Consider the following 57671-nt stretch of genomic DNA (forward strand, 5'->3'; position numbering starts at 1 on the left):
ACTCATCGAAATTATCGAAGAATCTGACATCGCCGAACTGGAAATTAAAGAGGGTGAAGAGTCCATACGCATTAGCCGTTATTCTGCAGCTCCCACACAGATAACTTATGCACCGACTCCTGCTATGCAAGCTGCGACAACAGTTACCGCTGCAGCGGCCGCCGAAGAAAAAATAACCGGCCATGTCGTTAAGTCACCTATGGTAGGTACGTTTTATCGTTCAGCCTCCCCCGGCACTAAAGTTTTCGTAGAGATAGGTCAAGCCGTTTTGGCTGGCGATACGTTGTGTATTATTGAAGCAATGAAAATCCTTAATCAGATTGAAGCCGATAAAAGCGGTATTGTTACTCAAATTCTGGTTGAAAATGCTGAACCGGTCGAATATGGCCAACCTTTATTCATCATTGAATAACACGGGAAACGGGCGACAATCATGTTTGACAAAATAGTCATCGCTAATCGTGGCGAAATCGCATTACGTATTTTACGCGCCTGTAGGGAATTAGGCGTTAAAGTGGTCGCTGTCCATTCTGAAGCAGACCGCGACCTTAAACATGTCCGACTGGCTGACGAATCGGTATGTATTGGTCCTGCAGCATCGGCTGACAGTTACTTAAATATTCCCGCCATTATCAGCGCAGCAGAAGTCACGGATGCAGAAGCTATTCATCCTGGCTATGGCTTCCTGTCTGAAAATGCTGATTTTTCTGAAAAAGTAAAACAAAGCGGCTTTGTTTTTATTGGCCCGAATGCGGAAACCATCCGTATGATGGGAGACAAGATTTCTGCCAAAAAAGCGATGTTAGCTGCCGGAATTCCTTGCGTCCCGGGCAATAACGACCCCTTATCGGACGATGACAAGAAAAATCTCAGAATAGCCCGTGAAATTGGTTATCCGGTTATTATTAAAGCGGCTGGCGGAGGCGGTGGTAGAGGCATGCGCACCGTTCATACAGAATCAGCACTGATCAACGCCATCACGCTAACCAAAGCCGAGGCAGGGAGCGCTTTCGGTAATCCGACGGTTTACATGGAAAAATTCCTGGAAGATCCTCGTCACATTGAGTTTCAAGTAATGGCCGATGCCTACGGCCACGCCATCCATTTGGGTGAGCGCGACTGCTCCATGCAACGTCGCCATCAAAAAGTGGTTGAAGAAGCGCCCGCACCGGGCATTACAGAATTGCAGCGCAAAACCATCGGTGAACGTTGTGCAAAAGCCTGTATTGATATTGGCTACCTGGGTGCCGGTACTTTTGAATTTTTATTTGAAAAAGGTGAATTCTTTTTCATTGAAATGAACACTCGCGTCCAGGTCGAACATCCCGTAACAGAAATGGTAACAGGCTTTGATATCGTTAAAGAGCAACTGCGCATCGCAGCAGGAGAACCACTCTCTATCACCCAAGATCAAGTCAAAATAACCGGCCATGCCATTGAGTGCCGTTTAAATGCCGAAGACCCCAGAACTTTTATGCCCTGCCCCGGCACCATTGATCAGTTTCACATGCCTGGCGGCCCCGGTATTCGTTGCGAGACACATATTTATAATGGTTATAAAGTACCACCTTATTATGATTCAATGATAGGCAAATTGATTGCTCACGGTGATGACCGAAAAAGTGCCATTGCCCGCATGAATACGGCATTAAGTGAAATAATCATAGACGGCATTAAAACCAATATCCCGCTACAGCAAGATATTATCAATGATAGTGCTTTTGCTATTGGCGAACAAAACATCCATTATCTGGAAAAGAAACTGGGTATTCATTAAGGCGAAACAACTTAAAAGCAATATCACCACGAAGGCACGAAGGACACGAAGAAAAAGCCAAAGGTAGGTAAGGTACGTATCGCGTACCTTCATTGGAATTGATATTTAAAATGGTACGCAATGCGTGCCTTACTCGACTTAAAGCATAGATATAGTTAGTGTCAGCCTTATCGAAATATTAGCTTTGTCGAGTTAAATCGTACACATGCCTAAACGCAAGCTTGGCAAACGTTTAAATTATGAAAACAATCAAATCATCCTGTTCTATTACGTTTTTTTTATTGGCTTTAGCTTTTTCTGCATTTGGACAAACCAATGCAGAAATTGAACAAGAGCTTGTCGGGCATATCAAAAATATTAAAAAATGGTCGAGTTACGGAAGTGATTTCAATGAAGATTTGCTTGTAAAAGAAAACGAACTTTTCAAGAAAAAACTATTGGGATATACAAAAATTGATTCAACGCTAAATTATCCATTCAGCGAATTAAATAGTTATTTGCATCTCACAACCTCTGAAGACGGGAAATTGCGCATATATTCCTGGGATACCGAAATAGGAGGAAGCGTGCACTTTTTTGATAAAATTTATCAGTTTCAAGATAAGGACGGCAAAGTTTATTCAAAAAGCAACACTTTGCAAGAAGGCGACTCTGGCGCATTCATTTCCGATATTTTTGATCTTGACACCAAGAACGGAAAAATTTATCTGGCTCGTTTTACTTCAGTTTTGTCTGGTGCACTTTGTTATGAGTCAATAAATTTATTGGGAATCGAAGGCAATTCGCTGAACGACCAGATAAAATTAATCAAAACAAAATCCGGCCTGACAAACTCACTTGGTTTTGAATATGATTTTGGCTCGGTTATGGATAGAAAAGAAAGGCCGATAAAACTTATTCTTTACGATAAAGAAACGAAAACAGTCAAAATACCTGTCGTCCTCAAGGATCAGAATTTTAATAACGGAGGAAAAGTTACCGATAAATTTATCAACTATAAATTTGACGGTACCTATTTTTTGAAGCAAAAATAAATACACAAGATTCATTCTGCTTGTAGCGTGACAGCTATCGTCTTGGTTGTAAATTAGTCGCCTAACCCAACCTATAAATCATCCTTTTAAATAAATCGTCTACATTATGGCTTGGCATCAAATTTCTGTTATTACCACTGAAAACATTGCTCCACAACTTGCTGATTTTTTCAGTAATCTGGGTGCCGTATCCGTCACTTATATGGATGCTGAAGACGAACCGGTTTACGAACCGGCTATCGGCGAAACCAAGATATGGAGTAACACGCAAGTTATCGCGCTTTATGAATTGGATACTGATCCTGAGCTAATAAAAACTGCCGTTTTTCAGCAGTTTAAACAGGGTAACTTACAAGACTGGCTGTACGAAGCCGTTGCCGATCAGGAATGGGAACGTGCCTGGATGGAATATTATAAACCCATGAAGTTTGCAGATAAACTCTGGGTCTGCCCAACCGATCAGGAACAAATTGAACCCGGCACGGTTTGTCTGACACTGGATCCAGGCCTTGCCTTTGGTACCGGCACGCATCCCACTACGGCATTGTGCCTGGCATGGCTGGCCAGTCATGACTTGGCAGGTAAGACAGTCATCGATTACGGCTGTGGTTCGGGCATACTGGCAGTTGCTGCGATATTAATGGATGCCAAAGTTGCCCATGCGGTAGATATTGATCCACAAGCCATTACTGCGACACAAAGTAATGCCTTAAAAAATAATGTTCAGGATAAGATCAACTGTTATTTACCTGAACAATTTACCCCTTTACAAGCGGATATTGTATTGGCTAATATTCTGGCAAAACCGTTAATCGATATGTCAGAGCAGATTTGTGCTTTGCTTGTTTCCGGTGGCCAACTGGTATTATCGGGTATTTTGTACGAACAGGCCGAAGCCGTTATCAGTGCTTACCAACCCTACATAATCTTTAAGCCATTGGTACAGCAAGAAGACTGGATCAGACTGGACGGCATCAAACGTTAATATATTACTCACATCAACCTTTACCCTAAAAACATCACATCACTATGTCACTACCTGAAATTTATTTAAAAAAGAACGAAGACAAACGCCTGCGCAAAGGCCATATGTGGGTTTTTAGTAATGAAGTTGACACAAAAAAAACAGTACTTGAGCAATTTACTGCTGGTGATCTGGTACAGGTTAAAAGTGATGATGGTAAAATCTTGGGTACCGCTTACATCAATCCAAAAACCTTGATTTGTGCTCGCCTGCTATCAAGAAAACCTAATCTAAAATGTGGCGTTAATTTTTTTAAAGAGCGCCTGACTACTGCCCTGTTATTGCGGGAAAAACTTTTTGACAAACCTTTCTATCGCCTCGTTTTTGGTGAAAGTGACGGCTTACCCGGCCTGGTCATTGATCGTTTTGGCGCAGTATTATCAGTACAAATAACGACTGCCGGCATTGAACAACGTAAAGAAGCATTGCTTGCCGCACTGGTTGAGCTATTAAATCCCGTTGCCATCATTTTAAAAAATGACAACAGCCAACGGGAACTCGAAGGCTTAAGTCTGGAATCTGAAGTCGCCTACGGTGAACTTCCTGATAACTTGATCATTGAAGAAAATGGCGCACAATTTAAAGTAGATATTTTGGGTGGCCAAAAAACCGGTTGGTTTTATGATCATCGAAGCAGCCGCGCTTTATTGACAAAGGTTGCCAAAAATCAGCGGGTATTGGATTTATTCTCCTACACGGGTGCTTGGGGAATTCCTGCTGCCATGGCCGGAGCCGCCGAAGTTACTTGCGTTGATGCCTCTGAAAGCGCATTGGCACTGGCAAAAGAAAATGCCGAGCTTAATCAGGTCGACGATAAAATGCACTTTGTACGCAGTGATGTTTTTGAATTTTTAAAGCAGGCCCGTCTGGAAAACCAACTTTATGATATTATTGTTCTCGATCCACCGGCATTGGTTAAACGCAAAAAAGATTTTAAACAAGGTTATGAAGCTTATCGCCGATTAAATCACCTTGCCCTTCAGGTTTTATCCAAGAACGGCATACTGGTATCTGCCTCTTGCTCTTATCACCTGACTCGTGAAAATCTGCATGAAATTTTACGCGGCTCAGGACGACATATAGATCGACACCTGGTATTTTTTGCCAGCGGTGGCCAAGGACCTGATCACCCAATAGATCCTGCAGCGCCTGAGACTGATTATTTAAAAACCTTCTTTTGCTCGGTTTCATCAAGCTTATAAAGTTATTGAGACATCAGAATGGCCATTATAGAATATGAAAAATCTTGTACTCTTTGTGGACAACGAGAGGTGATTGAAAGCCTAAACTTAAATACAACCAATGGCCTGCTAAGGTTTTGCTGCACCGGTTGTCTCAGTGTTTATCAGCTTCTTAATGAATACCAATTAATAACATCGACTGAACAAATACCACCAAACCAATAAGGATACCTAAAAAATGAAAGCATGCGATTCATGTTCTGGCCGGGCTGAAATCGGCAAAAATCATAAAAAAGTCCCTATCCTGCAAAGATCAATAGGCCTGTTTCTTGTTTATTTGCCGATACTGACATTACCGTTTGTATTTCTCAGTGCCTACCTGACTTACTATCATTTACGAATGATCGGTGGGGAAAACATTAAAACCCTGGCTGATTTTCTACCTGAAAGAAGCTCGCATCGCTATAACCTGAAAAACCAGATCACCATGGATGGTTCATTCAAGTTCAGCCTGGCACAATCAAAATTGTACTGGATATTAAATTGCACCTGGTATTGCCCGGTCAGTGTTGCACTTTTTGAATGGCATGCTTATTTGGTCAAAATCGTTGAGAACTGGTGGTGTCCGTTCACCCATGAGAAAAAAGAAGGCTACAGCAATGCCAAAATTGATCAGTCATTCTGGCATATTTATCCCGAAGACATAGCCAAACTGGACCCGGAAGATCGCGACAATCCAATCTGGAATGACTCTGCCGATAAATGACTGAGGTTCAAGGGCAAAGGTTCAAGGTAAAAACAGCGCGTGACGGGGTTTGCAACTCCGTTACTCACGTTTTGAAATCTACTTAAGCCTTCAAACGTTTCGGTCGGGGTTGCAAACCCCGACCGGCAACAAAAACAAGAAGATCGGCACAATCACATCTGAAATGATCCTACGAGAAATAACTCAGACTCAAGGGATAAAGTAAAAACCAGCCATCTCACCGATATACCTTTAAACCTTGCATCTTTAACCTTGAACCTGCCTTATGCACATCGGCCCCTATCAACTTAAAAACAATCTAATTCTGGCACCTATGGCCGGGGTCAGCGACCGTCCTTTCAGGGAATTATGCAAGCAATACGGTGCAGGTTTGGCTGTGTCGGAGATGGTGGCATCCAATCCAGCTTTACGTCACAACAAAAGAACTTTATTAAAAGCTGATCACAATGGCGAAACAGGCTTTCGTTCTGTGCAGATTGTCGGTACAGATCCACAACAAATGGCTGATGCAGCAAGATTTAATGCTCGGCGCGGCGCACAAATCATTGATATTAATATGGGTTGTCCGGCCAAAAAAGTCTGTTCCGTAGCCGCAGGCTCGGCGTTATTAAGAGACGAAATACTGGTGAAGAAAATATTGGATGCAGTTGTTAATGCCGTTAATATTCCTGTCACCCTAAAAATTCGTACCGGCTGGGATTTGGATAATCGTAATGCCGTTGAAATCGCCAAAATAGCAGAACAATCAGGCATTGCCGCCTTAACCCTGCATGGCAGAACACGTGCGTGTAAATTTAACGGGCAAGCTGAATATGAAACAATTAAACAAGTTAAACAGGCAGTCAGTATCCCTATCATTGCTAACGGTGATATTGATTCGCCAGAAAAAGCCCGCTATGTTCTTGATACCACAGGTGCAGATGCAATTATGATAGGACGGGCGGCTCAAGGAAATCCATGGTTATTTAACCAAATCAGTCATTTTCTTAAAACCGGAAAATCCCTTGAAAAACCAATAGATTCGACTATTCACAATACACTTCTCAGTCATTTGGAACAACTATATAGCTTCTATGGTAATGCCTCCGGTGTTAGAATAGCCAGGAAACATATCGGTTGGTATTTTAAACATCTTGGTACCATAAACCAGGAGACAAAAAACAATATCAACCAGGCTCAATGCCCATCCCAACAACTAGTACTGATTAATTCAGCATTTAATCTTTTATCAACCCGTAGTGCTGCATAATATGACCGCCTCTCAAAATAGTGCTGAAATCATTAATATAGACAACAAAAAAATAGTGCTATTGCCCTTGTCTGCCTATGTCAAACAGACAGTAGAGTTATACCTTTCACAGTTAAGTGGTCATGATGCTGTAGGTTTACATGCCATGGTCATCAGCGAAGTTGAAAAACCCTTATTGGAAGCAACTCTGGAACACTCAGGATATAACCAAACCAAAGCTGCAAAAGCACTCGGTTTAAGCCGTAGCACCTTACGCAAAAAACTGGATCAGTACGGTATATCCTAAAGCCTGCCAGGATGCAGCTTGGCTGTATCCTGGCACTCTCTCACCAACACATCCATCACAAAAAGGTCTGCATGAACAAAAAAATCACTCGCGCCCTGATCAGCGTTTCTGATAAATCCGGTATCGTCGATTTTTGTCGGGAATTGAGCCAGCTAGGCATTGAAATTCTGTCTACTGGCGGTACTGCCAAAACGTTGGCTGAACATAAAATACCGGTTACTGAAGTCTCTGATTACACCGGTTTTCCGGAAATGATGGATGGCCGTGTTAAAACCCTGCATCCCAAAGTTCATGGTGGCATTTTAGGCCGCAGGGGAATTGATGATACGGTTATGGCAGCTAACGGCATTAACCCGATTGATATGGTTGTCGTCAATCTATATCCGTTTGAACAAACGGTAGCCAACCCTGATTGTGATCTGGAAACAGCGATTGAAAATATCGACATCGGCGGCCCTACCATGATCCGCGCTGCCGCTAAAAACCATGCCGACGTTGCCATTATTGTTCATCCATCTGACTACGCGGCAACCATCGCTGAACTCAAAAACACTAATAACAGTTTGTCTGACCAGACCCGTTTTAATCTGGCGCTAAAAAGCTTTGAACACACAGCACGTTACGACACGGCAATTGCCACTTATTTGGCTAATATCAACGGCAGCCAATTTCCGGAAACGCTTAATTTACAGTTTTATCATAACCAAACCATGCGTTATGGGGAAAATCCTCATCAAAATGCGGCTTTTTATCGGGAAAAATTCCCGGCTTCAGGTACGATTTCTGCTGCCAGGCAACTTCAAGGCAAGGAATTATCCTACAACAATATTGCTGATGCCGATGCAGCCCTGGAATGTGTTAAATCATTTACTGACAAACCAACCTGCGTTATCGTTAAACATGCCAATCCTTGCGGTGTTGCCGAGGCAGAGGATATTTTTACTGCCTATGATAAAGCTTATGCAACAGATCCAACGTCTGCATTTGGCGGCATTATCGCTTTTAACCGGGAACTGGATGAGCAAACAGCCGCTGAAATTGTCAAGCGTCAATTTGTCGAAGTGATTATTGCGCCCACCATTAATCCTGCGGCAATAGCGATTCTGGCCGGCAAACAAAATATTCGGGTATTGGCCTGTGGCGAATGGGCAGGGTCTATACAACCTGCCCTTGATTTTAAGCGTGTTGCCGGTGGTTTATTGGTTCAAGACAAGGATTTGGGCAAAATCACCAGTGCCGACATTAAAATTGTCAGTCAACGTACTCCGACTGAACAAGAACTTGCCGATTTATTATTCGCCTGGAAGGTTGCCAAGTTCGTCAAATCCAATGCCATTGTTTATTGCAAAAGTGGTCAGACTATCGGTGTAGGTGCAGGGCAAATGAGCAGGGTCTACTCGGCCAGAATCGCCGGTATTAAAGCCGCTGACGAAGGCTTGGTTGTTCAAGGTTCGGCAATGGCTTCAGACGCCTTCTTTCCTTTTAGAGATGGCATAGATGCCGCTGCAGAAGCCGGCATAACCGCCATTATTCAACCCGGTGGTTCAATGCGTGACAACGAAGTAATTGCCGCCGCAGATGAACACAATATAGCCATGGTATTCACGGGTATGCGCCATTTCAGGCATTAAGCATAGATACCTTCGTTAATTAAGCGGCATTATTTTCTGTAGGGCGTGCCATGCGAATCTTGAAATCCAAAGAGCGCATGTAACGCCCTTCCTACTTAATTAATTCAGGGCTCTAAACTCACAAAACATAAACCGCCACAAACTCACAGATTAAACCCATGTCTTCCCGCTTAAGGTGGACTTTATTTATAATCTGTGAATCTGTGGCAACTGTGACAGAGGGTATTTTTACGATTTACCTTACATCCAACACACGGAGACTACATTATGAAAATCCTCATTGTCGGTAGCGGCGGACGTGAACACGCTCTCGCCTGGAAAGCCGAACAATCACCTAAAGTTAAAAAAGTATTTGTTGCACCCGGTAATCCGGGAAGCGCGCTTGAACCGGCTATTGAAAACGTCGCTATCGCCGTCGACGATATTGCAGGATTACTGGCCTTTGCCCAAAAAGAACAGATCGACTTGACGATTATCGGCCCGGAAATTCCTTTGGTGTTGGGCATCGTTGACAGCTTTCAACAAGCCGGTTTACGCTGTTTTGGACCCTCTGCCAAAGCTGCGCAATTGGAAGGCTCCAAGACTTTTTGCAAAGATTTTATGATTCGTCATCATATCCCGACGGCCAGCTACCAATCATTTACTGATAAAGACCTGGCTATTGCCTACATCCGGCAACAAGGCGCACCGATTGTCGTTAAAGCCGATGGCTTGGCAGCAGGTAAAGGCGTTATTGTCGCACAAACCGAACAAGAGGCTATCGGCGCGGTTGAAGACATGCTATCCGGAAATGTGTATGGCGAAGCGGGCAACCGGGTGGTCATTGAAGAATTTCTGACTGGCGAAGAAGCCAGCTTTATTGTTATTGCCGATGGCAAACATGCCTTGCCCATGGCGACATCGCAAGATCATAAAGCCCGTGACAATGGTGATAAAGGCCCAAATACCGGCGGTATGGGTGCGTATTCGCCAGCGCCGGTGGTTACCCCTGAAATTTATGACCGGGTTATGCGTGATGTCATTGAGCCGACTTTAAAAGGCATGGCTGATGATGGCCTGCCTTACACCGGCTTTCTTTACGCCGGTTTAATGATTTCAGCCGATGGCACGATTAAAGTACTGGAATATAACTGCCGCTTTGGTGATCCTGAAACGCAACCGATTATGATGCGCATGAAAAGCGATCTGGTCGAACTTTGTGAAGCCGCCTTGGCAGGAGAACTCGATAAAACGACGACTGAATGGGATGAACGTGTCGCTTTGGGCGTAGTTCTGGCAGCCGGTGGCTATCCGGATGATTATCAAAAAAATGCCATTATTTCGGGATTACCCGCAGAAGAACAAGAAGACAGGAAAGTATTTCATGCCGGCACCCGGAAAATTGGCGATGATATTGTCACTGCTGGTGGGCGTGTTTTATGCGCCTGTGCGTTAGGGCATGATATTAAGGAAGCACAAACCAAAGCCTATGAGCTTGCCAATAAAATCCACTGGAATAACATCTATTACCGCACAGATATTGGCTTTAAAGCGATAAAAAACTAAAAACAAAGTCCACGAAAGACACGAAAACCACGAAAGTTTTTGCGCTTATATTTTTCGTGTCTTTCGTGGCCTTTTAAATTTTAGAGTTTTAAGCAGCGAACGAATGCTTGGTAAAAATTTGCATTCAGGTACGATTTATCGTACGCTTATATTTTACTTTTAATTGGCAATTATTATGCAAACATTAACCGCAAGTGAAGCTCGCGCCAATTTCTACCGATTGATTGATCAAACTGCCGAGTCTCATCAACCTATTACCATTACCGGTAAACGAACTAACGCTATTTTGCTATCGGCTGAAGATTGGTCAGCAATACAGGAAACGCTTTACCTCTTGAGCGTACCAGGTATGCGTGAAGCGATTATAACGGGCATGGCAACCAGCACTGAAGAATGTAGCAAGGAACTTGATTGGTGAGTTGGATATTACTTTATACCAAACAAGCACAAAAAGACGCTAAAAAACTCGCTGCTGCCGGGTTAAAAGATAAGGCACTGCAACTACTTGATATCTTGGAAAATGATCCATTTCAGAATCCTCCGCACTTTGAGAAGCTGGTGGGTAATCTTTCCGGAGCCTATTCACGAAGAATCAATATCCAACATCGTTTAGTCTATGAAGTACTCATCGATGATAAAAAAATCAAAATATTACGTCTTTGGACTCATTATGATTAAGTCTTTGTAAAACAGCTATTTAGCCAGCCAATACTAAAGTACTTGCTTATATTTTTCGTGTCTTTCGTGATTTTCGTGAACAATAAAAAATACTTAATTAACCAGAATCTTGCGAAACGTCAAGTTGATTCGTGATGTTTTAAATTTCCGGGTTTTAGGCAGCGAATGCATCCAGTGATGCTGAAGAGTACTCGCCATCACCAACAAATCGCCATGACCCAGGATAATATCGACGGTTTCTTTGCTTTTTTTATGATGCAATTTAAACAAACGCTCATCACCAAGGCTTAACGAGGCAATCAGAGGGTTGTGTCCCAGCTCTTTTTCATCATCGGCATGGCAACCCATGGAATCTTTTCCATCACGGTACAGATTAGCCAAAACACTATTAAAAGCACACCCGCATTGCTGCTCTATTTTTTCCCTGACTGACTGCAATGTTTCATTCCAAGGTTTGGGTTGATGATTAACCCCTGAATACTGATAACAAGCATCGGGATCACCATACCAGCACATCAAGCGGGGAACTTTAACCCGTTTTCCAAAAATAAAAATAGTTTCTTCCTGCCAAGCCAAACCGGTTTCAACCGCTGCAAATAACTGATCAGCTTCCCGCAACGAGTAAAACTGTTTAAACAGATATAGTTCGCCATCAAAAGGGACAAGGTTTTCTCCACAATAGTAAAGTGCATTTTGCAAGTCAAAAGTACGAACATTCATCCCGGATTTTTTATCCCATTAAAAATAAAGCATTGGTGAATAAGCTATCGGTGCCAATTTATCCGGCCAAGGTGAATAAATTCGACACGACAAATACTACTGACAGCAAATTTCAACAATAAATTGATGAATTATATCTCGACAAACAAGTCTCTGTTTTTTATAAATTTTGTGCAATATTTTTCTTATCTGAACAGGTTGATGCAAGAATTTATCATCGATACTATCATAATTTTTTTATACAAAAAAAATTGATTATTAGTATTTTTATCATCTTATTTATTGATTACTTCTATTGGTAACTTTTAAAACGTATACTGACATTCAGACTTTTCTAAACCCTCTCAAAAATCCATGAAATTAGATACTTATAGCACTCCCCCGCTTCAATTAAGAAACGCGCCCTTAGCTAAAAATAGTATTGAGGCTTTTAATGAATATTTTGAGATGATACCCGCACTTTCTGATGATCTTAAAAATGAAGTGTATAAACTGCGATATCAAATATATTGCATTGAAAACAACTTTTTAAATTCTGATCATTATCCTGACAACCTGGAATTTGACGAATTTGATCCGCAATCCATACATTACCTGATTCGTCACCGCAAGTCTGGCGAATATGCTGCGACCGTTCGACTTATCCTGCCTGATACTGATAACCCGGAAAAATTATTTCCACTGGAAATTCATAGTGAAATTGATAATGTTAAAGTCATGCAGCTTATTGATCGAAAGCACCTGGGAGAAGTATCGCGACTTTGCGTATCGAAAGCCTTTAGAAAAAGAAAAAATGATCCGCAGTCCTTAGCAACTAACGATTCTAATCCACAGGATTTTTTTACACTCGACGAGAGACGTACTTTCTCTCTGCTTAGTGTCGCTTTAATTGCTTGTACCGTAAAGGCATGCTATGAAAACCAAATTTACTATTCATTTGGCTCCACCGAGCCACCGTGGTTTCGTCGACTATCAGCGCTGGGCATCCATTTTAAAAAAATTGGTCCACTGCTAGATTATCACGGCAAACGCTGGCCGTCTGTGATAAAAGTATCGGAAATGATTGATTGCGTCGCTGAAAAAAACCCAAATATATGGAACTTGCTCACGAATAACGGTGCTTTTTCGCAAACCAAGCATATTTGTGCACAACAACACTGATTAATCAATCAGCCAATTGAATATCCCATATACTTTAGCCGTCCATACTAATTGGTTATACGGCTAAAGCCCTAATAATATTGATTTAAGCTGTTCATGCTTTAACTTATATCTACACGAACTACTGAAGCTTTAATCAAATATTGCCTATGATTGAACATCCACGAGTAACGGTCAGGGAAACTCACACTAGGCCAACAAAATCACAAGGCATCAAAATTAACAGATGCTTCGAGATAAAAGCTTCTTCCCTGCATAGGCAGTGTTGTCGGCAACGAAAGAACAGTTGGCTCGTAATATTGCGTATCGAGTGCATTACGTAAAGAGGCTGCCAGATTGAGATGGCCAAAGAGCTTTTTACCGCGTAACGTAAAGTCGATGGTTTCATAATCACTCAACTGCTGATTGGTATTGCCAGCTCTACTGCCTATCCAGTTAAGCTGGGGTTGCAATTGCCACTGTGGCAGAAACTTCCAGTCCAACGCCACGTAAACATGCTGTGCCGGTACGCCAACGACATTGGTGTTGATTGTCTCGTTAATGGCATGTTGCCATGCGTAATTGCCTTTTATATTCCATTGCTCACTCCATTGCCAGTTAGCTTCAAACTCTGTTCCATAGCCGTTTTGATTACCGCTATTCTGATAGTTACTTGCAACTACACCTGAATTAGTCACTTGTGCTATCAGATTGTTAATCTGATAATAATAAACGTTGGCTGATGTGCTTAGTGATGATATTGGACGATAATTTAAAGCCCATTCATAAGTATTGATGGTTTCCGGCTTTAAATTGGGATTGCCCTGTACAACAGGATTATTCTGGGTAAACTGTTCTCTAAAATTAGGTGCTCTAAAGGCCTTGCCATACATCAGCTTACTGGTGAGTTGCTTGTTAATATCCCAAACCAAAGCCACTCGCGGATTGAAGGTTCCACCAAAATCGGAATAATGGTCATAACGCAAGCCTGTGGTCAACTGCCAATCAGTAGTAAATTGCCATTCATCCTGCGCCACCAAAGAGCCGATAGTCCGATGCGCATCAGGTAAATAAGAAAAAGGTGTACCGGTTACATTGATTAGTGCACCACCAACACCACTCTGAGTGCCATATCCAAAATTGCTACTCTGATTAGAAATCAATTCTTCATAACGAAAAGCCGTACCAAAGCGAAGTATATGCATGTCCAGTCCCTTATAGATTGAACCCAATTCCAGAGAGGGAATTTTTTCTATTCGACCTAAATTAGTATTGAAACCATTAGGAAACCCAACCAATACACTATTATCTAATGAAATATTACCGTTGGAACCTATAGGGAACAAGGAATTATCTGGGTAGAGTTGTGTTTGAGCCTGAAAATCAGCATTTAGATAACTGGCGTGCGCGGTCAATTCCCAATTATCCAGCCAATCTTCGGTGGAAAACCGCACATCGCCTAAAAATTGTTGACCATTGGCATTTCCATTTGGATCCAAGGCACCGGCAGCACCGGCACGAACACCACCATTGGCATTAAATGCCCAGAAACCGATATCCCAATGTTTGCGTTGCAGATTAAGATGTCCGTTATAGGTTTCATAATTGGTATTCATCGGCCCCGGAGCCAAAGAAGCGTGAGTTCCAAACGCATTATCAAAACCTGTTTGGACATCGGCGTTCATTATACGTCCCTGATCACCATCGGTACGCTGATATTGCAAAGTAGTTGAAATATCCCAACCGGCCCATTCAGCGCTCTGCTGTCCCCAGCCACTCTGGGTACCATGGTCGCCAGCACGCACCCCCAGCACAGAGCCATTGATGTCTTTGGCTGTTTTGGTAATGATATTAATAACACCGGCAAAGGCATCTGCGCCATACAAAGCAGAACCCGGCCCACGAATAACTTCGACACGCTGGATCGCCTCAAGAGGCATTTCCAGACCGCTCATTAATGTGCCACTGAAAGGTGTAGTAATCCGGGTACCGTTTAACAGGATCAAAACCTGCGAGTTAGCTGAATTGGCGATACCACGGATGCTATAGTTATAATCATAAGAATTTGGCTGGAGACTGGCATGGACGCCGGGGATGGTTTCCAACACCTCATGCAGCTCGGTTGCACCCATGGATTTAATTTGCTCTGCGGTCACCACACTGGTTGATGCCGCAGACTGAAAAACCGGTGTTGGCGTACCGGTGGCAATAGTAACAGTCGTTGCCGCCAGTTGTGCCGGCGTCATGGCAAAAAAATCCTCTACACTCTCTTCAGCACTGACGACACCTGAACTCAGATAGCTAATAAACGCCAGGCGTTTCATTAAAAACATCATTTTAACTTTCATAGTCATGCCGGCGTAAAGGGCTTTATCAGGATAAGTTCATCCAGTGGCACCGGTTTACTGATACCGTAACCTTGCGCATAATCAACACCCAGATCCTTCAGTAGGTTGAAGATTTGTTCATTTTCAACAAATTCAGCAATGGTCTTTTTACCCATAATATGTCCAACTTCATTAATGGCTCTCACCATGGCCAAATCAACTTCATCGTCGACAATATCTTTAACAAATAAACCGTCAATTTTAAGAAAATCGACCGGCAGGTTTTTTAAATAAGCAAACGAAGACAAACCGCTACCAAAATCATCCAGTGAGAATAAAGACCCTTGCTCTCTTAAATGATTAATAAATTTAGTGGCACTTGATAAATTGGCAATGGCAGCAGTTTCTGTTATCTCAAAACAGATTTTATTCGTTGGAATGGCCCACAAACTGAATTGTTCGGTAATAAACTTCAGCATGATCTCATCCGATAGTGAGACACCAGACAAATTAACAGAGCAAAGTGACAAGTTTTCCAGAAAATCAGGTTTGTAGGCGAGCCACTCAAATAGATGACTGATGACCCATCGATCCAATGCAGAGGCCATATTATAACGTTCGGCAGCCGGCAAAAATGCGCCAGGCGGAATAATAAAGCCGTTATCATCACGATAACGAACCAGAGTTTCAAAGTGCATCTTTTCGTGATGATCAGTAATTGAAACTATCGGTTGTCCGTAAAGACAAAAGCTGTTTTTTTCAAGGCCCCGCTGTATTTTTGATACCCATTGCATTTCTCCATGCCTTTGCGCCAACTCTTCATCATCAGGCAGGAAAATATGCACCCGATTCCTGCCTCTGTCTTTTGCGGCATAACAGGCAGAATCGGCCTCTTTAAGGAGATCTACAGCATTACTACTGGTTGTATTAATCGATGAAATACCGATACTGACACCGACTTTAAAACTTCTGTCTTCCCAGCAAAATTGAAAATCGTTAATTATATCGCGTATTTTTTCGCAGGCTTGAAACGCCTGTCCCAACGAACATTGATACATTAACAAACCAAACTCATCACCACCCAAACGCGCTATAAAATCATTTTTGCGTAAATTTTTTCTTAATAAATCGCCCAATTGCCTGAGCAACTCATCACCGGCAAGATGCCCACAGGTATCGTTAACGACTTTAAATTGATCCAGATCCAGATAACACAAAACATTTTCAGAGCCATCTGCGCGTAAGGCAACCAATTGATTGATGCGTCTATCAAATTCACTGCGATTTGCCAGCCCCGTCAAGGCATCATGACTGGCCTGATAAATAATTGTCTCAGTCAAATCGTGAGCTTCGGTTACATCTTCAAAAACTACCAATAAACTGCATTGCTGATTTTCATTGTCAACCAGCTTGGCGGTTGCCTTAACCCAAATAAAGCGTTTATCGAAACAAACCAGCTTAAATTCCTGTTTATGTATGGACAAGGGATTCATCAGGCAATCTTCAACCAAAGCATGCATTATTGGTAAATCATCTGAAGGCATAAAATGGAAGATCGAACGACCATGTAAATCATCAACAACCAAACCCAACTGTTTGGCACCGGTAAGATTAACCGACAAGATAAGGCCGGATTTGGAGATATTAAACAACATGGTAGGGTTGTCATCATAAAGGGCCAGATAACGATCTTTAGCCCATGTCAGAGACTGATTTTGGGCTTCAACGGTACCGATCAAAGCATTGAAGGCATCAACCAAAACACCCACTTCATCATTATTGACTTTAACCGCACGCACCGAATAATCATTGCTATCACTGATTTCTGTAACGGTATCCAGCAGTTTTTTTATGGGTAATGAAATAAGCCGTAACAACGGTGTTGTTAAAAAGAAAGTCAATGTTGTTACACTAACCAAAACAAAAAACAGCAGTCCGGTAAATTGTATTTTTCGCCAATATGAATCTACCAAATTAGCATAAATAAAAACCGTACCCAATGTTTCAGCTTTATCTTTAATCGGCTGGACTATAGATAAATTAGCGGCATCAAATCGGGACTTTTCATTTTCTATAGAGAGCGGACAGTTAAATTTTTCATCGTTATTTTTCGATAGCTTGACAAAAATAGTACCACGGCCATCATAAAGACAAGCAACTTGCACATATGGTAAGGCATTAAGTACATCCAGATTCTCTTTGGCTAAATCTGTGTCATGGAACAGTAAAGCAGCGGTACTACGGTTGCCTATAATGCTTGCCAACGTTAACAAATCATCACGAGTATTTTTCTGAAACTCTGAAATTTCAAGCAACACTAAAAATATACTGGCAAATAATAAAGAGATAACGCTCGGAAAAACCAATGTCAGCAAGAGCTTGCGTCTTATTGAAAGATTTTCAATAAATTTAATCATTCCGCCCCCTTGACGACATCAGCGACTTCTAATAATTTTGCGCTGATTTTTAAGCCGCTCCGGGTTATCATTTCCAAATTAATTTGTAATTTTATTTTACCCTGTCTGTTAACAAAGCTAATCATTCCGCCTTGGTCTATAAACTGTTCAGTTTCGCCCACAACCAAGGTGTTATTGAAATTCTGGCGCTGGAGCGCCTCTTTGATAGTGGAATTTACATAAAGAATATGACAGTGCGACTCTTTATCCATACTTTTAAAGTTATCAAATCTAAATACTTTAATAACTCGCTCCATTACAGATAATTTTTCAATGGGATCAATTAATTCAGCGAAAGGATCGTCGCCCAAAATACACAGATTAAACGTTTTGGAATTATCGACAGGCCAAGTTATAAATTTGGTAAAGTTATACAAATAACCAGCCCTTACTTTATATTCAACCACGGAATCATCTGCAAAAAGTACCGGCAAAAACGTTATACAAACCAAAGCAAAAAACACTCTAACAACTGTCATTGCTTATTTTTACGTAGTTTGTTAAAAATAGGGCGTGATGAGGTAATTCTGTTGCCTTTGTCTTGTATTATTGAAAAATGTTGATTCTAATCTAAACTAACCAAATTAACATCATCAAAAAATTTTTTCATCACTTTTATCATATAACCATGATCCAATACACCGGCACTTTCCCGGATACTGTGCATGGCCCATAGCGGATTACCAACATCGACTGAACGAATACCCAATCTGGCTGATGTTATCGGTCCAATAGTGCTGCCACAGCCCAAATCGTTACGATGAGAGTACTTTTGATAAGGTACGCCTGCTTGCTCACACCAATCAGCAAACATGGCCTGTGAAATGCTTTCTGTACTATAGCGGTGATTAACGTTAACTTTAATAACCGGTCCTTTATTGACCGTTATTTTATGATCAGGATCGTAGGCTAAAGGAAAATTAGGGTGATAGCCATGTGCCATGTCGGCACTAATCATAAAACTTTTCGCCAAGGCTCTGGCAAAATCTTCGCTATTATTTTCAGCTCCTAAAGCAATGCGTTGAAGCACATCACCAAGAAAGCTGCCATCAGCACCTTTATTGCTTTCACTGCCTATTTCTTCATGATCAAAGAAAGCACAAACTAGGGTGTTATCATTATCCAACACCGAATCATCCAGTAATGCCTGTAAAGCCGCATGGCAAGAGGCTAAATTATCCAACTGACTATCGGCATAAAACTCGTTTTCGGCACCCCAAAAAACGCCTTTTTGGGTATCATAAGCCGCCAAATCCCAGGATAAAATTCGCTCGGCATCACACCCCGATTGCTGCTGTATGAGCTGTGAGAAATAAGCTTGGGGCAAGCATTCTTCAGCCAATGTTGACAAGATTAAAGGTAACTCATTTTGCTTATGCAGTTTTAAGCCTTCTTCATTAACCGTCCTGTTCATATGAATGGCAAGATTAGGCAATCGTAACAAAGGCCTGTCAAAATTTACTAACGAGCTAACAATAGCATTTTGATCATTTTTATAACTGATCCGTCCGGCAAGACTTAAATCCCGATCGGTAAATGTGGCAATAATAGGACCACCATATACTTCAACTCCCAACCGTAATAAACCATCCAGACCACTGGCTGCATTCGGTTTTATTCTTAAGCCCGGAGAATCAGTATGTGCGCCGATTATTTTAAATCCCGTTTCAACCAACGGCTTTTGGCCTTGTACAAAAATAATAATCGAGGAATCATCACGGACAACATAATATCGTCCGCCTGGCTGTAATTCCCATTTGACGGTTTCATTCAGTTTTACAAACTGAAAAGCCAAAAGTTGAGTTTCAACACTTTTAACCGCATGCCAGGGACTGGGACTGGCATCAATAAAATCCAATAAATTTTGTACCTGTTGCCGGGAATTCACGTTTTTTCTTTTAAATCAAGCGATGCTGAGTTAATGCAATAACGCAGACCGGTAGGTTCAGGACCATCTTCAAACACATGCCCCAAATGTGCATGACAGACTTTACAGGTCACTTCAACACGGCGCATGCCATGACTGGCATCAATATGCTGGGCCACACTACCTTCCGGTAAATCAGTCCAGAAACTTGGCCAACCTGAACCTGAGTCATATTTTGCTTCCGAATCAAACAAGGGACTACCGCAACAAATACATTGGTAAATACCGGTCTTTTTACAATCGTTATATTTTCCTGTAAAAGGTGGCTCGGTGCCTTTTAAGCGACAAATACTAAATTGTTCCGGTGTTAACTTATCCGCCCACTCCTCGTTATTCGTGCGTTTTTTATCCGTCATGGTTATACGTCCCTACGATGCAAAGCGATCATTGTACGCGATGACTACAGCATCGCCAAAAGTTGAACGACATAACTGCTATCAACTGTTTTTTGTTTTTTAATACCACATTAATTTTGCCGCCATGACAAAAAGCAGTAGCGAAAAGTAACGTTTTAATTTTGCTGCCGGTAGCTTGTGAGCCAACTTGGCTCCTATGGGTGCAGTAGCGATACTGCTTAACCCGGTACCGATAAAAACAGGCAAATAAACATAGCCTAAACTCCATTCAGGAAGACCCAAGATTTTCCAGCCCAAAATTGCATAACTGACCGTGCCTGCAATCGCTATCGGTAAACCACAAGCACTTGATACTGCCACGGCATTGCGCATAAGCATTTGCCCTCTTACCAGATACGGTACAGTGAGCGTACCGCCACCGATGCCAACGATTGACGACAGCAAGCCAATAATATTTGCCACCAAAAAATCCAAAATTCTGGATTGCTTTATCTGATCAGATTTTGGCTTTATCTGCAAAGCCATTTGTATCGCAACATATAACAAAAAAACCACCAAAATGATCCGTAACGTATCAGCATTTATATGTTTGGCGATTACGGCCCCAACCGCTGCACCGATAATAATTCCGGGGCTTAACGAGAACACTTTACCCCATACCACTGATCCCAGACGATGATGGGCTGAAATAGAGGCAATTGCCGTTAAAATAATAGATGCTAAAGAAGTAGCTACCGCCATCAGCATTATCAACTCTGCCGGGAAGCCTTGAGCCGTAAACAAAATGACCAGAACCGGCACAATAACCAAGCCACCCCCTATACCAAATAATCCAGCCAATAAACCGGTGACCATACCCAATACAATACTTACCAAAAAAATTTCTATCACAATGCACCTTAATGATTAATAACCAACATCAAACTCTATTCCTTGAGTAACCTGCCATTCAGCCTTACTTATGAAACTTTTTTGGGTAAGCTTGTGCTATTCTAGGTTGAATCGACAAACAACTTATAATAAATTGATGGAAACATACCTTGTTGGCGGTGCAGTGCGCGATCAGTTACTTGGGCTTCCAGTCACGGAAAGAGACTGGGTGGTGATTGGTGAGACACCAGAATCCATGGTGAAACAAGGATTTAAACCTGTTGGAAAAGATTTTCCAGTATTTTTACACCCGCAAAGTCATGATGAATATGCGTTGGCCAGAACAGAGCGAAAAACCGCACCCGGTTATAAAGGTTTTGCTGTGCATGCCTCCCCTGAAGTCAGTCTGGAACAGGATTTAATCCGTCGTGATCTGACTATCAATGCCATAGCAATGACACCAAAAGGAGAGCTTATTGATCCTTACGGAGGCCAACAGGATATTAAAAATAAAATTTTTCGGCATATATCACCCGCTTTTGCTGAAGATCCTGTGCGCATTTTGCGTGTTGCCCGTTTTGCAGCACGCTATGGACATCTGGGTTTCACGCTCGCTGAAGAAACCAGAGAACTTATGCAAGCTATGGTCGCAGCAGGTGAAGTCGATTACCTTGTGCCTGAGCGGGTTTGGGCTGAATTATATAAAGTACTCAAAGAACAATCGCCCTCGGCATTTTTTTATACCTTAAAAAGCTGTACGGCATTGGCAATAATCTTCCCGGAAATAAATTGTCTGTTTGGTGTGCCACAACCGGAAAAATATCACCCTGAAATTGATACCGGTTTGCACAGTATGCTGTGCCTGCAACAAGCCGTTAACTTGTCAACCAGCCCTGAAGTCAGATTTGCAGCCTTGGTCCACGACCTGGGCAAAGGTATCACGCCACAGGAAAACTGGCCACATCATTATGGTCATGAAACAATTGGCTTGCCCATCCTGGAAAAACTCTGCGCCCGCTTACGGGTACCTAACGCGTTTAAAGCATTAGCCATTCACGTCATGCAATATCACACGCATTGTCATAAAGTTTTTGACTTACGCGCAGCAACTTTAACTGATGTTTTAAATGTATTAGGTGCGTTTAAAGCAAACAATACGCTAAATGAATTTTTACTGGCTTGCGAAGCAGATGCCAAAGGCCGAACCGGACTTGAACAAACTCCCTACCCTCAGGCAGAACTGATAAAGCTGGCCGCGAAATCAGCTGCCTCTGTAGACACCTCGGCTATTTTAGACAGTGAGCTTAAAGGTCCACAAATCGGCACAGCAATTCGTCATTTACGCATTAAAGCCGTTGCCGAGGTTATCAATACCTTTAAAGCACTGTAAAATACCCGTAACTTTTAACCAACCTTGAACTGGACGCCATGCCTTCCTTTGACATTATTTCCGAATTTGATACCCACGAAGTTAAAAACGCTATTGACCAGGCGAATAAAGAAGTTGCCACCCGTTTTGATTTTAAAGGCACAAACTCATCCATTGAACTGACTGATGACAAGCTGATTATGATTTCTGAATCAACCTTTCAGTTACAACAAATATTCAGTGTAGTCTGTACAAAACTCAGTCGACGCGGCGTTGACGTGGGTTGTATGGACGTCGGTGATGCCAAGGGTAGCGGTAAAATGATGCGCCAGGAAATCACATTAAAGCAAGGCCTTGAGAGCACCTTGGCAAAAAAAATCGTTAAACTAATTAAAGACAAAAAACTCAAAGTGCAAGCTGCCATTCAAGGCGATAAGGTCAGAGTAACCGGGAAAAAACGCGATGACTTGCAAGAAGTTATTCAAATGCTAAAAGATGAAAAAATGGAAATGCCTCTGCAATACGATAATTTCAGGGATTAACGACTCTGTCCAGACAAATTCTTAGACTCATTAATTTGTTGATAAATGAAATATCCTGCAATCGCCAGTAGCAGCCACCCAGCAACTAAAGGGCCGATAATACCATCGTAACTGCTGACCAGATAAAGATATTCCGAATTTAAATCGGTGTTAAATAATTTTTTACTCATTTTTATTTGCCATACCCAGCAAGTATGGCAACCGATACAGAGACCCAAACTAACTTTTACTTGTGTTCTGAGTACACCTAAAAAGATACCTACCATCAACAAGGCAAAAAATGCCGATAAATTGTCGGGGTTTATTACATTACCAAACGCTTCGCCCAGCAATTTAAAACTACTGAACAGGTTAATATCCTGAACAGGCAGGTCAGTTTTTATACTTAAAAAATGCAGGCCGGCATAATAAATTGAGCTAATCAAAATGGCCGCTATAACAGACATTTTTTTATGCAAACTGACTAACAAAAGCCCTCGAAACAGCGGCTCTTCAATCAACGAAATCAGTAAGGCAAGTAATAAATTAATGGTCATGGTTTTAGCCAACAACCCGACTGTCACTACTTGTGTATCATCAAGCACATTGATTTCAAGTACCGACAGAATAATAAAAACGGGCAGTAGGGTGATAAAACCCAATCCGAAGCCTTGTAATAATTGTTTAAAAAACAGCCGTGTCGGTGCAAAACCGAGCGCGTCTTTAGTAATTTTCAGGTAGGCCATCGCAGGAAAAATACTTAGCACCAAAAATAGCTGTGTTGAACGGGTTAATATTTGCCGAAAAGGAATGGCATCACCAATACCCAGCACCATAAAATAGCCTACAGTGCAGGATAATGTTGTCGCAGCCAGCAACACCAGAAACGGTACCATGGTATAAAAGAGATAACGCATCACATAACATCCGTACAAGAAGGCAAAACTTCTAAAGTCTGCGTGCCAAAATCACCCCACAGCATCTGCACGGCGGCCAAAGCAGCAAGAGAGGCTGTTTCGGTTCTTAATATACGACTTCCCATACGCACGGGAATAAAGCCTGCGGCTTTTGCGATATTGCGTTCCTGGTCAGAAAATCCGCCTTCCGGGCCGGTAAGTAAAGTCACTTGCTTATCTATAGGTCTGATATCTGCCAACGTTTTGTCTGCATAGGGATCAAGAAATATTTTCAAGCCTTTCTGTTTACCAACCCACTGTTGCAATTGTTCGATTTCAGGCAATTCAGGCACACTTGTTCTGCCGCTTTGTTCGGCAGCATGTTGGACTATTTTTTGCCAATGCACCAAGCGTTGCGGTCTTTTTTCGCCTTTAAATTGCACTACACAACGCTCGGTTAATAATGGCACAATAATATTAACGCCTAGTTCCACTGCTTTTTGTACGGTTAAATCCATTCTGTCGCCACGAGATATACCCAAGCCTAAAGTCACTAACAACGGTGATTCCACACTACGATCCTGCCATGTGTTAACCAAAACCAGCGCTACTTTTCGACTGACTTCGGCAATAGTGCATAAATATTCACCGCCAGTTCCGTTAAATAAGATAATTTCAGCATCTTTCTTTAAGCGCAATACCGTTCTGACATAATGGCCATTGTCATCATCCAGCTGAATTTGTTTGCCCAAAGTCAAATCCGCTGAGGTATATAATCTGGAAACCCGCATATTAATCCTTAACCGCTCGCTGTATGCCATCCCAAGCCACTGCAGCGATTACTAAAAGCTCCTCTTCAGTAATAATGTAAGGAGGCATAAAATAGATGACATTGCCTAGCGGACGTAGCAATACCCCTTTAGACAGCGCATATTGATGGACTTTAAGCCCGCGTCGTTCTTGCCATGGATACGGCTCGCGTGTTTGTTTGTTTTTGACCATTTCAATGGCCAGTATCATACCCGTCTGTCGAACTTCCGCGACATGGGGATGCTCCTTAAAACGGACTGCTGCTTTCGCCATAGCCATGGCTAGTTGCTTATTATTGGCAATGACATTGTGTTGCTGAAAAATCTCCAGAGTTTCAAGTCCTGCCCTACAGGCTAACGCATTTCCGGTATAACTGTGCGAATGTAAAAATGCAGTCAATTTTTGATAATCATCATAAAACGCTTGATAGACCTGATTAGTGGTTAATACTGCCGATAACGGCAAATAACCACCCGTTAAGCCTTTGGACAAACACATAAAATCCGGACTAATAGCGGCCTGTTCACAGGCAAATAATGTCCCCGTACGTCCAAAACCGACAGCAACTTCATCAGCAATTAAATGCACATGGTATTTATCGCAAGCCGCGCGCAGCAATTTTAAATAGACTGGATCGTACATACGCATACTACCAGCACACTGCACTAAAGGCTCAATAATAACAGCGCAAACAGTTTCAGCGTGTTCTTGTAATGTTTGCTCCATCAACGCGAAACGACGGATAGAATAATCTGCCCACGACTCTCCCGGTTCGCGATGATAACAGTCCGGGCCAGGCACCGTTATCACATCCATTAATAACGGCGCATAAGTTTCCTTATATAATGCGACATTGCCTACTGCTAACGCACCCAAAGTCTCGCCGTGATAACTGTTTTCCAGTGTTATAAATCGGGATTTTTGTGTTTGTCCGTGATTGCGCCAATAATGAAAGCTCATCTTAAGCGCCACTTCTACTGCCGCTGAACCATTATCGGCATAGAAACAACGATCAAGGCCTTTAGGAGTCACTTCTACCAATTTTTCGGCCAATGTAATGGCCGACTCATGAGTAAATCCGGCAAAAATAACATGCTCCAAGGTATCGAGCTGGTCTTTTAAAGCGGCATTGATACAAGGATTGGCATGACCAAACAAGTTAACCCACCACGAACTGATGGCATCCAGATAGCGATTACCATCATAATCTTCCAGCCAAACGCCCTGCCCTTTTTTTATGGGAATAATCGGGAAACTTTCGTGATCCTTCATTTGAGTGCAAGGATGCCACAAAACGGAATGGTCGCGGTTGGAAAGGGATTGATTAGTCAAGGTGAAAGGTGAAAGGTGAAAGGTGAAAGGTGAAAGGTGCCACAGATTCACAGATTAGACTCTTAATTACCACGAAGAAAAACCGTTAACTTTGTGCTATTCGTGGTGAGTAAAAATGTTAAAAAACTTTTGCTTGACTACTTCTAATCAGTACATATCTGTAGCAGTTTATTTTTGAAGAATTTATTTTAAACTCCCCAAAATTGCCAAAGTAGGAGCGGCTTGATTCATGGTATAAAAATGCAGGCCTGGCGCGCCATTATCCAGTAAGCGCTGACATAGATTACTGACCACATCCAGACCGAAGGCTTGAACAGATTCCTTATCATCGCCAAAACTTTCCAGGCGTTTTTTCATCCATCGAGGAATATCAGCACCGCACATTTCCGAAAACCGAAATAGTTGGGTATATTGGGTAATAGGCATAATACCGGGAATAACAGGAATAGTTATACCGTTTTTTTCACAAGCATCTACAAAGTAAAAGTAGGCTTCGGCATTATAAAAATACTGGGTAATCGCTGCATTTGCACCGGCATCAACTTTACGCTTGAAGTTTTTAAAGTCTTCGGCCGCATTGGTAGATTGTGGATGAACTTCCGGGTAAGCGGCAACGTGAATTTGAAAGTAATCACCGGTTTCCTGACGAATAAACTCGACCAACTCATTGGCGTAACGAAATTCGCCAGCTGACATCATGCCTGATGGCAAATCACCCCTTAAGGCAACAATTTTCGCAATGCCATTATCCTGATAGTTTTTAAGAATCGTACGAATATTATCTTTAGTCGAAGCAACGCAGGATAAATGCGGTGCAGCCGCTATGCCTTTTTCCTGAATATCAATGACGGTATCGAAAGTTTTATCACGGGTTGAACCACCCGCACCAAAAGTAACAGAAAAAAAATCAGGATTAAGTTTTGCCAGCTTGCCATGCACTTGTTGTAAACTTACCGCTCCCTCTTCTGTTTTAGGTGGATAAAATTCAAAACTGAATAGTTGGGGATATTTTTTTTGTGATTGCATTTTGGTCTCACTGACGGGAAGCTACCATGTAGCTACGCCAAGGTCTTCATGAAAATAACGCCGTGAATATTATGCGTATCTTACATCTGTAGATTGAGATGCAAGATGAAGAGACGCGAGTTGCGCCTCTACAGGCTTTGTATTCCGACGCCGAAGCGTGGACATAATGACAAATCAATAACGATAATGATCAGCTTTGTAAGGTCCTTCAATCGGAACATTAATATACTTGGCTTGCGCGTCAGTTAACGTAGTTAAATTAACACCAATTTGCTTTAAGTGTGATCTGGCGACTTTTTCATCCAGATATTTAGGCAGAATATAGACTTTGTTTTCATACTGATCAGCATTTTTCCAAAGTTCTATTTGCGCTAAAACCTGATTACAAAATGAATTGGACATTACAAAACTAGGATGTCCTGTACCACAGCCTAAATTAACCAAACGACCTTCAGCTAAAATAAGCAAGCGCTTGCCATCAGGAAAAATAACATGATCAACCTGAGGCTTAATATTTTCCCATTCATATTGACGCAATGAGGCAATTTCAATTTCGGCATCAAAATGACCAATATTACAAACAATAGCCTGATCTCTCATGGCCAACATATGTTCATGGGTAATAATGCCAAAGTTTCCTGTAGCCGTCACAAAAATGTTTGCAATTGGTGCAGCGTCTTCCATAGTCACGACGCGATAACCTTCCATAGCCGCTTGCAAAGCACAAATCGGGTCAATTTCAGTAATCCATACCGTTGCACCCAAACCACGCAAAGATTGAGCACTGCCTTTACCGACATCGCCATAACCACAGACTACGGCTATTTTTCCTGCAATCATGACATCGGTTGCACGTTTAATGGCATCAACCAAAGATTCTCTGCAACCATACAGATTGTCAAATTTTGATTTAGTCACTGAATCGTTAACATTAAAAGCAGGTACTTTTAACGTACCTTTTGCCACCATTTCATACAGACGTAACACACCTGTAGTGGTTTCTTCAGACAAACCTTTAACATCAGCCATTAATTCAGGGTAATTGTTATGCATCATGGTGGTTAAATCACCACCATCATCCAAAATCATATTGGGTCTCCAACCATCAGGACCTTCAATAGTCTGAGCGATACACCATTCAGATTCTTCTTCAGTTTCACCTTTCCAGGCAAAAACCGGGATACCTGCCTCAGCCATTGCAGACGCTGCATGATCCTGGGTAGAAAAAATATTACATGATGACCAACGCACTTCAGCACCTAAAGCCGTCAGTGTTTCCATTAATACCGCTGTTTGTATCGTCATGTGCAGACAACCTGCGATCCGCGCACCTTTTAACGGTTTTTCTGCTCCAAATTCTTCGCGCAAGGCCATTAAGCCCGGCATTTCTGTTTCAGCAATATTGATTTCTTTACGGCCCCATGCTGCTAAAGCAATATCAGCGACTTTATAATCTTTTTGGCTCATTATTTATCTACCTTATTTATTATTATTGGAGACCAGCCGCATCTTTTAATGCGTCAATTTTATCGGTTTTTTCCCAGCTAAATGTGTCTTCGGTACGACCAAAATGTCCATAAGCGGCTGTAGTTTGATAGATGGGTCTTAATAAATCCAACATTTTAATCAAACCTTTTGGCCTCAGATCGAAATTATCCCTGATAATCTGTACCAGCCTGTCTTCACTCAATTTACTGGTACCAAACGTTTCCACAGTAATGGAAGTTGGCTCGGCAACGCCAATCGCATAAGAAACCTGAATTTCACAACGCTCCGCCAAACCTGCAGCCACAATATTTTTTGCTACATAACGCGCCATATAGGCTGCCGAACGATCAACTTTTGAAGGATCTTTGCCTGAAAAAGCACCGCCACCGTGTCTTGCCATGCCGCCGTAAGTATCAACAATAATTTTACGACCCGTTAAACCGCAATCGCCTACAGGTCCACCAATGATGAACTGTCCGGTCGGATTGATAAAATATTTGGTATCTTTATGCAACCATTCTTTAGGCAGAACCGGCAGAATAATTTCGTCCATCACTGCTTCACACAATGATTTATAACTAATTTCTGGTGAATGCTGAGTAGATAAAACCACAGCATCAATGGCAACCGGCTTGTTATTTTCGTATCGGAAAGTAATTTGGCTCTTTGCATCAGGGCGTAACCATGGCAGAGTCTTATTTTTACGAACTTCCGCCTGACGTTTGACCAGCAAATGTGAATAGGTAATCGGCGCCGGCATTAATACATCGGTTTCATTACTGGCGTAACCAAACATTAAACCCTGATCACCTGCACCCTGTTCGTGATTTTCATCCTCATCAACACCCATTGCGATGTCAGCAGATTGTTTGCCAATCGCATTAAGTACCGCACAACTTTTTCCGTCAAAGCCTATGTCGCCATGATCGTAACCGATTTCGCAAACTACTTTTCTGACCAGAGCTTCAAGATCAACCCAAGCATTAGTAGTAATTTCTCCGGCTAAAATAACCATGCCGGTTTTTACCAGTGTTTCACAAGCAACCCGTGATCGGGGATCTTGTGCCAGCAGTGCATCAAGAACTGCATCCGAAATTTGATCGGCAACTTTATCGGGATGACCTTCCGAAACCGATTCAGATGTAAAACTAAAGTTATTGCTCACGTTACCACCTTTGTTAATGATAAAAACTCAAATACACAAAAGGCTGCATAAGCAGCCTTTTTTATTTATGGTGGGCCCTGTAGGACTTGAACCTACGACCTGCCGATTATGAGTCGGACGCTCTAACCAGCTGAGCTAAGGGCCCTAATTTGTTACTTACTCACCGTCCAGAAAACATCTTAATTGTTCTGATCTGGAAGGATGTCTTAATTTTCGTAATGCTTTTGCTTCAATTTGACGAATTCGTTCACGCGTCACGTCAAACTGCTTACCAACTTCTTCCAAAGTATGATCGGTATTCATGTTGATGCCAAAACGCATACGGAGAACTTTTGCCTCTCTTGCCGTTAATCCCGCCAACACATTTTGTGTTGATTCACGTAAACCGGCAATAGTAGCAGCTTCGACTGGTGACAGTACTTTAGCATCTTCTATGAAATCCCCCAAATGAGAATCTTCATCGTCACCAATAGGCGTTTCCATTGAGATCGGTTCTTTAGCGATTTTTAACACCTTACGAACTTTTTCTTCCGGCATTTCCATGCGTTCAGCCAGTTCTTCAGGTGTTGCTTCGCGTCCCATTTCCTGCAAAATTTGTCTGGAAATACGATTTAATTTATTAATCGTTTCAATCATGTGGACCGGAATACGAATGGTTCTGGCCTGATCTGCAATAGATCGTGTAATAGCCTGTCTGATCCACCATGTCGCATAAGTAGAAAACTTATAACCACGACGGTATTCAAATTTGTCTACCGCTTTCATTAAACCAATATTACCTTCCTGAATCAAATCCAGAAACTGCAATCCACGATTAGTGTATTTTTTAGCAATGGAAATAACCAGCCTTAAATTAGCTTCAATCATTTCTTTTTTGGCACGCCTTGCTTTGGCTTCACCGATTGACATGCGTCGATTAATATCTTTTAACGCACTAATGGGCAAACCAAACTCTGCCTCAATTTCTATCAGTATTTTTTGTGCTTTTCTTAGTTCTTTTTCACGAATTTTCAGAGCATCTGAATAGCTGTGTCCACCACCAAGATGCTGTTCCAACCACTCTGAACTCGATTCACTCTCGGTAAATGAAGCTATAAAATCTTTACGTGACATATTTGTTTCTTTAACAAATATGTCCAGAATCAGCTTTTCTTGCTCACGAACAGTAGCGACCCCATTAGGAATGATTGCCGTTAATTTCTTTAAATATTGCGGTGTCCATTTAAACTCAATGAACAAGTCAGCCAATACTTCAAAGATTTTTTGCATCTTATCGCCAGTATAGCCATGCTTTTTAATTGCTGCTGAAGCCACTTTTAATTGTTTTCTAAGAGGCTCAACTTTTTCCTGAACTTCTTCGTAATTAAGTCCTTTTACTTCCTCTTCAGTATCCGTACTTTCTTCAGCGGCATCGCTTGCAGGTAGCGCGGCAGTCAGATAATCAGTGTCACTTAAATCAACAAAACCTGAAATTAAATCAGTCAGCCGAACAGCACCTTCTTCACCAGAAACAGCATCAAATGAATGCAAAAAATCGTTAACAACAACACAAGATCGAGCCATCGCTTTAACAAGCTGTTGCTGCCCTTCCTCAATACGCTTGGCGATTTTTAATTCATCAGCACGTGTTAACAACTCAACTGAACCCATTTCTCTCATGTACATACGCACAGGATCTGTGGTTCTGCCAAATTCACTATCTACAGACGCTAAAGCTGCAACTTCTTCAGCATCTTCATCATCTGTAGATGCTGCAGCCGAGTCAGTAATGAGTGAATCTTCATCAGGTGCAGTTTCATGAACCTGAATGCCCATCTCATTGATCATACCAATGATGTCTTCAATTTGTTCAGGATCAACAATATCACTGGGCAAGTGATCGTTAACCTCGGCGTAGGTCAAATACCCCTGCATTTTGCCTTTGGCTATTAATTGTTTAAGCTGGGATTGTTGCTGTTCTTGATTCATTTTTTACTCACTGAATACCCTGCTGAGTACGGTCGTACTTAACAGAAAATTATACTATAAGTTTATATAACATCAAACTATTTATTTGCCAACATTTTAATTAATGTGCTTTGCTCTTGGCTATCCAATCCCTTGCTTTCAGCCTTGGCCTGTAATCTGGCAATACCAGCCTCCCTTCCCTGCTTGAGCAAAACCTTTAAAGCATCAAAAAACACTTCCTCTACTTTGTCGTCATCAACAAACACATCTAACAATGCCAATGCTTTGACGGATTTTTCTTCGGCAGAATCGCGATAATACTCGACTAAGACAGCAGTATTGACGAATTTTTTATCTAAAATCACTTGCAGAATATTTTTAAATAACTCGATACCCCGAAACTCCAGACCACTCCAATCAATATCTTGCCGGTCAACACTACTTGCCAATCGTGGATTTTGCAGCAAAAGGGCAATGGTGACTCGTGCCGTTGACAATCGATTAAGATCTTGTTGGCGCGGTTTTTTTAAATTCAAATCCACGGCGACAACATTATCCAAAACGTTTAGCGTCATCACTCGGGATAATTCCTTAAGACGGGAAAACATCATATCCCTAAACACACCTTCAGGCAATTTCTCCAAATAAGGCTTAGCTTTACCAATCAATTGCGCACGCCCCTCCATTTCGGAAAGATTCAATTCCTCAGAAATATGCTCAAAAAAATAATCTGACAACGCTTGAGCTGTCTGCACTCGCTCAACAAACTTATCCAGCCCTTCATCGCGTATTAGTGAATCTGGATCATGGCTTTGCGGCAATAGCATAATACGACAAGAACGGCCCTCTTTTAAACTGGAGAAAGCCGACTCCATTACCTTCCATGCCGCCTCACGTCCAGCCCGGTCACCATCAAAACAAAACACCAACTCTGATGAAAACCGAAACAACAAATCAAGATGCGCCTGTGATGCTGCCGTTCCTAATGCTGCAACGGCATAATCAATACCATATTGAGCCAAGGCGATAACATCCATATAGCCTTCAACAATTAAAATCTTCTGCGGCTTTGAATTGCTTTCCAGAAGTTCATACAAGCCATAAACTTCCTTGCCCTTGTGAAATAGTGACGTTTCTGGAGAATTCAAGTACTTCGGCAAAGAATCATCCAATACCCGTCCACCAAAACCAACAATTCTGGCCCGCTTATCACGAATAGGGAACATGATCCTGCCACGAAAACGATCATAGACTTGCCCATCATCCTTGCTAACCAACAACCCCGCATCAAGCAATAATTTCTGATTAAATTGCTCGGCCAAAGCACTCCATTTGTCGGGCGCATAACCTACCATAAAGTCACGAGCAACCTCGCCCTTAACTCCACGAGCCTTCAGATAGTCAACCGCTTTAAGACTGGTGCGCAATTGCTCCACGTAGAAGGCCGCCACCTGCTCCATCAGCACATAAAGACTATTTAAATCATTTTTCTTTGGCCCTGTCTGATGACTAACCGATTCCCTGGGTACATCAACACCAACAAAAGCGGCCAGATCCTCAACGGCCTCAATAAAATCAAGATGACTAAAATCCATCAAAAAACTGATGGCATTGCCACTGACACCGCAACCAAAACAGTGAAAAAATTGCTTGTTACGGTTTACAGAAAAACTAGGGGTTTTTTCAGTATGAAAGGGACAACGGGCAACATAATTCGTACCCGTTTTCTTTAGAGGAACATGCGAATCGATTAAATCGACTATATCAACCCGCACCAAAAGCTCATCAATAAACTCGCGAGGGATTCTACCGGACATTTTTTACCCGGAAAAAAGAATTATCCAGCTAATGCTGTCTTAATTTTGGTACTGACAACCGACATATCGGCACGGCCTTGCATTTTTGCCTTCAAAAGACCCATCACTTTGCCCATGTCTTTAACAGACTCGGCACCTGACTCAATCACAGCTTCGCTTACCATGGCATCAACTTCTTCTTCGCTAAGCGCCTGAGGCAAAAAATCCTGAATGACCAGAACTTCAGCCTCTTCAATCGCCACCAAATCATGTCGACTGGCATCAGCAAACAACCTGATAGATTCACGGCGCTGCTTGAGCATCTTGTCAAGAACCAGGATAACCCTGTCATTATCGAGCTGAATTCGTTCATCAACTTCAACCTGCTTGATAGCAGCCAGAATCAAACGAATCACCCCCAAACGTGCTTTGGCACCTCCCTTCATGGAGGCCTTCATATCATCCTTGATACGATCTGTTAACAAATCCATTAGCTTAACCTGTATTAAAGTACAGGACGTCCGCGACGTAAATTTTTCAATGCATAACGCTCACGCGCCAATTTCTTCAAATGACGCTTAACTGCAGCAGCACCTTTACGTTTACGTTCAGCAGTTGGTTTTTCGTAGAATTCACGACGACGCACTTCTGCCAATACACCCGCTTTTTCGCAAGCACGCTTAAAACGACGAATGGCGATGTCAAAAGGTTCGTTTTCTTTAATTTTCACTGACGGCATTATATGATTCCAATTATGTTAATATTGTGTGTATGAGGACGTTTACTATCCACTGAACAAACAGAACTCCCGATTATACATTCACTTTATATAATTTTCAAAAAAATCAATGTACGTTTTAGGCATAGAAACTTCCTGCGATGAAACCGCTGTCGCTATTTATCATAGTGAACAAGGCTTGATCAATCATATTTTACACAGCCAAGTCGACATGCATAGCGAATATGGTGGCGTGGTTCCTGAACTGGCATCACGCGATCATATCCGAAAATTAGTTCCACTCATCAAGCAATTAATGCAAGAAAGCCGGCTAGGCAGCGCCGACATTAACGGCATTGCCTACACCGCAGGTCCAGGACTGATGGGTGCCTTATTAGTCGGTGCAACAACAGCCAGAAGTCTGGCATGGGCATGGCAAATCCCTGCCATAGCAGTACACCACATGGAAGGTCACCTACTGGCACCCATGCTGGAAGAAAATCCGCCAGAATTTCCTTTTGTGGCTTTATTAATTTCCGGCGGGCATACCTTACTGATACAAGTCAGAGGTGTCGGTCGTTATCAGTTACTGGGCGAATCACTCGATGATGCGGCAGGCGAGGCTTTTGATAAAACCGCTAAAATGTTGGGACTTGGCTATCCTGGCGGACCAAAACTCTCGGCACTTGCCGAACAGGGCACACCACAAATTAAATTCCCCCGCCCCATGACTGACAGGCCAGGATTAGACTTTAGCTTTAGCGGCTTAAAAACCTTCACATTAAATACCTTCAATGCTTCCGAAAAAACCGAACAAGACCAGGCCAATATTGCTGCAAGCTTTCAGCAAGCGGTTGCCGAGACACTGAGCATTAAATGCAAACGGGCACTACAACAAACCGGCCTAAAAAGACTGGTGGTTGCAGGAGGCGTTAGCGCCAACAAGCAAATTCGTGCAGCCTTAACGGAAATGACCGCTAAAGAACAGGCGCAAATTTATTTTCCCAGACTGGAGTTTTGTACCGATAACGGCGCCATGATTGCTTACGCCGGCTGCCAGCGCTTAATGGCAGGTCAACAACAAGGACTGGAGATTTTTGCTCGTCCACGCTGGCCAATAAGTGAATTATCGCAAACATTAGACTAAAATATTTTTCACTTGCTGTCTTGGCTTGACCTTATTCATCTCCAGCTATTAATCGCTGAATATTACTTTTATGCCGCCATAACAAAAACACCATCATAACAACTGAAGCGCCCACTATAAAAACATCGCCAAGCAGAAACCACGCATACAGCGGTGATAAAATAGAGGCACACAATGCAGATAAAGAAGAAATTTTTCCCACCTTATAGATTAACAACCAAGTCCCTATAAAAGCAAAACCCAGCAACCAGGAAAAGCCAAGTAAAACACCAATTGATGTCGCAACACCTTTGCCACCTTTAAACCTGAAAAATACCGGATAAAGATGCCCCATAAATGCCGCCAAACCGATAACTGCCAACAGATCGGCGGACACTCCCAACAAATTGGCGGCATAAACAGGTATAAAGCCCTTAAGCAGATCACCCAACAAAGTAATAGTCGCCGCTTTTTTGCCACCAATACGCATGACATTAGTCGCACCCGGATTCCCTGAGCCTTGCTCACGGGGATCTGGCAAACCCATCAAGCGGCAAATAATAATTGCACTGGAAATAGAGCCTACAAGATAGGCGACCGGAACAAACAACCATTCAATCATGTAACTTTTTCCTCATTCAGAACTTGTAAGCAGGACTTATTTCCCCGATACTTACCACTTTGTTAAAACCCACATCATAACCGGAAATAACTATGGATATAATTTTTTTAGGCGGACTTGAAATTGAAACAATCATCGGGATATATGATTGGGAAAGAGAAACCAAGCAAACTGTTGTCCTTGATATAGAAATGGCTTTTGACATCCAACAAGCTGCAAAAACTGATGACATTCAGTATGCCCTTGATTACAAAACCGTTTCTAAACGCATCATCTCTTTTGTTGAAAGCAGTCAATTTCTTCTCGTTGAAAAATTAATCTCCGAGATAGCCGCTATTATCCAAAATGAATTTAATGTACCTTGGGTAAAAATAACCTTAAATAAAAAAGGGGCTATTCGTGGAGCCAGTGATGTCGGTATTATCATAGAAAGAGGCGAGAGATAAATCATGCCAAAATGCTTCATTAGCATAGGCAGCAATATTGACAAAGATAAGAATACCCTTATCAGCCTACAGGAGCTTGAGCGCCACTTTGGCGAATTGACTGTCTCAAGTATTTACGAAACAGAACCGGTCGGCTTTATCGGCGATAGTTTTTACAATCTTGTCGTCGGCTTTAACTCTGAATTAAGCGTCAAAGAAGTCGCCAAACAGTTACGACAAATAGAATTAGACAATGGTCGCACCCGCAATAGTCAAAAATTTTCTCCCCGCACTCTCGACCTGGATCTTATTTTATATAATGACGTAATATTAAATGATGGACGACTGCAAATACCACGCGATGAAATTGAACGCTACGCCTTTGTGCTTGAACCTTTAGCAGAAATCGCTCCGAATTTGACTCACCCTACCAGCCATATTAGCTATGCTAAACTCTGGGAAAAATTCGATAAGACTAATCTTAAACAAAAACGGGTTACGCCTGCCTGGACTCGTTAACTACCATTAAGACGCAAAACATCGCGTCTTAAACTCAGCAAAACAGGGTACGACCGCCATCAATTGTCAGTATTTGTCCGGTCATATAATCAGCATCCTTAATTAAAAACCATAAGGCTCTAGCGATATCATCAGGCTCACCGTTACGCAGTAAAGCGACACGCTGCAAAATATCTTGTTTTTCCTGTTCCGACAACGCATTATCCGGCCAAAGTATGGCGCCGGGCGCTATGCCATTGACACGAATAGCAGGCCCCAACTCCTTGGCCAGAACTTTGGTCATTGCCACCAAGCCGGCTTTGGCAATACTGTACACAGGATAATTTTTTAACCCACGCTCGGCATGAATGTCGACAATATTAACAATGCAACCCTTATTGTCCGCTAACGTTTCTGCCATTAACTTTGCCAAAAAAAAGGGCGCTTTTAAATTGCACCCCATTAACTCATCCCACTGTTGTTCAGTGACATCAGCCATAGTTGTTGGATAAAAAGATGAGGCATTATTAACCAATACATCTATTTTTCCCCATGCCATACAAGCTTCGCTTACCAACGCCTCCAATTCTTCCTTGTTGAGCAGGTCAGCCTGCATCATATAAGCGGAATCAGGGCGCAGCTGATTTAATTCATAACACAATTGCAAAGCGGCTTCTTTTGAAGACCGGTAATGCAAAAACACATTACAACCTTGACTGTGCAGTAAGCGGGCACAAGCAGCACCAATACGTTTGGCAGCCCCAGTAATCAAAACATTTTTTTGCATAATAACCCATCCTGACATTAAGAATTTATTGCACTTCAATCAAACGTCACTAACCTATGCTCATATAATATATCAGCTCCTGAATCGTGCCAAAAATCAGCAAAATTCATGCATCGACTGCATTAGCACAATCCCGTTTCAGGAATAATCACTATACTCCACCACATACCAGACTGATTATAATCGACTTAGATTAATTGATCCTCCCTTACACATTACCCTTAAAAGTATTCTCTATCGCTCAGACTTCAAACGTAAATTCGCTTATAATAAAAAATATCTTTTCTTCCAGTGCATAAGCTAATTTTTACTGATTGAGAAAGCATTAAACGATCATCAGATACTGGATGATAATTAAGTCGACATAACTAACCTGAGAAAAAAAATGAACGAGCTCACTAAAAAATTATTAAATTATTTCCTGATAGGCGTGTTTGCTGTTATTCCTATTGTTATAGTGCTGCAAATTATTATTTTTGTAAAAGACTTGGTTGCCAACTTGTTTAACTTCGTTTACGGCTACTCTGATAACTATCTTTATACTATCGTGGTTTTTGCAGTCAGCTTTATTTTATTGGTTTGGATAGGTAGCACGACTGCCAAAAAAGGTCGTTCATGGATTATTAGCGCTTTTGATTTTATTATCGACAGAATTCCCTTTCTTAATACCATTTACCGTGTACTAAAAAAAGTTATCAATATGCTTTCATCGCATGAACAAACCATGACCAAAGAAGTTGTTTATGTTGAATACCCTAAAGAAGGTCTTTGGGTACCTGCTTATGTAACCAACAAACACGACGATAAATATATCTTGTTTGTCCCCACCTCACCCAACCCAACCTCCGGCTTTACAGTCATTGTTGATAAATCAAAACTAATCAAATCAGCGATGAATATAGAAGAAGCCACCAGTTTTATTGTCAGTGTTGGCGTTGATTACAACAAAGCCTCGGAAGCCAATCAATTACCTTAATAAACAAGGCTTGTTAAAATCGATAAACTCTTGATAGGCAAGCGTAAACTATGCAATTAATAGCTAAATTGAACGCATTGCTACTGCTTGTTATTGCTGTCACTGGTTGTAAAAAAAAGACAAGCAAGCCAAGGCACCGGATCCTGTTGCGTTTAAATCTCAAATGGAAGCCCTGGACAAAGCCAAACAAGTCGACCATCTACTCCAGGATAAAGCAGCACAGCACCGAGAAACAATTGATGAAAGCACTAATGGCCAAGGGCATTAACGCCTTCAAATAAAACAAAGAAGGCTTTTTCAACACTGAAACACCAATTACTTGAATAAAAGTCTTCTATTCACCACGAAGAACACAAATTTTTTATCTTGGATTCCCTTCTTGTCTTCGTGGTGTTATGGCTTTAAATTGATGCCTGCAAGCCAATCGACATTAGCCTTCCTGATGATAAGCGACAATACGTTCAACTTCGTTTTTTGACCCCAAAACCAGAGGTACCCGCTGATGAATACCCGTTGGTTGTATAGCAAGAATACGTTCGCGTCCGGTAGAACAGGCGCCACCGGCTTGTTCGATAATATACGCCATCGGATTGGCCTCATACATAAGACGTAACCTGCCGGGCTTTAACGGCTCGCGTAAATCCAGCGGATATAAAAATACGCCGCCACGCGTTAAAATTCGATAAACCTCGGCAACCAACGAAGCAATCCAACGCATATTAAAGTCTTTTCCGCGCGGACCTTCTGCCCCTTGCAAACATTCATCAATATAGCGCTGCACAGGCAACTCCCAGAAACGCTGGTTTGACATATTAATAGCAAATTCACTGGTTTCTTCCGGGATTCTCATGCCTGGATGGGTCAGAATAAACTCACCGATATCCTGATCTAGCGTAAACCCGTTAACACCATGCCCCGTTGTTAACACCATCATCGTTGATGGTCCGTAAAGCACAAAACCGGCACAAACTTGCTCAATGCCTTTACGCAAAAAATCGTCAACGATTGGTTCAACGCCTTCACGGCAATGTAAAATAGAAAAAATAGTCCCCACTGCCAAATTAACATCAATATTCGAAGAGCCATCCAGAGGATCAAATAATGCTAGGTATTTGCCCTTGGGATACTCGGCTGGAATGGCAATAATATCATCGACTTCTTCTGAGGCCATACCCGCCAGATGTCCAGTCCAGTTTAGTGCATTGACCATAATCTCATTGCTAATGATGTCCAGTTTTTTTTGCACTTCACCCTGCACATTCTCAGACTCGGCACTCCCCAAAACACCCACAAGATTACCCTGATTAACCAGATGAGATATTTTTTTACAAGCCGTCACAATATTATTCAACAGCAGGGTAAAAGTGCCTGAAGCCCCCGGCAAATCACGCTGTTGCTCAATAATAAACTGGGTCAAGGATACTTTATTCATTATTCTTTATATCTCCGTAGGTACTTTGTTATCGCAAATAATTATTTTTAGGCACCGACAACTATTACCTGCCAGCCCTTACAGTTATCTATGCTACCCGGACTAATCTGCACTGGCTGATCACTGGAGTATCCCTATTAACCATTCTTGAATAGCACATTATAAATCTTAAAAAAAAGTATCGATGCAGCCAACACCAAAGTGATTGCATTGGCAAAAACAATTGCTTCATCCGAGATATAAATGCCGTAGATTAACCAAAAGAACACGCCCAGCGTGAACAGACTATACATACTCAGCGAAAGAGATGCGGTATCTTTGGTTTTTATTGTTAAAATAGCTTGAGGCAAAAAGGAGGCTGTTGTTAAGGTAGCGGCTACATAGCCAATCATTTCCGGCGTGATTATCATAGACCTGGTTTTATTTTTTGTTGGCATAACCTGTATTACAGGGGCAACGGTGATAATTTTAAATCGTGAGTCTATTAGCTCACTATAAACATGTCAACATCAGGAAACAGGGAATAATTTGTACAGCCAGGAATCCCTACCATCCCATAAAACAAAAAACCATCATCGGGTAGCTCGTAATAAATAAACTGCCACAGATTCTCTGATAAATAATTTCAATGCCATCAGATACCAACCCTTGAAGGGATGTTACCTGTATGACCTTACAGCGACATAAATTAAACGTTTAATTTCTGAAAATCTGTATGGTGCACTTGCGAGTTGTCTCAGGCATTATCATCAAGTAAACCATACCTATAGTCAAGGGCCTTGACAGAGTCATATATTTTGCAAGGCCCCCGTTATTTCTAGTGAAAATGTATCTCGCGCGACTTTACCGTATCGCTGCTACGCAAAGCGTAGCTGTCTTCATCATCTCCCTTCATCTTCGATCCATCAGTGTTAAGCAAAATCAGAGTACCTTCATCCTTAATAAGATATTGTCGAGTATCTGCTTTGTTACGCGGCGTTAAAATAACCGTATGCTTTTCCTCATTCCAGGTATATTTTCCTTTTTCATAAAACTCCCTTGACGATTCTTTTGCTGGCTGTGTAACCAAGAGATAATTATTATTATTCTTTAAAGACAGCGTTGATTTAATCCCGCTACAATCCTTGCAAGGCAGGTAACCGTAAAAAATACCATGAAAATCCAGGCTTTTATCGCTGGGTTCCACATGGACAGAATGATCCGTGTTTTGCTGATGGCTCTTAATACGTGCTTTGACAAAACTATCTTGCATTGTTGTATCTGTCGCTGCCATTGCAAGATTACCAGAAAGCAGCATAGTGAAAGAAATCAAGATCAGATGTTGTTTTAAGCATTTTTTTAATACTGGCATATAAGCTCCTGTTTTGATGGTTTCGGCTTGTTTCGTAACAGGCTAATATAACTGGAATCTTACCGAGGTCAAATAATATAACTCAATATAACTGCACTCAAAGTACTGTTTTTACACATTAACTTCAGACTATTACAGTGACTGGCTTACAGAAAACACAGGGATGGCGCTTAGCAACAAGTCGTTTGATGCGATAATTAAAAGCTTGACCGGATGCTGAATGATTGCAAAAAAGATATGACAACCTGTTGCTCAAAGGCAGAAAAAAGCAGATCAATATTTCAGGTTTACTTTGCTTTGGATAATCTATCAATGGCTACAGCTCAAACCAAGGTTGCAGGGGATCAAGTGTACTCTACTTCCGGAAAAGAGCTTATTACTGTCAGTCAGGTTTTGTCTGCCGGGGATAATTTCTTTGATACGGGAGATAAAGCCTACCCTGCTGTAGATCATACTTTCAGTGCAGGTGGTAAAGCCTGTAAGACCTACTGCAACTCTGCATCACCGCCACTCATCCCTTCTCCAACACCAATCTAGATACTACCTATGTCATAGCAGCATTGCCTTGCTCCAATAAAGATATGCTCGACTGTAGCGCTGATATGATCTACCAGAGATTAGCATCCATCCACTTCTGTTTTGTATTGATAGACGCTTAAGTGATGACCCTCTGCATATGGATTCTAAGACTCTAGCTTACTAATAACTGACTCTGTCTTATTAATAACAGGCCCCGCCTTAATAATAAAGAGACAAATTGTTTAGTTGAAAAAATTAACGATACTCGAATTTACACCAACATAATTAACGCTTATCATTAGGCGACTTCAATCATTTAAATCTATTATTGTTCGTTTAACGAGCCAAGCAGAGGTATTTATGAGAACGCAAAAAGCAATCGTCAGTTTTACAAAAGTTAGAGACAGTGAATTAGTCAATACGGCGCAAATATCATTAATAAAATGACAATCAATCCTTATTTCACTGATCCGCAGCCACCCTTGATAACTATTCAGGAATATATAGCCGCCTACTCCGCTGCCTTGGTAAAGGCAAAAGACGGCAGCAAACAAGACACGGCGAATAAAAATGCCTGTCGGTTAACGCTGGAGACATCGCTTTTTACGTTAGGTAATTATGTTAATTTGCTGGCAGAACACGATGTGGTTAAATTGGATAGTTCCGGTTTTCCTCTCTCCAAACTGCCGGAACCGATTGGTATTTTGGATGCGCCCAATTTAACGGTGTACTACGGCAACAATCCGGGTGAAATCATCATTGAAATAAGCGTCGTACCCAAGGCATCGGGTTATATTGTGCTTTACTCACCTTTACCAGCCCCTGCGGAAAATGCTGAATGGTATGAAAAGTTGTTTTCCAGCACTAAAGGTACATTAACCAATTTAAAAAGCGAGACCAAATATATTTTTAAAGCGGCGGCTATTAGTTCAGAGGCTAATACTGCTACCGCAAATATAAAAAACAAAGTCAGAGGCTTAAATATGCCTCGTTTCTTGGCACCATCAGCAAAGGAAAGGGTTTTGGTCGGCGTTTGACTGCCCTTGGCTGGCTCTTACGTTTTTGTTTTCCAATGGCCGTTGATGCCATCGCTTTTAATAATTCACGCAAGGCGCTTATGAGTTGGTTCCCTGTCAAGCCTACCATCTGCTTGGCGGCTTGAATGACCAGTTGCACTGCTGACCTGAAACTCAGTTGGCGGGGTATCTTCTCATGCAGGCTGGCTGCCTGTGCCAAATTGCCACGAATGATGTTGTATGCCAATAAGTGGATAGCTATCTCCTTGTTTAACATGTCAGGTTTTTTGCACCGTAATATTTCCATGCCCATATTGGTTTTGATTAAACGAAAATCCAGCTCAATTTTCCAGCGCTGTTTATAAAGCAATACTTCGGACAGTTTACGCAGCGATAGCCCCATAGTTACAGAGGTCTGTAAAGCCTTGACTGGATTTTATGGCAGTAAAGTCGATCCCTAAGTGGCAAGAAAACCTTTCCAATAAATGGGCGTTGAATTTACGGGTCTTCCAACTGGCGATCGAAATAACATGGCGACCTGAGCCTTCCACGGCCTGTTGCCGGTCTTCCAGACGCAGCAAATTCAGTGCGGCCAGTGAAGCATTGAAATGGAAGTCCAACTTTGCTTCGGAAGTCGCTTGGCAATCGCATAGTCCAGTGTATTGCTTGGCATCGCGAAACACGAACTCAATCTGAAATCTTGCTTTGTAATAGCGCAGGATGTCCAGCACCGCACAGTCAGTGTCAGTGCAAAATAATAATGCCGTATAGGTTTTGCCTTTTTCTTCTCGCACAATATAGACAATCCGCAGATTACGTTTGAACGTTGGCGAATTGACGATAGCGGTATAGACGCGCTGGCCATCGATTTCTCCTGCCAGATCAAAGCGTCACAAATCATCGAAACAACCCTTGCCTGCGTAATTGCGCAGTCGACCTTTGGCTTTTTGTTCACCGATATATAGCCAGCGCAGATCGGCATCATTCCGTAACTTACTGGCCACGTACAGGCCATGTTCCACCACGCCATTAATAAACTTGGTCTTCGCGTAAAAGCTGTCCGCGACCAGATAACGGATTTTCCCTAACAGTCCCTTGGTATCGCGTTTGATGTGATCAAGGTAGCTATCTACCCGGGTGATCCGGGTTTCTTTGGGCGTTTTCTCGGCTTTGCTCTTCGGTGTCTTCTCGACATCTTGAGCCACCTTGGTTTCGCTATTTACGGTCGACTCTTTGACGACTTCAGCTACCTTCGGTGCTTTGGGCAAAGCGGGCGTTTGATAAGCCGACAGCGTATAGGCTGTGTTGTGTGTCACATCCACCAAGGCCAGCAGTGAAATTTCCAGTCCGCGTTCCGCTTGTCCCTGTGAACCGTTCCAAAACCAGTCCAGGCCGTAACTGCTGCGACCGCTTTTAGGTAAAAAGCTGGCATCAATTGCTGCTACCCATTCACCCTTATCAGTTAAATCTTTCAAGCTCAGCAAATTGAAGGTAACAAAATCGAACGAGCGACGAAACCATCTCGAAAAGGTTTTTTCATTCAGAGCACTATAACGGCCAAGGTTTCGGAAATTCACCCGTCCCGGCAGATACGTCAGGGTTGTTAGCAAGATGAACATAAACTTACGTTGCGGTTTTGCTACACTGGACATTTACTGCAGAATGGGTACTATTAAGTACATGGAAGCCTTTGGCGTGTTGGGCTGTTATCGTCGTTGACTACATCTTCCCACGCTGCAGGCTTCCAGACTATTTTTAATCAAAGCAAAACTGTCCAAAGTATTGATAAAGCATAGCCAGCTCTTGCTTATGAAAGCCCTTTGCATTCAGTAAGGTGGTCAAATAGATTCTGCCGTTTACCGCAAACTCTCGGACGGTAATCGATTCCGGCAAGTCGCTATAATCCTGCTTGGACATCCACACCGGTTTCCGTTTGGGTTTCGTCCAGTCAATCAAATGATCTATTGCACCCAGGTAGACACCCAAGCTGAAATCTACTTTTTTCCGGGCATGTAGTGGAAATAGCACAGGAATTCCACGAGCCTGCAAGAGCGCAATAATGGCGAAGGTACAGTAATAGCGGTCTGCCATCAGCAAGTCTCCAGCTGACAAGCTGCCAAACAGTTGACTGAGTAACGATGTTTCGCCAGTTCCCTTGCCTTAATAGGCTCCCAAGCTATAGTCGAGCACGGTTCCTGCAGCCAAAGAAATCAACACAACCATGCGAGCAATCGGAAAGCCCAAGCCAGGCTTTTGACTATCCAGCTGAGGAAAGTCTGCCTGATTCTCTGGTGTATCTGGCATTTGCACCGTTGCTCCATCAGTAAGGACTAAAGTGGACCCCATTGTCCAGACAATATTTAAGCCTAATTAAGAGGGCATCGATTCCGTTACAGCAGATTGGCGCTGTCCCACTTCTTCTTTTGAAGAAACCCGTTTGTCACTAAAATGATCAACTACTTTTACGCCGCCGCCGATGCCTGTCTGATAAACTTCATTGGGCGTTTTATAGCTCAATGCCTGGTGAAACCGCTCACTGTTATAGAATATAAAGTACGCGGTCAGACCCAACAACAGTTCAGGCACAATGACATAGTTTTTCGGGTAAATGTCCTCGTATTTGACACTACGCCATAGCCGTTCAACAAAAATATTGTCCAAGGCACGACCCCGACCGTCCATACTAATCTTACAGCTGTGTTCCAGTAATTTATTGACCCATAAGGTGCTGGTAAACTGCGATCCCTGATCGGTGTTAAAAATTTCTGGTGCGTCATATTGATTAAGCGCCTCAGTCAAACAGTCCAGGCAAAAACCAACATCCATGGTGTTTGAAACCTTCCACGCCAACACTTTACGACTGTACCAATCAATGATTGCGACCAGATACATAACGCCATGCGCGAGTCGTATATAAGTTATATCCGTACTCCAGACCTGATTCGGTCGGACAATAGCTAATCCTCTGAGTAAATACGGATAAACCTTATGTTGCGGATGTTTTTTACTGGTATTAGGACCAGGCACCATGGCAACCAACCCCAGTATTTGCATCAAACGCTGCACTCGTTTTCGGTTCACGCCATGCCCTTGTCCGCGTAGCCAGACTGTCATTTTCCTGCTGCCATAAAAAGGATGGCGGGTATATTCTTCATCCAGCAAGCGCAGCAATAACAGCTCGTATTCATTCACAACTACTGTCTTGTTAGCGTAGACGGTGGATCGGGCAATACTCGCTAATTTACACTGCCGAACCAACGCCAGTTCATCATGGGGATCGATCCAGCTCTGTCTTTCGCTTAAAAACTGATTCCTGACTTTTTTCTAGTGCCCCGTGCGGATATTAAGCCAGTCCAGTTCCATATTAAGCTGACCAATCTTGGCATACAATCGTACCGGATCGCTCTGAGGATCAAGGGGCTTCGAGCCACGCTTTACCTCAAACAGTTGGCTGGCATTTTCTAATAAGGCCTTCTTCCATAAACCAATTTGGGTAGGATGAACGCCATACTCTTGAACAATCTCATTTACCGTTTTTTGCTCCTTCAAAGCTTCTAACGCTATTTTAGCTTTTTGTGCCCCGTCAAAATCTTACGTTTTTTTTCACTCATTCCTGTCTACTTTTTTTATGGAAGACACCATCTTAATCGACTGTCCGGATTTTGGGGTCCACTATACAAAGCTTTCTGTGTTTTAGTGACTTAAAGCTTCCACTGTTCAGTTATACAGCGTGTCTTGAGTTTTTAAGCAAGGCTTACGTAGCTGTCTTTCAGGTAAGATAGTGCGCTTATTTTGTTTCGTTGGGGGGTATTTTCAGCGCTAAAGGGTGTTGTTTTACTTTTTTTACCGTTTTGGTCAGACGGAAAAAACTTGAATACATTGAATGAAGAAATATCTTGGGGGGGGATGTGTATTTGAATTAGATGTGGAACAACTTGCTTTAGGTAGAAAGGTTTTGTATGCAGTGTTAAACGAGCATGATTGAATTAGATTGAGCTTATCGACGCTGGAACCTATTGGGCGGGGTAAAAGTGACTTAACGTTGATACTTTGCAAGACATTATGGAGGACTGAGTGACCGGAAAAGGCCGGAGATGAACCGAAAAGTAGTCGTTTGATAGCGCTAAAATCTGGCTTGATGAACAATGAACAGTTTATTCGTGAGCGTTACTAACAATAACCTATTTACGTCACATCGCTGTTTTACGCCAAGAATGAGAGGGTGACACAGAACAATTATGACCGAACCGGAGTAAGCCGGAAGCCGCTCGGCCCAGCGGAGGACCGGAGAGCACAAATAAAAAAGGCCCCGATTAAATCGGAGCCTTTAGAATTCATGGTGCCCAGGGGCGGAATCGAACCGTCGACACGAGGATTTTCAGTCCTCTGCTCTACCGACTGAGCTACCTGGGCTTTTTGAGGTGTTGCTTGTTTTTGCAGTGGTGCCCAGGGGCGGAATCGAACCGTCGACACGAGGATTTTCAGTCCTCTGCTCTACCGACTGAGCTACCTGGGCGGAAACTACAAAAGACGATCATTAGACTCGATTATGTATCCCTAGTCAATAGATATTGTAAATTTATTGCGGTGGATTGATCCTGAGGGGTGTCCTATGTCTATTAAAGAAGTTAATAATCAAACTAAAAACTTTTTTATAGCTTTCCATAATCGTGGCAACAGCCAAATCATCAGTGCAATAACTAAAACATACCAAGGCAAGAAAAAATACGGCTACTAAATTTAAAGCAGTGCGAATTTAAAGATAATAACCATTAATCCCTTGAAGATATGGTGTCTGTCCTCGCTTAAGTTGGTCGCCTTTTTTATCGACTACATCCTCTATGCAAGCTATCTACAAAATATGCTAGTATTCGGTCTACAGTAATTTCATAGAAGACAAACATGAAAGCAAATATCGGTTTAATCGGTCTGGCAGTAATGGGGCAAAACCTGGTTCTTAACATGAATGACCATGGTTTTAAAGTAGCGGTATTTAACCGTACCACCAGCACCGTGGATGAATTTTTGGACGGCCCGGCAAAAGATACCCAAATTATCGGTACGCACTCACTACAAGAACTGGTTGATAGCCTTGAATCACCGCGTATTGTTATGTTGATGGTTAAAGCAGGTGATGTTGTTGATCAGTGTATTAACCAGTTGGTGCCGCTGTTGGCTGCCGGCGATATTATTATCGATGGCGGCAATTCACTGTTTACTGACACCAATCGCCGCACTACCGCTCTTAAAGAACAAAATATTCTGTACATAGGTGCAGGAGTTTCTGGCGGTGAAGAAGGCGCAAGACATGGACCGTCAATTATGCCCGGTGGCAATAAAGCCGCCTGGCCTACCATTAAACCCATTTTTCAGGCGATCAGTGCGCAGGTTAATGGTGCGCCTTGTTGTGAGTGGGTTGGTGATAATGGCGCAGGGCATTATGTCAAAATGGTACATAACGGCATTGAATATGGCGATATACAGTTGATCTGCGAAGCCTATCAATTGCTGTCTGAAGGCTTGGGTTTAAGTGCCGATGAAATGCACGCAATATTTACCGAGTGGAATCAAGGCAAATTAAGCTCTTATTTAATTGAAATAACGGCCAATATCTTGGCATTTAAAGATGAAGACGGCCTGCCTTTAGTCGATAAAATACTGGATACTGCGGGCCAAAAAGGCACCGGCAAATGGACCGGCATTAATGCACTGGAGTTGGGCATTCCCTTAACCTTGATTGGTGAAGCGGTGTTTGCACGGTGTTTGTCGGCTCAAAAATCAGAACGCATTAAAGCCGCAAAGGTATTACCTAAATGCACGCAGGTATTTACCGGTGATAAGCAAACCATGATTGATGCAATTCGTGATGCCTTGTACGCCGCCAAGATTATTTCTTATGCGCAAGGTTTTCGCTTAATGCGCGAAGCCTCCAAGGAATATAATTTAGCACTTAACTATGGTGAGATTGCGCTGATGTGGCGAGGTGGCTGCATTATTCGCAGTCAGTTTTTAAATGATATCAAACAGGCCTTTACCGATAATCCTGATCTGGAAAATCTACTACTGGCTGATTTCTTTGTTGATACCATGCAACAAGCCGATGAGGGCTGGCGTAAAGCGGTTATCTCGGGTATAGAATTAGGCCTTCCTACACCGGCATTCTCTTCTGCACTGGCGTATTATGACGGCTATCGAACTGAAAGACTGCCGGCCAATTTACTACAGGCACAAAGAGACTATTTTGGCGCCCATACCTACGAACGTACTGACAAGCCCAGAGGTGAGTTTTTCCATACCGACTGGACCGGTCACGGTGGTAAAACGGCATCATCTACCTATACTGCTTAAACAGCACATAAATTTTTAACCCTTATTATTTACCACGAAGAACACATAGCGCATTTATAAAATGCCTCGCTTTCTTCGTGGTAAACCGTTAACCGAGTCCTTCTTTATGAATGCCGAACCCTGTACCTACGTTATTTTTGGAGCCACTGGAAATCTTTCCAGAATTAAATTAATGCCAGCTCTATATCATCTTGATGCGGCCAATCGACTGCCTGAAGGGACTCGTATTGTCGGCATAGGACGCAGACCCTGGGACCAGAAAAAATGGCTGAGCGAAGTCAGAGACATGATTGAGCAAAAATCAGGTAATGATTTTGATGAGACTATTTTTCAACGTTTCAGCGACCGCCTGCAATATCATCAAGGCGATATAGAACAACCGCCTTGTTATACTGAATTGGCTGAGCTACTTAACGACAAAAAATTCCCTAAAAACATTGCCTTCTACCTGTCGGTTAGTCCCTCAGAATTTGGCAACGTGATGGAGATGTTAAGCGATAACCAGTTATTTGATGAAGAAGACGGTTGGCGACGGGTCATTATTGAAAAACCTTTCGGTTATGATTTGGACAGTGCCCAGGCATTACAAAAACGCATTAGTCACTATTTAACGGAAGAGCAAATTTACCGTATTGATCATTATCTGGGTAAGGGTATGGTGCAAAATGTGCTGGTATTTCGTTTTGCCAACATTATGCTGGAACCTATCTGGAACCGCAATTACATCGACCATATTCAAATCACTCATTCTGAAGAAATCGGTATAGACAGTCGGGGCGACTATTATAACGGTGCCGGGGCAATGCGTGATATGTTGCAAAGCCATCTACTACAATTACTGACCTTGGTAACCATGGAACCGCCAGCTTCAATGGCAGCAGAATCCTTGCGCGATGAGAAAGTTAAAGTATTAAAGTCAATTCGCCCTATTGCCAAAGAAGCCGTGCATGGGCATGCCTTTCGGGGTCAATATGCCCAGGGCCATATTAAAGGCGAAAAGGTCAACAGCTATCTACAAGAAGAAGATATTCCTGCCAATAGCGTCACAGAAACCTATGCTTCCATGAAACTGTATATCGACAACTGGCGCTGGCGCGGTGTACCCATGTATTTGCGTACCGGTAAACGCATGGCTAAAGCGCAATCAACTATTTCGATTTGCTTTCGCCACCCGCCATTACAATTTTTCCGTGATACCGATGTGCAATGTATGAACCAAAATTGGATCTTATTGGGCATACAACCGGAAGAATGTATTCGTATTGAAATGACGGTAAAAGAACCCGGTCTGGAAATGAGCACGAGAACCAGCAGTCTGGATGCCAGTTTTAGAAATGATGATGAAAAAGCCATCGATGCTTATGAAGACCTGTTACTGGATGTTTTGAAAGGCGATAGATCTCTGTTCCTGCGCTTTGATGAAGTCGAATATGCCTGGCGGATTGTTGATCCTATCTTGCAAACCTGGGCGATTGAACGTGACTATATTGCCACTTATCCTTCAGGTTCCTGGGGACCTGAAGATAGCCGTCTATTTGATAAAAGCGCTCAATCCTGGCGCAGTTCTTTAACACCGGAGTGTAAATAAATGCAACATAACAGTCGTTGGCACACTATGGAAACAGCCGATCAAGTCGCTTTAGCCGCTTACCAACAAATTCTTGAGTGTGCAAAACACGCCATTGCCGAACATGGCTGCTTTAAATTAGTATTGGCTGGCGGCAGTACGCCGGAAAAAGTTTATCACTTATTGGCCGAGGCAAATGCTGACTGGGCCAAATGGTTTATCTACTATGGCGATGAGCGTTGCTTGCCAATAGATCATGCCGATAGAAACAGCCTGGCGGCAACCCGGGCTTTTCTTGAAAAAGTAGCGGTTCCGGATACACAGATTTTTACGATCCCTGCTGAACTGGGCCCTGAACAAGGCGCTAAGAAATATCAACAAGTCGTCGCAACTGCCCTCCCCTTTGATATGGTTTTATTGGGTATGGGTGAAGACGGTCATACCGCCAGCTTGTTTCCGGGACATCAGCACCAGGAAGATGAATTGGCACATGCGGTTTATAACTCACCAAAACCACCACCAGAAAGGGTTTCTATTAGTGCAAAGGCCTTAAGTAATACGCAACAACTAATCTTCCTGATTACTGGCGCAAACAAACAGGAAGCCGTTAAAAGCTGGCGTTCAGGTCAGGAGTTACCGGTTGCTACAATTAGCGCCAAGAATCCTGTCGATATTTATATTGATAGAGATGCTTATAATCCATGAATAATAACTTGTAAACCAACAAGGTGCGCCTACCAAAAAAGGCGCATCGAATCTGTTAGGGAGCGCTTAATGCCTTAGTGTGCCCTATCTTGTCGCTGAGCACCCCTCCCTGCTGATTTTTAAGATAATGCACAATATTATTGTTCACCACCCCAAGGATTTGACAATCGACTGGGCTCAACGAGTAGTTAATCAACATAACACGGATATAGAAGTTTTCGGTGTGAACATTACTTCCGTAGATGTTGGTACGACAACACGCGTACGCATCAAAGTGGAACACACTGATCCCGCTATTTTACCTGAACAGTGGTTTGTAAAGCTCCCCTCTATGGCTTGGCAAGCAAAGTTAATCACCGCATTACCAAGACTGTTACATACCGAGGTGCGGTTTTATAATGAGGTAGCCCACGCTGTATCGGTTACTGTACCTCATTTTTTGGCAGCGCAAAGCAAGCTTGGCAGGGGGGCGACACTGGTTCTTACTGATGTGACTGAATTTGGAGCCATTCCGGGTAATCCGGGTGATGCCTTGACATTGACTCAAGCAACCAGAGTTATCGAACAACTGGCAAAATTCCATGCCTGTTTTTGGAATAAAGACTGTATCAATCATAGCTACCCTTGGCTGGCAGGTCCCGTCCGCAGCCTGGAAGACTTTTTAGGCACCGCCATGGCAGTGCCGTTAATGAAAAGAGGCCTACAACAAGCTGGCGAACTCGTACCTTTTAAACTTCATGCACAAGCCATTCATTATGCCCGTAATCGCAGGCAGGCAATGCGCTTTCTTACACAAGCCCAACAAACACTGGTTCATCATGATTGTCACCCAGGCAATTTATTCTGGAATCAGTCCCAACCGGGCCTTCTCGATTGGCAGTTAATCCGTTTTAGTGAAGGGATAAGTGATATTGCTTACTTCCTGTCTGTCTCCCTAAACACTGAGACCCGACGTCTTCATGAAGCGAGCCTTATCGCAACTTATGCTCAATGCCTTCAAGACTATGGCATTGTCGGTATTGATGTTAATACCCTGCTGCAAAGATATCGCGCTCATCTCATCTATCCGTTTGAAGCAATGATTATAACGCTGGCAATCGGCGGCATGATGAACCTACAGAGCAACCATGAACTAATACGCCGGACTGCGGCGGCAATAGAAGATCTTGATGCTTTTTCTGCCCTACCGCTATAGCTAAATATTACCAAAATATCAATGGAGTTAGTGGGTAGGTGGATAATCATTTGAATCCTTTCTGTAAATGCTGCTTTAAATCCGGTTTATTGCCCATGACACTCAGTATGTTTACACAAGCCTTTATCAATCCCTCTCAACTTGTAATACAATACCCGGTGTTATGCTGATTGAACTATTAACCATCAAAAAACTTAACTGATGCTTCAATGTTAATAAGCCAACAAATAGACTGTTATAGCAAACAGTATTTAATAAATATAAAAAAGGGGGGTACAGTTTTATGTGTTGGAGTGGTGAAGCGTCAGGCGTTTTAGCTATCGCAGGTTTAAGTACCGCAGCTTATGTTGCACTTAAACAAGGGGAATCGAAAGAACTTTGGATTCCATTAACTTATTTTGCCTTAATGGAGTTATTGCAGGCAGTAACTTATGTCTATATCGATTTATGTGATAATCCGAATAATCAGATACTCACGCTTTTAGGTTATTTACACGTCGCGTTTCAGCCATTTTTTGTCAATATGGTGGCGATGTATTTTATTCCGGTTAGTGTCAAATTAAAAATTAGAACAACTGTTTATACAATTTGTGCAATAGGCTCAATAGCCATGCTAATCAAAATGTATCCATTTGCGTGGGCCGGTACCTGTAACATTGGCGTAGAAGGTTTTTGCGGACCCGCTGTCTGTTCAACTTCGGGTTCTTGGCATATTGCCTGGCAAATGCCTCTAAACGGTCTGATGTCAGATCCTGTTAAATGGTTATTTGGTTTTAACTGGGGACTGCATGCATTCACCTATATTCTGGTGTCTTTTTATATGCCGTTAATGTATGGTTCATGGCGCTTTGTGGCTTTTCATTATCTGATTGGGCCGTTTATTTCAGATATTACTACCACAGATCCCAACGAATATGCTGCCGTTTGGTGTCTGTTTTCTATCGCTCTTTGTGTATCAGTGATTAAATCACCTATCAGAAAATTTTTACACGTTAAAAAGTGGCCTTTTTATAAAACTGAAATTGGCGATGCACTTTAGTTTGTGTAAGCATTACTTTCTGTTAACCGCTATTTAGCTATCACTAAAAATACGAAGATCTCAAAAAGAACTATTGTGATCTTCGTAGCCAGTCAACAGTAATCATTTTACTCAATTCATAATAACGGCTTTTCGTTTTGCGCCCCAGTTTCCGGGCTTTGAATTAAATATCCCGGCACAACGCACCCCACAAAAACGACAACATCCTGCCGCATCCAAATTCCATTCCGACAGTTCATACCAGTCACGACCTATCAATAACTTACCGCAGCTATGGCAATAAGTACTGTCTGCCGACTTATCATGGACATTACCCACATAGGCATAATGCACCCCATTTTTTAAAGCAATCTGCCGTGCCTGTAATAACGATGATATTGGTGTAGGCATCTTGTCGAGCATCTTCCAGTCAGGATGAAAGGCAGTAAAGTGCATAGGCACATCCGGCCCCAGATTCTCGACCACCCACTGAGTCATCGCTTCAATCTCCGCTTCCGTATCATTCTCATCAGGAATAAGTAAAGTTGTTAACTCCAACCAAGAAGACGTTTCGTGCTTGATATATTGTAGGGTTTCCAATACCGGTTGCAGGTGCCCGCCAGTAACTTGATGATAAAAATGTTCACTAAAGGCTTTTAAATCAATATTTGCGGCATCCATCCATTGATAAAATTCAGCTCGGGGCTGCGCGCAGACATAACCTGCTGAAACTGCCACTGACTTTATGCCAAGACTTCTACAAGCCTGAGCGGTATCAATCGCATATTCATGAAAGACTATCGGATCATTATAGGTATAAGCAACGCTGTCACAACCGTAATCTAGGGCAGCTTGGGCAATTGCATCAGGAGATGCCTTACTCATTAGGGTATCCATTTCCCGAGATTTACTGATATCCCAGTTTTGGCAAAATTTACAGGCAAGATTACAACCCGCCGTACCGAATGAAAATACCGGTGAGCCGGGTAAAAAATGATTCAACGGTTTCTTTTCAATAGGATCAATAGCAAAACCACTGGACCGGCCATAACTGGTCATGACAAGCTGATTATCCAGATTCTGTCTGACGAAGCACAATCCGCGCTGGTCTTTGTGCAGCTTGCAAAACCTCGGACAGAGATCGCATTGAATGCGGCCATCATCCAAGCTATGCCAATAGCGAGTTTTCACCGTGTCATGGGTAATAAAAGCCGTCATTATCATTCTCCTGGAACGGTTAATAAATCATCTTGTCAGAGCACAGCATTAACAGGTAATATCTGTGGCCATGTTATTAGCATAAAATATATACTCTCGATTTGCAAAGATTACCAAAAATCTTTTACTGAAAAATAAAGGACAAGCTCATGAACAGACAACCCGCCGTAGCAGGAACTTTTTATCCTTCCAACCCGATACAATTGCATCAAATGCTGGACAATTATTTAAACGAGGCTGAAACGAGTGCGAAAATACCCAAGGCGATTATTGTTCCACATGCCGGCTATATTTATTCAGGGCCTATTGCCGCAACGGCTTATGCCCGCTTAAAAAAAGCGCATGACTTGATTACCCGCGTTGTTATTATTGGCCCTTCTCATCGCGTCGCTTTTAAGGGACTGGCGGTAAGCAAGGCCCAAGCCTTTATTACCCCGTTAGGCTCTATTACTGTCGACCAAAAAGCCGTAGAGCTCATAGCTAAACTACCCTTTGTCGATTATCTTGAGGAGGCCCACACCCATGAGCATAGCCTGGAAGTCCATTTACCTTTTTTACAAGAAATGCTGGATGACTTCACAATCGTGCCCATTGTCGCTGGCGATGCATCACCGGAACAAGTGAGTCAGGTTATAGATACACTGTGGGGCGGCAATGAAACATTGATTGTTATCAGCTCTGATTTAAGTCATTATCACGATTATGCAGTCGCAAAACAACTCGACAAAGGAACCAGTCAGATCATAGAACATCTGCAATATGAACGGCTTACTGATGGCTCCGCCTGCGGTAAAGTGCCGGTAAGCGGATTGTTAAAGCTGGCACGGGAAAAATCACTCACAATTAAAACAGTTGACCTGCGTAACTCCGGTGATACCGCTGGAGATAAAAACAGAGTCGTAGGATATGGCGCTTATGTCATTGAATAAAGAACATCAACAACAATTGCTGAATGTAGCCAAAAACTCCATTCAGCATGGTTTGCAAACCGGTCGGCCATTAAAAATTAATTTAGCCGATTTCCCGACGGTATTGACTGAACATCGCGCTACCTTTGTTACCTTGCAAAAAAACCATCAACTACGCGGTTGCATTGGCATGTTGGAAGCAATCAGGCCACTGGTTGAAGACATTGCAGAAAATGCTTTTTTAGCCGCTTTCAAAGATCCTCGTTTTATGCCTCTGACAGAAGATGAATTCGATGAACTGGAAATACACTTGTCCATACTCACACCAGCAGAAGCGGTTTCATTTAGCTCTGAACAGGACTTAATAACCCAACTACAGTCTGGCATAGATGGTTTAATATTGGAAGAAGGCCGAAAGCGTGGAACCTTTCTACCTTCAGTATGGGAGCAATTACCCGAGCCTGAACAATTTCTGCAGCATTTAAAACAAAAAGCAGGGCTCCCCCTCAATTACTGGTCGAAAAATATCAAAATTTATCGTTATCGAACCGAGATGATTGGTTGAGTATTTAGATAGGCTAGTGCTCATATCTACTGCAAAAATACAGTCCACAAAAAGCTAAAAAACTGGTAAAAAAACCATGTTATTAAACAAAGATGAGGTTCTGTTGACGTTTTGTCTAAAAAATTAATCCAAGTTTTTTAATTAGATAATTTAAAGTGCAATTTTCTAATCGTAATTCAGGCATGGATTAACGCTACTTACAAGCCAGGAATGTCATTCCATCATCCGAATGCCAGAATTTATTAACGGCATGCTGATAACCCATTGATTTATTCTTTTTTAGACGTTAACAGAACCTACGCTACTTTGGTACTCATCCGAAAAATAGACAGTAATTTTTAAAGCAGGAAAACGACTTATCTTAGTTATTTTCTGAGTGGACTACAAGAAAATGCGCCTTGTATAGTAGATATTGACTGTGATAAAGTCTAGCCAAGTTTTTGCTGAAATTCTTTATCAGCACTCAAGTCCGATTGTTTTCTTTTCCCGTTCAAGCCATCGTTCTAAATATTTTACCCAGCTTTACAAGTAACTCGGTTATTTTAATAAATGAAATGGAAAAATTAAGATGACAACTTACCGACTATTTTTATTCAGTTTTTTAACTGTTTCGTGGACGTGCCTAAGCGGCTTTAATAAGCCAATTTCTAATGTTATATCAACTCAGGAAATACAGAAAACAGAGTTTGAACTCCAATCAATAGAAACTAAAAATACTCATAAAACGCAGCAAAGAAAACTGACAACCATTAACGTAGCAGACACCAGCATTACTGATGAAAACCCTGTTAGACCTGACGAATTTGATAAAACCCTTGATCTTTCCGTACCTTTTCAAGGCACTGAAAATACAGGCATAAAAAATAAGCAAAAATCAGTTACACAAAGCCAAATGACTAATATTTTTGCCCCGGAAACTGAAAAAAATCATGGGCCACTAGAATTAAATGGCAGTTTTTTAATGTCTCCAGAACCGGAAGCCGGAAAACAAAAAACGATAGATGGGGCCGGCTTTGTTATTAAACTTAAACCCTGATAGCAGCAATAGCTTAAATAAGCTACGCGTACCTTACTTGTACCCCACAAGTTGGCAACCATAAATACTGGATTTAATCCAGCCATTCAATAATGTGGTCTTCCAAATCCATCCCAACAGATTCTTTGATCGCATATCGTCTAATTGAAACACCCGCTTTTTTAACACTGGCAGCATTTCCCGATATTAGCGGATGCCATTTTGGCAAATCTTTACCATCGTTGAGTAAGCGGTATGCACAAGTCGAAGGCAACCAATGAAATTGCGTAAAGTCATCTTGTTTTAAATTTAAACATTCAGGAACCAATCGGGTACGTTCGCTAT

The 57671-nt window shown here is 42.3% G+C and carries 58 protein-coding genes, 3 tRNA genes and 2 pseudogenes (2 of these 63 cut by a window edge); 30 read left to right on the forward strand and 33 right to left on the reverse strand.

The genetic code is table 11. The annotated features are described in order from the left end of the window. From accB to KKZ03_RS01720, 12 genes are all read left to right on the forward strand, one after another. A protein-coding gene (gene accB / locus KKZ03_RS01665; protein WP_243219677.1) for an acetyl-CoA carboxylase biotin carboxyl carrier protein crosses the window boundary here: on the forward strand, positions 1-412 show its 3' portion. It extends 23 nt beyond the left edge of the window; the window shows 412 of its 435 coding nt (coding positions 24-435); the start codon falls outside the window, past its left edge; it ends in the stop codon at positions 410-412. A gap of 21 nt (positions 413-433) precedes the next feature. Further along, positions 434-1777 (forward strand): acetyl-CoA carboxylase biotin carboxylase subunit, encoded by a 1344-nt coding sequence (accC, locus tag KKZ03_RS01670; RefSeq protein WP_243219678.1) that lies wholly within the window; start codon positions 434-436, stop codon positions 1775-1777. A 239-nt stretch (positions 1778-2016) separates the two neighbouring features. Continuing rightward, complete coding sequence (locus KKZ03_RS01675) at positions 2017-2811, forward strand: hypothetical protein (protein ID WP_243219679.1); 795 nt, start codon at positions 2017-2019, stop codon at positions 2809-2811. Positions 2812-2917: 106 nt separating this feature from the next. After that, complete coding sequence (prmA, locus tag KKZ03_RS01680; RefSeq protein ID WP_243219680.1) at positions 2918-3796, forward strand: 50S ribosomal protein L11 methyltransferase; 879 nt, start codon at positions 2918-2920, stop codon at positions 3794-3796. A 44-nt stretch (positions 3797-3840) separates the two neighbouring features. After that, positions 3841-5037, forward strand: a complete 1197-nt coding sequence (locus KKZ03_RS01685) for a class I SAM-dependent rRNA methyltransferase (RefSeq protein ID WP_243219681.1) — start codon at positions 3841-3843, stop codon at positions 5035-5037. 217 nt (positions 5038-5254) lie between these two features. Then, entirely contained in the window at positions 5255-5782 is a 528-nt protein-coding gene (locus tag KKZ03_RS01690; protein ID WP_243219682.1) for a hypothetical protein, read from the forward strand. Between the two features lie 265 nt (positions 5783-6047). After that, positions 6048-7031 carry a tRNA dihydrouridine synthase DusB gene (gene dusB, locus KKZ03_RS01695; protein ID WP_243219683.1) on the forward strand — a complete coding sequence of 328 codons (984 nt, stop codon included), beginning with the start codon at positions 6048-6050 and terminating at the stop codon, positions 7029-7031. Between the two features lies 1 nt (position 7032). After that, complete coding sequence (locus tag KKZ03_RS01700) at positions 7033-7317, forward strand: helix-turn-helix domain-containing protein (RefSeq protein WP_243219684.1); 285 nt, start codon at positions 7033-7035, stop codon at positions 7315-7317. Positions 7318-7388: 71 nt separating this feature from the next. Then, the gene (purH, locus tag KKZ03_RS01705; protein ID WP_243219685.1) at positions 7389-8948 is read left to right on the forward strand and encodes a bifunctional phosphoribosylaminoimidazolecarboxamide formyltransferase/IMP cyclohydrolase; all 1560 of its coding nucleotides are present in this window, start codon (positions 7389-7391) and stop codon (positions 8946-8948) included. A 267-nt stretch (positions 8949-9215) separates the two neighbouring features. Further along, positions 9216-10493, forward strand: a complete 1278-nt coding sequence (purD, locus tag KKZ03_RS01710; RefSeq protein WP_243219686.1) for a phosphoribosylamine--glycine ligase — start codon at positions 9216-9218, stop codon at positions 10491-10493. A gap of 175 nt (positions 10494-10668) precedes the next feature. Next, entirely contained in the window at positions 10669-10911 is a 243-nt protein-coding gene (locus KKZ03_RS01715) for a type II toxin-antitoxin system Phd/YefM family antitoxin (protein ID WP_243219687.1), read from the forward strand. Beyond that, the gene (locus tag KKZ03_RS01720) at positions 10908-11171 is read left to right on the forward strand and encodes a Txe/YoeB family addiction module toxin (RefSeq protein ID WP_243219688.1); all 264 of its coding nucleotides are present in this window, start codon (positions 10908-10910) and stop codon (positions 11169-11171) included. Before KKZ03_RS01715 ends, KKZ03_RS01720 begins: the two co-directional genes overlap by 4 nt. 93 nt (positions 11172-11264) lie before the next feature. On the opposite strand, the gene KKZ03_RS01725 is transcribed toward KKZ03_RS01720, so the two are convergent. Continuing rightward, positions 11265-11891, reverse strand: coding sequence for an alpha-ketoglutarate-dependent dioxygenase AlkB (locus KKZ03_RS01725; protein WP_243219689.1), 627 nt, complete (start codon positions 11889-11891; stop codon positions 11265-11267). Between the two features lie 354 nt (positions 11892-12245). Between KKZ03_RS01725 and KKZ03_RS01730 the strand changes: the two genes are divergently transcribed. Continuing rightward, the gene (locus KKZ03_RS01730) at positions 12246-13052 is read left to right on the forward strand and encodes a PEP-CTERM/exosortase system-associated acyltransferase (RefSeq protein WP_243219690.1); all 807 of its coding nucleotides are present in this window, start codon (positions 12246-12248) and stop codon (positions 13050-13052) included. Positions 13053-13255: 203 nt separating this feature from the next. Here KKZ03_RS01730 and KKZ03_RS01735 read toward each other — a convergent pair whose 3' ends face one another. The 6 genes from KKZ03_RS01735 to KKZ03_RS01760 form a co-directional block, all read right to left on the reverse strand. Next, positions 13256-15379 carry a TonB-dependent siderophore receptor gene (locus KKZ03_RS01735; protein ID WP_243219691.1) on the reverse strand — a complete coding sequence of 708 codons (2124 nt, stop codon included), beginning with the start codon at positions 15377-15379 and terminating at the stop codon, positions 13256-13258. A 2-nt stretch (positions 15380-15381) separates the two neighbouring features. Continuing rightward, entirely contained in the window at positions 15382-17775 is a 2394-nt protein-coding gene (locus tag KKZ03_RS01740; RefSeq protein ID WP_243219692.1) for an EAL domain-containing protein, read from the reverse strand. Next, positions 17772-18293 (reverse strand): YfiR family protein, encoded by a 522-nt coding sequence (locus KKZ03_RS01745; RefSeq protein ID WP_243219693.1) that lies wholly within the window; start codon positions 18291-18293, stop codon positions 17772-17774. The genes KKZ03_RS01740 and KKZ03_RS01745 overlap by 4 nt, the downstream gene beginning before the upstream one ends. Before the next feature lie 86 nt (positions 18294-18379). Beyond that, positions 18380-19702, reverse strand: coding sequence for a M18 family aminopeptidase (locus KKZ03_RS01750; protein ID WP_243219694.1), 1323 nt, complete (start codon positions 19700-19702; stop codon positions 18380-18382). Continuing rightward, positions 19699-20097, reverse strand: coding sequence for a peptide-methionine (R)-S-oxide reductase MsrB (msrB, locus tag KKZ03_RS01755; protein WP_243219695.1), 399 nt, complete (start codon positions 20095-20097; stop codon positions 19699-19701). Before msrB ends, KKZ03_RS01750 begins: the two co-directional genes overlap by 4 nt. A gap of 99 nt (positions 20098-20196) precedes the next feature. Further along, complete coding sequence (locus KKZ03_RS01760) at positions 20197-20988, reverse strand: sulfite exporter TauE/SafE family protein (RefSeq protein ID WP_243219696.1); 792 nt, start codon at positions 20986-20988, stop codon at positions 20197-20199. Positions 20989-21124: 136 nt separating this feature from the next. Between KKZ03_RS01760 and KKZ03_RS01765 the strand changes: the two genes are divergently transcribed. Together KKZ03_RS01765 and KKZ03_RS01770 are read left to right on the forward strand one after the other, a co-directional pair. Beyond that, positions 21125-22357, forward strand: a complete 1233-nt coding sequence (locus KKZ03_RS01765; RefSeq protein ID WP_243219697.1) for a multifunctional CCA addition/repair protein — start codon at positions 21125-21127, stop codon at positions 22355-22357. A gap of 38 nt (positions 22358-22395) precedes the next feature. Next, on the forward strand, positions 22396-22878 hold the full coding sequence (locus KKZ03_RS01770) for a YajQ family cyclic di-GMP-binding protein (RefSeq protein ID WP_243219698.1): 483 nt from the start codon (positions 22396-22398) through the stop codon (positions 22876-22878). Here the strand turns inward: KKZ03_RS01770 and KKZ03_RS01775 are convergent. From KKZ03_RS01775 to rpsU, 11 genes are all read right to left on the reverse strand, one after another. Continuing rightward, the gene (locus KKZ03_RS01775) at positions 22875-23774 is read right to left on the reverse strand and encodes a type II CAAX prenyl endopeptidase Rce1 family protein (protein ID WP_371744918.1); all 900 of its coding nucleotides are present in this window, start codon (positions 23772-23774) and stop codon (positions 22875-22877) included. The genes KKZ03_RS01770 and KKZ03_RS01775 overlap by 4 nt on opposite strands. After that, positions 23774-24544, reverse strand: coding sequence for a 16S rRNA (uracil(1498)-N(3))-methyltransferase (locus tag KKZ03_RS01780; protein WP_243219700.1), 771 nt, complete (start codon positions 24542-24544; stop codon positions 23774-23776). The genes KKZ03_RS01775 and KKZ03_RS01780 overlap by 1 nt, the downstream gene beginning before the upstream one ends. Before the next feature lies 1 nt (position 24545). After that, on the reverse strand, positions 24546-25895 hold the full coding sequence (locus tag KKZ03_RS01785; RefSeq protein WP_256451990.1) for an adenosylmethionine--8-amino-7-oxononanoate transaminase: 1350 nt from the start codon (positions 25893-25895) through the stop codon (positions 24546-24548). Positions 25896-26078: 183 nt separating this feature from the next. Beyond that, positions 26079-26921, reverse strand: coding sequence for a methylenetetrahydrofolate reductase [NAD(P)H] (metF, locus tag KKZ03_RS01790; protein ID WP_243219702.1), 843 nt, complete (start codon positions 26919-26921; stop codon positions 26079-26081). A 174-nt stretch (positions 26922-27095) separates the two neighbouring features. Further along, positions 27096-28388: an adenosylhomocysteinase gene (ahcY, locus tag KKZ03_RS01795; protein ID WP_243219703.1), complete on the reverse strand. Its 1293-nt coding sequence runs from the start codon at positions 28386-28388 to the stop codon at positions 27096-27098. Between the two features lie 22 nt (positions 28389-28410). After that, positions 28411-29574: a methionine adenosyltransferase gene (gene metK, locus KKZ03_RS01800; protein ID WP_243219704.1), complete on the reverse strand. Its 1164-nt coding sequence runs from the start codon at positions 29572-29574 to the stop codon at positions 28411-28413. Between the two features lie 68 nt (positions 29575-29642). Then, positions 29643-29719, reverse strand: a tRNA-Ile gene (locus tag KKZ03_RS01805). A gap of 11 nt (positions 29720-29730) precedes the next feature. Next, a complete protein-coding gene (gene rpoD / locus KKZ03_RS01810; RefSeq protein WP_243219705.1) occupies positions 29731-31542 on the reverse strand; it encodes an RNA polymerase sigma factor RpoD in 1812 nt (603 codons plus the stop codon). 77 nt (positions 31543-31619) lie between these two features. Further along, positions 31620-33338, reverse strand: a complete 1719-nt coding sequence (dnaG, locus tag KKZ03_RS01815) for a DNA primase (protein WP_243219706.1) — start codon at positions 33336-33338, stop codon at positions 31620-31622. Positions 33339-33358: 20 nt separating this feature from the next. Beyond that, complete coding sequence (locus KKZ03_RS01820; protein ID WP_243219707.1) at positions 33359-33808, reverse strand: GatB/YqeY domain-containing protein; 450 nt, start codon at positions 33806-33808, stop codon at positions 33359-33361. A gap of 14 nt (positions 33809-33822) precedes the next feature. Then, complete coding sequence (gene rpsU, locus KKZ03_RS01825; protein ID WP_104422029.1) at positions 33823-34056, reverse strand: 30S ribosomal protein S21; 234 nt, start codon at positions 34054-34056, stop codon at positions 33823-33825. A gap of 109 nt (positions 34057-34165) precedes the next feature. Between rpsU and tsaD the strand changes: the two genes are divergently transcribed. Further along, positions 34166-35182, forward strand: a complete 1017-nt coding sequence (gene tsaD / locus KKZ03_RS01830; protein ID WP_243219708.1) for a tRNA (adenosine(37)-N6)-threonylcarbamoyltransferase complex transferase subunit TsaD — start codon at positions 34166-34168, stop codon at positions 35180-35182. Between the two features lie 31 nt (positions 35183-35213). Here the strand turns inward: tsaD and plsY are convergent, their stop codons facing one another. Beyond that, a complete protein-coding gene (gene plsY, locus KKZ03_RS01835; RefSeq protein ID WP_243219709.1) occupies positions 35214-35783 on the reverse strand; it encodes a glycerol-3-phosphate 1-O-acyltransferase PlsY in 570 nt (189 codons plus the stop codon). Between the two features lie 92 nt (positions 35784-35875). On the opposite strand from plsY, the gene folB reads away from it, so the two are divergent. Both folB and folK read left to right on the forward strand, forming a co-directional pair. After that, the gene (gene folB / locus KKZ03_RS01840; protein ID WP_243219710.1) at positions 35876-36229 is read left to right on the forward strand and encodes a dihydroneopterin aldolase; all 354 of its coding nucleotides are present in this window, start codon (positions 35876-35878) and stop codon (positions 36227-36229) included. A gap of 3 nt (positions 36230-36232) precedes the next feature. Beyond that, positions 36233-36727, forward strand: a complete 495-nt coding sequence (folK, locus tag KKZ03_RS01845; protein WP_243219711.1) for a 2-amino-4-hydroxy-6-hydroxymethyldihydropteridine diphosphokinase — start codon at positions 36233-36235, stop codon at positions 36725-36727. Positions 36728-36761: 34 nt separating this feature from the next. On the opposite strand, the gene KKZ03_RS01850 is transcribed toward folK, so the two are convergent. Further along, positions 36762-37493 (reverse strand): pteridine reductase, encoded by a 732-nt coding sequence (locus tag KKZ03_RS01850; protein WP_243219712.1) that lies wholly within the window; start codon positions 37491-37493, stop codon positions 36762-36764. A gap of 385 nt (positions 37494-37878) precedes the next feature. Between KKZ03_RS01850 and KKZ03_RS01855 the strand changes: the two genes are divergently transcribed. Next, positions 37879-38469 (forward strand): DUF502 domain-containing protein, encoded by a 591-nt coding sequence (locus KKZ03_RS01855; RefSeq protein ID WP_243219713.1) that lies wholly within the window; start codon positions 37879-37881, stop codon positions 38467-38469. A gap of 430 nt (positions 38470-38899) precedes the next feature. Here the strand turns inward: KKZ03_RS01855 and KKZ03_RS01860 are convergent, their stop codons facing one another. The 3 genes from KKZ03_RS01860 to KKZ03_RS01870 form a co-directional block, all read right to left on the reverse strand. Next, positions 38900-39901 (reverse strand): class 1 fructose-bisphosphatase, encoded by a 1002-nt coding sequence (locus KKZ03_RS01860; RefSeq protein ID WP_371744792.1) that lies wholly within the window; start codon positions 39899-39901, stop codon positions 38900-38902. A gap of 137 nt (positions 39902-40038) precedes the next feature. Next, positions 40039-40311, reverse strand: a complete 273-nt coding sequence (locus KKZ03_RS01865) for a SemiSWEET transporter (protein WP_243219714.1) — start codon at positions 40309-40311, stop codon at positions 40039-40041. 407 nt (positions 40312-40718) lie between these two features. Further along, positions 40719-41252 carry a copper resistance protein NlpE gene (locus tag KKZ03_RS01870; RefSeq protein ID WP_243219715.1) on the reverse strand — a complete coding sequence of 178 codons (534 nt, stop codon included), beginning with the start codon at positions 41250-41252 and terminating at the stop codon, positions 40719-40721. 312 nt (positions 41253-41564) lie between these two features. Between KKZ03_RS01870 and KKZ03_RS01875 the strand changes: the two genes are divergently transcribed. Next, on the forward strand, positions 41565-41789 hold the full coding sequence (locus KKZ03_RS01875) for a hypothetical protein (protein ID WP_243219716.1): 225 nt from the start codon (positions 41565-41567) through the stop codon (positions 41787-41789). 425 nt (positions 41790-42214) lie between these two features. Further along, positions 42215-42808 carry a hypothetical protein gene (locus KKZ03_RS01880; protein WP_243219717.1) on the forward strand — a complete coding sequence of 198 codons (594 nt, stop codon included), beginning with the start codon at positions 42215-42217 and terminating at the stop codon, positions 42806-42808. On the opposite strand, the pseudogene KKZ03_RS01885 reads toward KKZ03_RS01880, so the two are convergent. The 8 genes and pseudogenes from KKZ03_RS01885 to KKZ03_RS01920 all read right to left on the reverse strand — a co-directional run. Then, positions 42741-43151, reverse strand: a pseudogene (locus KKZ03_RS01885) (transposase); the annotation flags it as partial. The gene KKZ03_RS01880 and the pseudogene KKZ03_RS01885 sit on opposite strands and share 68 nt — an antisense overlap. A gap of 19 nt (positions 43152-43170) precedes the next feature. Beyond that, the gene (locus tag KKZ03_RS01890) at positions 43171-43581 is read right to left on the reverse strand and encodes a transposase (RefSeq protein ID WP_243219718.1); all 411 of its coding nucleotides are present in this window, start codon (positions 43579-43581) and stop codon (positions 43171-43173) included. 96 nt (positions 43582-43677) lie between these two features. Continuing rightward, the gene (locus tag KKZ03_RS01895) at positions 43678-44439 is read right to left on the reverse strand and encodes a transposase (RefSeq protein ID WP_243219719.1); all 762 of its coding nucleotides are present in this window, start codon (positions 44437-44439) and stop codon (positions 43678-43680) included. Between the two features lie 103 nt (positions 44440-44542). Next, positions 44543-44878: a hypothetical protein gene (locus KKZ03_RS01900; RefSeq protein WP_243219720.1), complete on the reverse strand. Its 336-nt coding sequence runs from the start codon at positions 44876-44878 to the stop codon at positions 44543-44545. 69 nt (positions 44879-44947) lie between these two features. After that, entirely contained in the window at positions 44948-45091 is a 144-nt protein-coding gene (locus KKZ03_RS01905; RefSeq protein ID WP_243219531.1) for a hypothetical protein, read from the reverse strand. 66 nt (positions 45092-45157) lie between these two features. Further along, positions 45158-46398: pseudogene (locus KKZ03_RS01910) on the reverse strand (IS3 family transposase). A 726-nt stretch (positions 46399-47124) separates the two neighbouring features. Then, positions 47125-47200 (reverse strand) — tRNA-Phe (locus KKZ03_RS01915). Positions 47201-47227: 27 nt separating this feature from the next. Next, positions 47228-47303: transfer RNA gene (locus KKZ03_RS01920), tRNA-Phe, on the reverse strand. Positions 47304-47399: 96 nt separating this feature from the next. Here KKZ03_RS01920 and KKZ03_RS21760 point away from each other — a divergent pair. From KKZ03_RS21760 to KKZ03_RS01945, 6 genes are all read left to right on the forward strand, one after another. Beyond that, positions 47400-47525, forward strand: a complete 126-nt coding sequence (locus KKZ03_RS21760) for a hypothetical protein (protein ID WP_256451991.1) — start codon at positions 47400-47402, stop codon at positions 47523-47525. A gap of 164 nt (positions 47526-47689) precedes the next feature. Then, positions 47690-49135, forward strand: a complete 1446-nt coding sequence (gnd, locus tag KKZ03_RS01925; RefSeq protein WP_243219721.1) for a decarboxylating NADP(+)-dependent phosphogluconate dehydrogenase — start codon at positions 47690-47692, stop codon at positions 49133-49135. A 106-nt stretch (positions 49136-49241) separates the two neighbouring features. After that, the gene (zwf, locus tag KKZ03_RS01930) at positions 49242-50723 is read left to right on the forward strand and encodes a glucose-6-phosphate dehydrogenase (RefSeq protein ID WP_243221732.1); all 1482 of its coding nucleotides are present in this window, start codon (positions 49242-49244) and stop codon (positions 50721-50723) included. After that, the gene (pgl, locus tag KKZ03_RS01935) at positions 50724-51407 is read left to right on the forward strand and encodes a 6-phosphogluconolactonase (protein ID WP_243219722.1); all 684 of its coding nucleotides are present in this window, start codon (positions 50724-50726) and stop codon (positions 51405-51407) included. It abuts the gene before it with no gap. Positions 51408-51534: 127 nt separating this feature from the next. After that, positions 51535-52602 (forward strand): ecdysteroid 22-kinase family protein, encoded by a 1068-nt coding sequence (locus KKZ03_RS01940; RefSeq protein ID WP_243219723.1) that lies wholly within the window; start codon positions 51535-51537, stop codon positions 52600-52602. Between the two features lie 283 nt (positions 52603-52885). After that, on the forward strand, positions 52886-53641 hold the full coding sequence (locus KKZ03_RS01945; RefSeq protein ID WP_243219724.1) for a DUF5765 domain-containing protein: 756 nt from the start codon (positions 52886-52888) through the stop codon (positions 53639-53641). 111 nt (positions 53642-53752) lie between these two features. Here KKZ03_RS01945 and amrS read toward each other — a convergent pair whose 3' ends face one another. Then, complete coding sequence (gene amrS / locus KKZ03_RS01950; protein WP_243219725.1) at positions 53753-54838, reverse strand: AmmeMemoRadiSam system radical SAM enzyme; 1086 nt, start codon at positions 54836-54838, stop codon at positions 53753-53755. Between the two features lie 149 nt (positions 54839-54987). Between amrS and amrB the strand changes: the two genes are divergently transcribed. The 3 genes from amrB (at position 54988) to KKZ03_RS01965 (ending at position 57347) form a co-directional block, all read left to right on the forward strand. Next, the gene (gene amrB / locus KKZ03_RS01955) at positions 54988-55767 is read left to right on the forward strand and encodes an AmmeMemoRadiSam system protein B (protein WP_243219726.1); all 780 of its coding nucleotides are present in this window, start codon (positions 54988-54990) and stop codon (positions 55765-55767) included. Continuing rightward, on the forward strand, positions 55754-56311 hold the full coding sequence (gene amrA, locus KKZ03_RS01960; protein ID WP_243219727.1) for an AmmeMemoRadiSam system protein A: 558 nt from the start codon (positions 55754-55756) through the stop codon (positions 56309-56311). Before amrB ends, amrA begins: the two co-directional genes overlap by 14 nt. A 568-nt stretch (positions 56312-56879) precedes the next feature. Continuing rightward, positions 56880-57347: a hypothetical protein gene (locus KKZ03_RS01965; RefSeq protein ID WP_243219728.1), complete on the forward strand. Its 468-nt coding sequence runs from the start codon at positions 56880-56882 to the stop codon at positions 57345-57347. A gap of 73 nt (positions 57348-57420) precedes the next feature. Here KKZ03_RS01965 and KKZ03_RS01970 read toward each other — a convergent pair whose 3' ends face one another. Continuing rightward, positions 57421-57671, reverse strand: partial view of a YcgN family cysteine cluster protein gene (locus KKZ03_RS01970; protein ID WP_243219729.1) — the 3' portion only. The gene runs 178 nt beyond the window's last position; 251 of the gene's 429 nt are visible here — the last part of the coding sequence; the start codon falls outside the window, past its right edge — the gene reads right to left on this strand; its stop codon occupies positions 57421-57423.

The sequence above is a fragment of the Methylobacter sp. S3L5C genome (genome assembly GCF_022788635.1).
Classification (GTDB): Bacteria; Pseudomonadota; Gammaproteobacteria; order Methylococcales; family Methylomonadaceae; genus Methylobacter_C.

Bases quoted from the DNA above. Each gene is read 5' to 3' on its own strand.
- accC (WP_243219678.1), top strand. From the start codon at position 434: ATGTTTGACAAAATAGTCATCGCTAATCGTGGCGAAATCGCATTACGT.
- KKZ03_RS01675 (WP_243219679.1), top strand. From the start codon at position 2,017: ATGAAAACAATCAAATCATCCTGTTCTATTACGTTTTTTTTATTGGCT.
- prmA (WP_243219680.1), top strand. From the start codon at position 2,918: ATGGCTTGGCATCAAATTTCTGTTATTACCACTGAAAACATTGCTCCA.
- KKZ03_RS01685 (WP_243219681.1), top strand. From the start codon at position 3,841: ATGTCACTACCTGAAATTTATTTAAAAAAGAACGAAGACAAACGCCTG.
- KKZ03_RS01690 (WP_243219682.1), top strand. From the start codon at position 5,255: ATGAAAGCATGCGATTCATGTTCTGGCCGGGCTGAAATCGGCAAAAAT.
- dusB (WP_243219683.1), top strand. From the start codon at position 6,048: ATGCACATCGGCCCCTATCAACTTAAAAACAATCTAATTCTGGCACCT.
- KKZ03_RS01700 (WP_243219684.1), top strand. From the start codon at position 7,033: ATGACCGCCTCTCAAAATAGTGCTGAAATCATTAATATAGACAACAAA.
- purH (WP_243219685.1), top strand. From the start codon at position 7,389: ATGAACAAAAAAATCACTCGCGCCCTGATCAGCGTTTCTGATAAATCC.
- purD (WP_243219686.1), top strand. From the start codon at position 9,216: ATGAAAATCCTCATTGTCGGTAGCGGCGGACGTGAACACGCTCTCGCC.
- KKZ03_RS01715 (WP_243219687.1), top strand. From the start codon at position 10,669: ATGCAAACATTAACCGCAAGTGAAGCTCGCGCCAATTTCTACCGATTG.
- KKZ03_RS01725 (WP_243219689.1), bottom strand. From the start codon at position 11,891: ATGAATGTTCGTACTTTTGACTTGCAAAATGCACTTTACTATTGTGGA.
- KKZ03_RS01730 (WP_243219690.1), top strand. From the start codon at position 12,246: ATGAAATTAGATACTTATAGCACTCCCCCGCTTCAATTAAGAAACGCG.
- KKZ03_RS01735 (WP_243219691.1), bottom strand. From the start codon at position 15,379: ATGAAAGTTAAAATGATGTTTTTAATGAAACGCCTGGCGTTTATTAGC.
- KKZ03_RS01740 (WP_243219692.1), bottom strand. From the start codon at position 17,775: ATGATTAAATTTATTGAAAATCTTTCAATAAGACGCAAGCTCTTGCTG.
- KKZ03_RS01745 (WP_243219693.1), bottom strand. From the start codon at position 18,293: ATGACAGTTGTTAGAGTGTTTTTTGCTTTGGTTTGTATAACGTTTTTG.
- msrB (WP_243219695.1), bottom strand. From the start codon at position 20,097: ATGACGGATAAAAAACGCACGAATAACGAGGAGTGGGCGGATAAGTTA.
- KKZ03_RS01765 (WP_243219697.1), top strand. From the start codon at position 21,125: ATGGAAACATACCTTGTTGGCGGTGCAGTGCGCGATCAGTTACTTGGG.
- KKZ03_RS01770 (WP_243219698.1), top strand. From the start codon at position 22,396: ATGCCTTCCTTTGACATTATTTCCGAATTTGATACCCACGAAGTTAAA.
- KKZ03_RS01775 (WP_371744918.1), bottom strand. From the start codon at position 23,774: ATGCGTTATCTCTTTTATACCATGGTACCGTTTCTGGTGTTGCTGGCT.
- KKZ03_RS01780 (WP_243219700.1), bottom strand. From the start codon at position 24,544: ATGCGGGTTTCCAGATTATATACCTCAGCGGATTTGACTTTGGGCAAA.
- metF (WP_243219702.1), bottom strand. From the start codon at position 26,921: ATGCAATCACAAAAAAAATATCCCCAACTATTCAGTTTTGAATTTTAT.
- ahcY (WP_243219703.1), bottom strand. From the start codon at position 28,388: ATGAGCCAAAAAGATTATAAAGTCGCTGATATTGCTTTAGCAGCATGG.
- rpoD (WP_243219705.1), bottom strand. From the start codon at position 31,542: ATGAATCAAGAACAGCAACAATCCCAGCTTAAACAATTAATAGCCAAA.
- dnaG (WP_243219706.1), bottom strand. From the start codon at position 33,338: ATGTCCGGTAGAATCCCTCGCGAGTTTATTGATGAGCTTTTGGTGCGG.
- KKZ03_RS01820 (WP_243219707.1), bottom strand. From the start codon at position 33,808: ATGGATTTGTTAACAGATCGTATCAAGGATGATATGAAGGCCTCCATG.
- rpsU (WP_104422029.1), bottom strand. From the start codon at position 34,056: ATGCCGTCAGTGAAAATTAAAGAAAACGAACCTTTTGACATCGCCATT.
- tsaD (WP_243219708.1), top strand. From the start codon at position 34,166: ATGTACGTTTTAGGCATAGAAACTTCCTGCGATGAAACCGCTGTCGCT.
- plsY (WP_243219709.1), bottom strand. From the start codon at position 35,783: ATGATTGAATGGTTGTTTGTTCCGGTCGCCTATCTTGTAGGCTCTATT.
- folB (WP_243219710.1), top strand. From the start codon at position 35,876: ATGGATATAATTTTTTTAGGCGGACTTGAAATTGAAACAATCATCGGG.
- folK (WP_243219711.1), top strand. From the start codon at position 36,233: ATGCCAAAATGCTTCATTAGCATAGGCAGCAATATTGACAAAGATAAG.
- KKZ03_RS01850 (WP_243219712.1), bottom strand. From the start codon at position 37,493: ATGCAAAAAAATGTTTTGATTACTGGGGCTGCCAAACGTATTGGTGCT.
- KKZ03_RS01855 (WP_243219713.1), top strand. From the start codon at position 37,879: ATGAACGAGCTCACTAAAAAATTATTAAATTATTTCCTGATAGGCGTG.
- KKZ03_RS01860 (WP_371744792.1), bottom strand. From the start codon at position 39,901: ATGAATAAAGTATCCTTGACCCAGTTTATTATTGAGCAACAGCGTGAT.
- KKZ03_RS01865 (WP_243219714.1), bottom strand. From the start codon at position 40,311: ATGATAATCACGCCGGAAATGATTGGCTATGTAGCCGCTACCTTAACA.
- KKZ03_RS01870 (WP_243219715.1), bottom strand. From the start codon at position 41,252: ATGCCAGTATTAAAAAAATGCTTAAAACAACATCTGATCTTGATTTCT.
- KKZ03_RS01875 (WP_243219716.1), top strand. From the start codon at position 41,565: ATGGCTACAGCTCAAACCAAGGTTGCAGGGGATCAAGTGTACTCTACT.
- KKZ03_RS01880 (WP_243219717.1), top strand. From the start codon at position 42,215: ATGACAATCAATCCTTATTTCACTGATCCGCAGCCACCCTTGATAACT.
- KKZ03_RS01895 (WP_243219719.1), bottom strand. From the start codon at position 44,439: ATGTCCAGTGTAGCAAAACCGCAACGTAAGTTTATGTTCATCTTGCTA.
- KKZ03_RS01900 (WP_243219720.1), bottom strand. From the start codon at position 44,878: ATGGCAGACCGCTATTACTGTACCTTCGCCATTATTGCGCTCTTGCAG.
- KKZ03_RS01905 (WP_243219531.1), bottom strand. From the start codon at position 45,091: ATGCCAGATACACCAGAGAATCAGGCAGACTTTCCTCAGCTGGATAGT.
- KKZ03_RS21760 (WP_256451991.1), top strand. From the start codon at position 47,400: ATGTCTATTAAAGAAGTTAATAATCAAACTAAAAACTTTTTTATAGCT.
- gnd (WP_243219721.1), top strand. From the start codon at position 47,690: ATGAAAGCAAATATCGGTTTAATCGGTCTGGCAGTAATGGGGCAAAAC.
- zwf (WP_243221732.1), top strand. From the start codon at position 49,242: ATGAATGCCGAACCCTGTACCTACGTTATTTTTGGAGCCACTGGAAAT.
- pgl (WP_243219722.1), top strand. From the start codon at position 50,724: ATGCAACATAACAGTCGTTGGCACACTATGGAAACAGCCGATCAAGTC.
- KKZ03_RS01940 (WP_243219723.1), top strand. From the start codon at position 51,535: ATGCACAATATTATTGTTCACCACCCCAAGGATTTGACAATCGACTGG.
- KKZ03_RS01945 (WP_243219724.1), top strand. From the start codon at position 52,886: ATGTGTTGGAGTGGTGAAGCGTCAGGCGTTTTAGCTATCGCAGGTTTA.
- amrS (WP_243219725.1), bottom strand. From the start codon at position 54,838: ATGACGGCTTTTATTACCCATGACACGGTGAAAACTCGCTATTGGCAT.
- amrB (WP_243219726.1), top strand. From the start codon at position 54,988: ATGAACAGACAACCCGCCGTAGCAGGAACTTTTTATCCTTCCAACCCG.
- amrA (WP_243219727.1), top strand. From the start codon at position 55,754: ATGTCATTGAATAAAGAACATCAACAACAATTGCTGAATGTAGCCAAA.
- KKZ03_RS01965 (WP_243219728.1), top strand. From the start codon at position 56,880: ATGACAACTTACCGACTATTTTTATTCAGTTTTTTAACTGTTTCGTGG.